The sequence below is a fragment of the Alkalimarinus alittae genome (genome assembly GCF_026016465.1).
Lineage (GTDB): Bacteria > Pseudomonadota > Gammaproteobacteria > Pseudomonadales > Oleiphilaceae > Alkalimarinus > Alkalimarinus alittae.
The window spans coordinates 2470070-2527740 of record NZ_CP100390.1 but is presented as its reverse complement, the minus strand read 5'-3'; the positions used below and the strand labels follow the sequence as shown (position 1 = coordinate 2527740).

Here is a 57671-nt window from a genome sequence, read left to right as displayed (position 1 = left end):
GGTTTAATGCGCATGCTGATACGCTTCGTACCATTATCACTGAGATATTTTCAAATGCTTTAGAGCATGGGGTTTTAGGTTTAGATTCAACGCTAAAAAACACGGAAGATGGTTTCTTGGAATATTACCATTTACGAGGTCAAAGACTACAAGCGCTTAGCGACGATTTTATTTCCATTGGTATTCAATATGCGCCGGAAATAGATAGCCAAAAATTAACTATAACGGTATCAGATAGTGGTAAAGGATTTGATTTTGAGTATGTTCAATCGTGCTTGAATGACGATATTGAAGAGCTTTCTTATGGTAGAGGCTTATTATTAGTGAGGTCTTTAGCTAAAGATATTGAGTTTGTAGATGGGGGGGCTACGGTTAACGTGCTGTATGACTTAGAGGTGGCTATTTAAGTTAGCATTGTTAGCGGTAGTTTAGTGCTTACAATTACCGCTATCGTTTTACAGGTTAAGTGCTTACACCCTGTGTTATTTATTTTCTGAGTGAAAGAACAAGAAAAGGTCTGTCATTAGCTCGGGGAGCTGCTCTTCAAATTGATCCATTATTTTTTCATTGTTGTTTATTTCAGAAAAGTCCTCGTCATTAAATAGTTGAGATAATGACATAATAGGAAGCAGTAGCTCTGCAACCAGGTCTTGGCTGCGTTCAAACCAGGCGGCTTCGTGATCTAAAAAGCCCTCAACAAAACCAGCACACCAGTTTGTTAGTGCCTCTTGGTAATATTCTTCCTCTGCATCATCAAAAGGTAGTTCAATTGTTCTACCTGCTGAAAGCTCAGCTGAAATACCGTTTCTTAATTTAGCAATTATGGCTTCTGCTTCTGTTAGTTTTTCAGGGCTGATGCCTTTATGTTCGTTGAACACAAGCTCAGTTATTGCTTTATCGGTAATCTTTATGGGACCTACAACAAAGGCACAGGCTAGTCCGTGAACACCAAAATAGTCCAGTGTATCTTCAGCAAACTCGTCCTCAAATAGAATATCCTCTAGAGTGTCGATATCATGATCTGAGACAGAAGATTGAAATGATTCGCTCATTACTGTGAGTCCTAATTGATGGGTTATTTTGAGTTTAAACTAAAAAGACACTGACCAAGCGAGGTTTTCGTAGGCCAGTGTCTAGTCGAATAAGGCTCTGTCTTTAAGAGTCTGTTTTCTCTGAAGGTGAATCTGTATTAGCAGAGGCTTCAGGTGAGGTGTTTGCTGATGCTGATTCTTGTTTTCTTCTTAAGCGCGGGTCATTTGCCGCCCTTGATCCACGCTTTCGACGGGGTTGAGCTGGCTTGTTGCTAGCTTCGCCTTCGTTAGATTGTGATTCAGTAGGCTTTGCTTCCGCTTTAGGTGCTTCCGCTTTAGACACTTCAGCTTTAGGCGCTTCAGCTTTAGGCGCTTCCGCTTTAGGCGCTTCCGCTTTAGGCGCTTCCGCTTTAGGCGCTTCCGCTTTGGGCGCTTCAACCTTGGCCGTTACAACCTTAGGAGCCTCAGGCTTGACTACAGACTCGTCCTTTTTATCAGCCTTAGCTGGCTTAGGTGACGCTGTTGCAGTGGTTGATTTTTCTTCGATTGCTTTAGCAGGTGCACTTGCAGCTGATTCAGTTGTTTTAGGCGCGCTAGGGCGTCCTGCATTAACTGGCTTGCTTTCTTGTGTTTCTTGTGCTGGGTCACTGACTTTAGCGCCTGGTGCTTTAGTCTCGCTATTAGTGTGTGATTGAGAGTTTTCGTTATTCTCAGCTCTTCTGTTAGACGGCGCGCGTCTTGGTGTGCGCTTTCTTTCTGCTGGCTTCTCTTGGTTTGCCTTGCTTTCTTGAGATGGCTGGCTTGTCTGAGGAGCACTTGCAACGGCTGAATCTGTTTGTTGTTGCGGCTTCATTGCTGTTTCTTGCATCTTAACCGGCTCGGGTGCTGCTGTTGCATTCTGTTTATCAGCGGCTCCTGTCGAACGGTTTGATGTGTTGCGCTCATTAGATCTGTTGTCACCGCTCTTGTTTGGGCGGTTACGCTGATCTGTTGGCTTACTATTTCTATTGCGTCTAGGTCTACGATTTTCATCTGTAGAGGGCGTAGCAGCATTAGTGTTTTTTGACTGAGGCGTTGTCTCTTGTGATGTATTTCTGGCTAGTTTAGCAGGTGCATCATTTCGAGTTTGCTTTTGGCGGCCACCTCTATTTGAAGGCTTTCCACCTCGTTCAGGACGGTTACGCTGTGTATTACGAGATGTTTGTTGGCGTGTTCTTGGCTCAGGCTTAACTTCTGCTTTCTTTTCTTCTTCGGCATTACCACCAAATAAAGACGCTATTTTTTGAGATAGCTTTTTAAGTAAGCCTATTTCTTCAGAGGTTGGTGCAGGTGTTGGAGCGCTTGGCTTCAATGTTTTAACTGCTGCTTCTTCTCTAACTGCTTGCTTAACAGTAGGCGTTGCCGTTGGTTGGTGTTCTGGTGCTTCAGATTTTAGCTCGTAGCTGACCGTGTCATCGATGGATTCATCATCACGCATTCTTAAAACTTCGTAATGAGGCGTTTCCATGGTCTCGGTAGGAACGATAACAATTGTTACACCTTGGTTTTTCTCGATTTCTGCTATTTGAGCGCGCTTTTCATTCAGGAGGAATGTTGCAACAGAGATTGGGAGAAGGGCCCGCACTTCAGTTGTTTTCTCTTTTGATGACTCTTCATACATTAAGCGCATGATAGATAGGGCCATAGAATCGATGCTTCTGATAGAACCCTGACCACTACAACGTGGACAAACTTCATTACGTGTTTCACCGAGAGACGGACGTAGTCTTTGGCGTGACATTTCAAGAAGGCCGAATCTTGAGATCTTGCCGACTTGTACGCGAGCGCGGTCAAGCTCAAGCGCCTGTCTCATTCTTGATTCTACTTCGCGCTGATTGCGAACAGGGCTCATATCGATAAAGTCAATAACGATTAGACCACCCATATCACGCAAGCGAAGTTGTCTAGCAATTTCGTCAGCGGCTTCAAGGTTAGTATTGAGTGCGGTTTCCTCAATATCGCTACCCTTTGTTGCGCGGGCAGAGTTAATATCAATTGATACTAATGCCTCAGTTGGATCAATTACAATCGAGCCACCAGAAGGGAGCTTCACTTCACGCTGAAATGCGGTCTCAATTTGAGCTTCGATCTGATAACGGCTAAATAGAGGTATGTCATCTTCATAAAGCTTAATTTTGTTTTCATAGGCTGGCATTACAGACTGCACAAAGTTTACAACATCTTCGTAAACTTCAGGTGAGTCAACGAGTACTTCGCCGATATCCTGACGCAGATAATCACGTATAGCACGTATGATTACGTTGCTTTCTTGATAAATAAGAAATGGGGCTTTTCGGCTCTCGGCTGCATGGGTAATAGACTCCCAGAATTGGTGCAGGTAGTCTAAGTCCCATTGTAATTCTTCTGTATTTCTACCAACACCCGCGGTGCGCACTATTGCGCCCATTTGTTTTGGGATCTCGAGGCCTGCAATGGCTTCTCTTAGCTGGTTTCTGTCTTCACCTTCTATGCGCCGAGAAATGCCGCCCGCTCTAGGGTTGTTAGGCATTAAAACTAAGTAACGACCGGCTAGGCTTACAAAGGTTGTTAGTGCAGCGCCCTTGTTGCCACGCTCTTCTTTGTCTACTTGTACAATGACTTCTTGGCCTTCAGCGATAACATCTTTGATGTTAATTCGGCCTTCTCTTGAGGACGATTTCTTGAAATATTCTTTAGATATCTCTTTAAGAGGAAGGAATCCGTGCCGTTCTGCTCCAAAATCTACAAAAGCCGCTTCTAGGCTCGGTTCTACACGAGTAATTCTGCCCTTATAGACGTTTGCTTTTTTTTGCTCGCGGGTACTTGATTCTATGTCCAGGTCATATAGCTTCTGACCATCTACAAGCGCAACGCGTAACTCTTCTGCCTGAGTCGCGTTAATTAGCATTCTCTTCATGTAAGGATTATTTTCCAGTTTAGCACTGAAGGCATGATGGGAGGAGGGCGGTATTCGAACGATGATTGATAATTATATAACTATCGGGGATAAACACGTTTGTAGTGTGTTCATCAAAACCAAACAGCGTGGTCAATTGCCAGCGTTTTGGTGAGTTGATGGTGGAATATCAACTACTTGACTGATACTAAATCAGTTCTGGATCAGGTGCATAAAACATTGATGTGTTAGCGTTGTGAGTCCGCCTTTCGGAGTTTGCATAGCACTTTCTTTATTCCAGTGTTCTGCGGACTTAATAACAGCGATATATACCCTGTTAACGGCTAACTGAATCGTTGTTAGCTACCTGACTCAATCATCTACTTGTTGTTCAATGTGCGGTAAGTATGGTCTTACATCCCGTGGTTTATACTCAAAGTAAAACATCTTTGGGCTGCCGACTGACTACACTACAAATTCGAAAACTGTACTCTATCCTGCATATAACTTCAGTGCGGATCAATTATAAAGCCTTTAACGCTTTGCTTTAATGAAAGCAAATATAAAGACATCCGTTGTTCTAATTTGGCATGAATTTCATCCACTCAATGCTAAAAGAGTATTCTAAAGCACAGAATTGAGTGTAATGCGTTTCATGACCGAGTGTTCATATAGTTGAACACTAAATCTGCTGACTAACCTGTAAACTTGACCCTAAATACTTTTGGTAAGGAACGGTTGTCTGCCCAGGGTTCTCTCTTATTACAAGAAGGTTAAAAGCCTTCATATCTTAGAGAAATACCAATCTGTTAAATCTAAATGGTATTAAATCTGCTCTTTGGAAATAACCAGTTATATTTCGTCTGAAATAATCGACCCACTCTGTTAGAATGGACGTTTTTTCGAGCACTTACAGAATATAACAGTATTTCTATACAGCATCAAACCCACGCGTGCATATTCAGTACCACAGTTTATGAAAATGAGTGGGTTTTTGGCATTATAATAGATATGGGTTTGGCCCTATGCTGTATAAATAGTGTTTATTTACTTATCTCAACTTCACTTAAGTCCTCTATATATGAATGATAAAGTTAACGCTTCTGCCGTCAGTGATACTTTACCTAGAGCTGATACGTCGTCTGTCTCTAATAAGTTGGGTGCGACTGAGGGTGTGAGTAGTCCCAAGGTGCAGTTTGTGACCGTAACTGAGAATAATGAAACGCAGCGGATTGATAATTTTTTGTTACTAATTCTAAAAGGTGTTCCAAAGAGTAAAATTTATAGAATAATAAGAAAGGGCGAGGTGCGGGTGAATAAAGGGCGAGTTAAGCCTGAATATAAGTTAGTGGCAGGGGATGTTGTTCGAGTTCCGCCTGTTACAGTTAGGACTGAGAGCTCACCTGTTAAGCCAAGCGACAAAATTACGACGTTGCTAGAGAATTCAATTATATTTGAAAATAAAGAGTTGCTGGTCATTAATAAGCCTTCTGGGCTTGCTGTGCATGGTGGTAGCGGCATTAACCTTGGTGTAATCGAAGCATTTCGAGCCATAAGGCCAGATGAAAAGTTTTTAGAGCTTGTTCACCGATTAGATCGGGATACTTCAGGTTGTTTATTGATTGCGAAAAAAAGACCGATGCTGAAATACCTTCATCAGTGCTTGAGGGAAGACGGTATGAAGAAAATCTATCATACGGTTGTTGTGGGTAAGTGGCCTAGTCATGTTCGTGAGGTTAATGCGCCTTTACTTAAAAATGAATTGAAGTCGGGTGAGCGAGTTGTCACAGTTACTCAAGAGGGTAAGCCTTCTTTAACTAAATTTAGGCTGATAGAGCGATATAAGGGCTTTACACTGGTTGAAGCAAGCCCTATTACAGGACGAACTCACCAAATTCGTGTGCATGCGACCTTTGCAGGCTACCCTATTCTGGGTGATGAGAAGTATGGTATCGATGACATTAATAAAGATATGAAGCGCCTGGGGGCTAAACGGTTAATGCTGCATGCAGCTGAATTAGCTGTCAAACTTCCTTCTGAGCGAAAAGTGACGGTATTTAAGGCACCGTATGAGAGTAGTTTTGCCAAAGTGGTTGATGGGTTGTCTTTAGCAGGAGGGCAGTTTAAAGGGGGCGAGAAATGAAGTATAAGGTGGTTGCTTTTGACTGGGATGGTACGCTAGTAGACTCGGTTGATCATATTGTTCGTAGTATGAAGCAGGCCGCTGCGAAGATGTCGTTAGATGAGCTGCCAGATGAGCGTGTGCGTAATATAGTTGGTCTGGGGATGACGGAGGCGATTCAAACACTTTATGCCACGCTTGCAGATCAGGATGTAGATGTATTTCGGTCGCATTATGGGGAAGCATTTTTTGCAACCGAGGTGGGTGCTAGGGATTTATTTCCGCATGTAAATATAGTGCTTGAACAGTTGTCTGAACGAGGAGTTCGGCTTGCAGTTGCTACGGGAAAGAGTCGTAGAGGTCTTGATATTGCGCTGAAATCAACAGGGCTTCAGCAATATTTCTCCATTGAGCGTTGTGCTGATGAGACTAAATCTAAGCCTCACCCTTTAATGTTGAATCAAATTATGTCTGAGCTTGGTGTTCAGCCCCATGAAATGTTAATGGTGGGCGATACTGACTTTGATATGGAAATGGCTCAGCGGGCAGGAGTCGATCGAATGGGGGTTTCCTTTGGTGCTCAACCTAGGGCTCGATTGGAAAAGTATCAGCCTATTGTGGTGGTTGATAGTCTGAATGAACTGGCTAAGCATTTGATGGGTTGAGTTGTGAATCGTTAAAATATTGAATTAACACAATGTTTTATATAAGTTTGTCTATGTTGGATATTTATAAGATTAATACGGATGCTAGAGGATGATCAGTTGAACGATATACGGCCTGAAAGTACTAAAGAGTGGAAGGTTATTGAGAAAACAATGCTTCAGATGAGTGCCGAGCATCGGCGTTCTAGGCGCTGGGGGATCTTTTTTAAGTTCTTAACGTTTACCTATTTGTTTGCGCTGCTCTATTTGTTTAATGCGAATATTGATTCTAGTAGTGTTGCTGTGGGTAATGGGCATACTGCGATAGTTGATGTAAGTGGGGTAATCGCTGTAAATGAGGATGCTGCTGCCGACGTTATTGTGGGTGGGCTCCGTAATGCATTTAAAGATAAGGGCACTAAAGGTATTATTCTAAGAATAAACAGCCCTGGCGGGAGTCCGGTTCAGTCTGGTTATGTTTATGATGAAATTAAAAGGTTGAGAGGCTTATACCCTGAAACTAAGGTTTATGCGGTTATTGGTGATATTGGTGCGTCGGGCGCTTATTACATCGCTGCAGCAGCTGATGATATTTATGCTGATAAGGCGAGTCTTGTAGGGTCGATTGGCGTTACCGCCGCAGGTTTTGGGTTTGTTGAAACGCTCGATAAGTTGGGCGTTAAACGTCGTAGTTATACGTCAGGAGATCATAAAGGCTTTTTAGATCCGTTCTCGCCTGAAAAAGATGAAGAGGTGGCGTTTTGGAAGACTGTTTTAACTACGACTCATAATCAATTTATTAGCAAGGTTAAAGAGGGGCGTGGTCAGCGTCTTAAAGATGACCCTAAATTATTTTCGGGGTTGGTCTGGAGCGGCGAGCAAGCACTCGATTTAGGCTTGATAGATGGCCTTGGAAGCCCAGGTTATGTGGCTAGAGAGATTGTTGGAGAAGAGAATATAGTGGATTTCACGCCTAAGCCTGATCCATTTGAGCGGTTTACTAAGCGTCTAGGTGCCTCAATGGGTAATGCAATTTCAAATAGTGTTGTAAGTGGTGCTATGAAGCTTCAATAGTATGGTGCTTGTTTATAGATTACGAATATCTGGGTGGTCAAGTTTTGAGGGGGCACCCTTTACAGCTTGACTGTTTGATATCTATTCAGAAATGGTTGTCATTCCCGCGAAGGCGGGAATTCGAATATTAAACCACACTAATATAGTGGACCCCCGTCTTCGCGAGGGTAGCAAGAAGAATCAAGCGTGGTGTTATGGAATGGCGCTAGTTATTTCTCTTGCTTAGAGGGTTTACTGACTCATTTCGTAATAGCTCAAGCAGTTTTATTAAGGGTAGTCCGACTAATGCGTTGATGTCATTTCCTGTGAGGCTTTCAAATAAGCAAATTCCCAGCCCCTCCACTTTAAAACTACCTGCACAATCATAAGGTTGTTCGAGTCTAAGATAATTGTCTATCTCGTCATTAGAAAGTGTTCTAAAGGTGACGTCGAAGGGTTCAATAATAAGTTGGTGGTTGTGCGTGGCTGTATTTAAAAGAGATAAGCCTGTTAGAAATGTTACGCGCTTACCGTTGCAGGCTTGAAGTTGCTTAATCGCATTGTCATGAGTGTGCGGTTTTGTGAGAATGGTGCCGTCACTTAGTGTGGCAATTTGGTCTGATGAAATGATTAGGTGGTTTGGAAAGTTACTCTGAATAGCGAATGCTTTTTCTTGAGTGACTCTTGCAACCAATGCTTCGGGGCTTTCATTATTGTGCGCGCTTTCATTAATATTAGGTGACACAGAAATAAACGGAAGGTTTATTTTTTCTAAAATTGCGCTTCGGTATGGGGATGATGAAGCTAAAACCAGGGGTAAGTCGCTCATTATGGGTCCTATTTCTCGGTTTTACACTGTATTTGAATGAGATGCTTAGAATATATGCTAAATTCAGCATAATGTTTTGACAATACTTAAATTCGCCCCTAAAATTGCGCGCTTATGTCAAAGATGCCCTTACCACTAACTGTTAATCCAGTGAAACTTGCGGAGCAGGGAACCGAACTTGTTGGTTCTATCTCTTTAAGTAAGTTGCCAAGAGTATCAGAGTTACTTGTTAGCTCTGAGGGTGACGTGAATGCAGAGTTAGTGTTTGGTCGCGATGAGCAAAGATTAAGAATATTGAGTGGCAAGCTATCATGTGATGTTTCCATGGTTTGTCAACGTTGTCTGGAGCCGGTTACTAAATCAATTCAATCTGAATTTACTTTAGGACTTGTTTTAACTGACGAGCAAGCCATAAATCTTCCTAAGATTTATGAACCGCTTATGGTTGAGCTAGATGACAATATGGAGCTCTCTGATATACTTGATGAAGAGTTGCTCTTGAGTGTTCCAATGTTTGCTTACCATGAGCCAAAAGACTGCAAAGTGGATGCTTCTATCGTTGATTTTTATGACGAAGAATTAGAGGTTGAAGCAGTAGAAGATACAAAGCCAAACCCTTTTGGGGTTTTGTCTAACATTAAATTCGATAAGTAACGTAGTATTCTTATCTGAGATTACTTGGAGTAAATAACCAATGGCAGTTCAAAAGAGTAAAGTAACTCGATCTAGACGTGGACAGCGTCGTTCACACGATTCATTGAGTGCAACTACACTATCTACCGATCCTACTACTGGTGAAGTTCATCGTCGTCACCACGTGACTCCTGATGGTTTCCTACGTGGTAAAAAGGTAATTGAGTCTTCTGACGACTAATACTGCTTTGGTTGGCCGAGTCACTGTTGCTGTTGATGCAATGGGTGGGGACTTTGCTCCCCAGGCAACAGTCATCGCAGCACTAGAAAGTCTCAAAAGAAATGAGGCCTTAAGTATTATCCTGGTCGGTGATCAGAGTAAGCTTGAGGCTTTGTTGTATCTGAATTTCGACAAAAATACCCCTCTCTCTGGGGATATGCCTATTGTATCTGAAGTACCTGATAACCCTCCTTTAGCTCCGCACCTCAAAACGCTGTTTACGGCCTATAAAGAAAGTGGTCGTTTAATTATTCATCATGCGCCAGACGTTGTATTGATGAGTGATAGGCCTTCCCGAGCACTTAGACGAAAACAAAATTCTTCAATGGCGATTGCGCTCCAGTTGGTTAAAGACGGTGTTGCGGGTGGTTGTGTAAGTGCGGGGAATACGGGTGCATTAATGTTACTTGGTCGCTCTATTCTAGGTATGTGTCCGGGTATAGATCGCCCTGCAATCACTAAAAAACTTCCCGCTCCCAAAGGCAGTTGTTACGTCTTGGATCTTGGTGCTAATGTCGACAGTACTGCTGAGCACTTGTATCAGTTTGGTTTGATGGGGTCGATACTTGTTGAGACCCTTGAGGGTATCGATAAGCCTCGTGTTGCTCTAATTAATGTTGGCGAAGAAGAGATAAAGGGAAGTGAGCAGGTAAGATTGGCATCCAGCATGTTGGTAGAGTGCGATGGTATTAATTATGTTGGCTACATTGAGGGAAGCGATCTATTTAATGATGTTGCTGATGTAGTGGTATGTGATGGTTTTGTGGGTAACATTGCTTTGAAAACGGGTGAGGGGGTTGCAAAGCTACTATACCAGTCTCTTTTTCGAATATTTGAAGCTCATTGGTATACCCGCATTTTGGGTAAGTTGGTTATACCGTTGTTTAGGCGGTTATTAAAGAAAATTGATCCAGCTAAGCATAATGGCGCTCTTTTCATAGGCTTACAAGGTGTTGTAGTGAAGAGTCATGGTAATGCAGACGCCGAAGCCTTTTCATGTGCTATAGATCAGGCATTCAATGAGGTTGAACGAAAGGTGCCTGACATGATAAATAGCCGGCTTGATGAGTTACTTTTTTAATAATCCTTGTGCTAGGTTTTGATACCTCAGGCAGCAATGCTGTCATTTTGGGTGATTCAGTTAAGGTATATAGCGTGCCATATGGCAACTATACCAATGGCTAATCGTGATAACTAAATTAATCAATTACGCTGCAATTATGAAAACATCGATTTTATTTCCGGGTCAAGGTTCACAGTCCATAGGTATGCTCTCAGATGCGTACGCTGAATTTGAGGTTGTTCGTAACACCTTTGCAGAAGCGTCTGAAGCGCTTGGATTTGATATGTGGGCTTTAGTGAGTGATGGCCCCTTAGAAACGTTAAATAAAACTGAAAACACTCAACCTGCCATTTTGGTTGCGAGTGTTGCATTGTATCGCGTATGGCAGGAGCTAGGTGGGGGTGCGCCTTGTTGTGTTTCAGGGCATAGTTTGGGTGAATACACTGCGTTGGTCGCTGCAGAGGCCTTATCGTTTACTGATGCGGTAAAATTAGTGCAGCTTCGCGGTCAGCTAATGCAACAAGCGGTTCCTCTTGGGGAAGGCGCAATGGCGGCTATTATCGGTTTAGATGATGAAGGTGTTGTTAAGGCGTGCGAGACAGCCTCGCAAGGCGATGTGGTTTCTGCGGTTAACTTTAATGCGCCTGGCCAAGTGGTGATTGCCGGAAGTAAGACGGCCGTTGATCGAGCGATTATCGCCTGTAAAGAAGCTGGCGCTAAACGAGCATTGCCATTACCGGTGAGTGTTCCCGCTCATAGCGCTCTGATGAAGCAGGCCGCTACACGTTTAGAGGAAGCACTTAGATCGCTTGATTTTAATGATGCTGTCATACCTGTTATACAGAATGTAACGGCTACTTTAGAGACAGATAAAAGCATACTAATCGATAATTTAGTAAAACAGCTCTATTCTCCGGTGTTATGGACTCAGAGTGTGAAATGCGTGGCAGAGCAAGGGGCGGAAGCGGTAGTAGAATGTGGCCCGGGTAAGGTGTTATCAGGTTTAGTTAAACGAATTGATCGAAACCTTGTTGGTTTTACTATTGAAAACCCGGAAAAATTGAGAGAAGCAGTACAGGAAACATCTAAGTAATATTTTGATGTCTCAGCTAATAAAGTATGTTTTACATTATGCAGCTAGACCGAAGACGGTTGATCATTTAAGTCTGGCTATAAGGGAGTTGTAAATGTCTTTAGAAAATAAGGTTGCATTGATTACGGGTGCAAGTCGGGGAATTGGGAAGGCTATTGCAAAGACATTGGCGACTCAAGGCTACACCGTGATTGGAACCGCGACGACAGAAGAGGGTGCGTCAGCGATCTCACACTACTTTGCTCGCTGGGGGTTAAGCGGTGATGGTATAGTGATGGATGTGTCTAATTCTCAGTCAGTAGAAGATGGAATTGATCAAGTTAAGTCGGCATACGGCGTGCCATTAGTGTTGGTTAATAATGCCGGTATAACTAAGGATAACTTGCTGCTAAGAATGAAGGCAGATGAGTGGGATTCGGTATTAAATACAAATTTATCCTCTATGTATAGAACATCCAAGGCCGTAATGAGAGGGATGTCTAAGGCCAAATGGGGCAGGATTATTAACGTAAGTTCAGTGGTCGCATCGATGGGTAATGCTGGACAAGTGAATTATGCTGCTGCAAAGGCTGGTGTAGAGGGGTTTTCTCGCTCATTAGCAAAAGAAATGGCGGGCAGAGGTATTACTGTAAATTCGGTAGCGCCTGGCTTTATCGATACAGATATGACTAAAGAGCTTAACGAAGACCAAGTTAATTCAATGTTGTCGATTATACCTGCTAACCGGCTAGGTAGCCCTGAAGAGGTTGCTGCAGTTGTGGGGTTTTTGGCGAGTGATGCAGCTGGGTATGTGACAGGTGAAACAATCAATGTAAATGGTGGAATGTACATGGGGTAATAGTGTTGGATTAGTGTCCAACCTAAGCTTTTATGTTCAAATCACGCTTGTTTAAGGTTTTATATTCTACTAGACTAGCACGCAACTAAGTGCTTGGTTTATATATAGTGAGGAAAGTATGAGTACAGTCGAAGAGCGCGTTAAAAAAATTGTTTGTGAACAACTAGGTGTTAAAGAGTCTGAAGTACAGAATACTTCTTCTTTTGTTGAAGATTTAGGTGCAGACTCTCTGGATACAGTTGAGTTAGTGATGGCGCTTGAAGAAGAGTTCGAGACCGAAATTCCTGATGAAGAAGCAGAAAAACTTGCCTCTGTGCAGAATGCAATCGACTACATCATCTCGAACCAATAAAAAGTTAGTTTTATCTTAGCCAAGCCATAGGCCGCACGAATTTCAATTTCGAGCGGCTTTTTAGTTTCTAGCGCACCGAGTTATTTTTCTTTATTTGAAAAATTAACTGATTTTTATACCAAGTAAGTGAGGTTTCAAATGGCATTAAGGAGAGTGGTTGTGACTGGTACCGGTATGTTATCTCCCTTGGGAAATAACACGGCTGATTCTTGGGATGCGGCAATAAAAGGTGTTAGTGGCATTGGCTACATTGATAATTTTGATACTGAACGCTTTGCTACCAAAATAGGTGGAGCGGTTAAAGGGCTAGATATAGAGCAGTACCTTAGCAAAAAAGATATCCGTAAGATTGACCGCTTTATGCAATATGGTTTAGTTGCCGCTATTCAGGCTGTTGAGTCTGCAGGGCTTGATACGTGTGAGGATGAAGCGTTACTTGAAAAAGTCGGCGTGGCAATCGGTTCGGGGATAGGTGGCTTAGAAACTATTGAGAATAACTATAAAGCGTTGCTGGATGGTGGGCCAAGAAAGGTTTCTCCGTTTTTCGTACCTGGCTCGGTGATTAATATGATCGCAGGTAATCTGGCGATACGTTACGGGTTTAAAGGGCCTAATATTGCTATTACGACAGCTTGCACCACTGGTACACACAATATTGGTTATGCCGCGAGAACAATTGCTTATGGCGATGCTGACATTATGCTTGCTGGCGGAGCTGAAATGGCCACTACGCCAACAGGCTTAGCTTCATTTTGTTCGGCAAGGGCACTATCAACGCGTAATGATGAACCTGAGCGCGCAAGCCGGCCGTGGGATAAAGATCGTGACGGTTTTGTGCTAAGTGACGGGGCAGGTGTTATCGTATTAGAAGAATTGGAATGTGCGAAGAAACGCGGTGCGAACATTCTATGTGAGCTTGTCGGTTTTGGTATGAGTGATGACGCATTTCATATAACGTCACCTTCAGCAAACGGTGAAGGGGCTCAGCTTTCGATGAAGCGAGCGATAAACGACGCTAGCCTGAATACCTCTCAAATTGGTTATATTAATGCTCATGGGACTTCAACCTCACAGGGCGATATCGCAGAGTGTCGAGCTATAAAAGCTGTATTCGGCAGTGATGCACCCTCGTTAAAAGTCAGCTCCACTAAGTCAATGACTGGCCATCTATTAGGGGCTGCGGGTGCTGTCGAAGCTATTTTTTGTATCAATAGTATCTTGCACAACATTGTTCCACCCACCATCAATTTAGAAAACCCTGATGATGAGTGTGATCTCAACTTTGTCGCAAATAAAGCGCAAGAAGGCGTTGTAAATTACGCTTTATCGAACTCTTTTGGTTTTGGCGGAACTAATGGATCTCTGTTGTTTGCAAAGTTTAACGGGTGACTCAGTTGCCCGTTAGTGAAGCGTTGTCACCCCCTGTACTGATTAATGGTGTATTTAAAGACGCTCTCGATGTCTTTGATAGGGGATTTATGTATGGCGATGGTTTATTTGAAACCATTAGAGTGGTTAATGGTGAGCCATTGTTATGGGTATATCACTGTAAAAGACTCACGGATGGTTGTAAAAAGCTAAAAATCCCTACCGATACTGAACTGACACAACGTTTAAAATCTGGACTTGATAGCGTTGTTAAAAAAGCCGGGAAAGCCAACGAAATTTGCGTAGTTAAAATCATTGTCTCTAGAGGGGCCGGCGGTCGAGGTTATCAACTGCCTGCTCAGACTAGCCCTAGCGAAGTCATTATTTGTTATCCGCTTCCAGAATACCCATCAGATTACGCTTCAGAGGGTGTTAACTTAATGACCTGTCACCACAGGCTCTCTGAAAATCCTGCGTTAGCGGGCATTAAGCACCTTAACCGATTAGATCAAGTACTCGCGAGTGCTGAGTTAGACTCGTCTGTGTCAGAGGGGGTAATGTTAGATCAAAAGGGGCGTGTGATAGAGGGTACAAAGTCTAATATCATATTCTTTGAAAGTCAGGGTATTGTGTCGCCAAATACTAAATTGTGCGGTGTTGATGGGGTTGCTAGACAATTTATTTTTGATAATGTTAAAAAGCTAGGGCTCAGCGCCCGTATTGATACGGTTACGCCATCTACTATAGCTGAGTTTTGCGGGATGGCGATTATTAATAGTATTTTAGGGGTGTGGCCTGTGCGTCGATTAGATGGTAATGAGTTACCTATTAGCCCTCTAGTTTATAAAATACAGCACTTACTAAATGATCAATTGAAGTATGAGTATAAGGTTTGAATAAATTATTAATTACCCTGATTTCCTTCGTCATAGCGTTATCGGTATGCGCTATTTCTGTTGTTGCTTATTATCAATATGAGCTTGATCGACCGATCCCAGGGCTTGATGATACAAAGGTTATAGAGATTCGATCAGGTCAAAGTTTTACTTCGATTACTCAGCAACTTATTAATGAAGGGATATTGGATTCGCCCTGGCTGATGAAAGTGTATGGTCGGTTAAGTGGGTTGAGTGGCCAGTTGAAAGCAGGCGAGTATAAGTTAGAACGTGGGTTAACGATCCCACAGTTAGTAGACTTGTTGGTTGCTGGGCATTCAATTAGTTATCAAATCACTTTCGTCGAAGGATGGACGTTTAAAGATGTTCTCGCTGAATTATCTCGTCATAATAAACTAAAGCAAGTGGTGGGTGATAATAAGCCTTTGGAAATTCTAAGTGCAGTAACTGACCAGTATACACACCCTGAGGGGTTGTTTTTCCCCGACACTTATACCTATCGAAAGAATGATTCAGACCTAAGTATTCTCATACGTTCGTTTAATCGAATGCAGAAAGTATTAAACGAAGAGTGGGAGGCACGCGATAAACGTGTACCGTTAGCGACGCCCTATGAAGCTTTAATTTTGGCTTCAATTGTTGAAAAAGAAACCGGAGACGCATCTGAGCGAGAACAGATAGCAGGTGTCTTTGTTCGGAGAATAAATAAAGGGATGAGGTTGCAAACAGATCCCACCGTTATTTATGGTTTAGGGGACGACTATGATGGCAATATCACTCGGGCACACTTGAGAGAACATACTCCGTATAATACTTATCGAATTAACGGATTACCGCCAACGCCAATTGCGCTAGCGGGCAGAGAGGCAATACATGCAACGTTACATCCCGATTCATCTAAGACATTGTATTTTGTAGCTAAAGGTAATGGGCTACATTATTTCTCTGAAACGCTTAAAGAGCATGTTAATGCCGTTAATAAATACCAGATATACAAACGTAAAAAGGGCTATCGCTCTACCAAATAGTGAGTCTATAAACGTATTTGAGGTTATTTGATTGTGAATAAAGGGCTTTTTTTAACGGTAGAGGGCGTGGAAGGCGTAGGTAAATCCACTAATATCGCATTTATTCGTCAGGCGCTAGAGTCTCGAGGTATAGATGTTGTTGTCACCCGAGAGCCGGGTGGTACCGATATGGCGGAAGAAATTAGAGAGGTTTTACTTAAAAATAGAACTGAAACGGTGGCTGAAAGCGCTGAATTATTACTCATGTTTGCAGCAAGAGCCCAGCATATTGAAAGTTTGATTAAACCCGCACTTGCAGAAGGTAAGTGGGTTATATCTGACCGCTTTACTGATGCCACTTACGCATATCAAGGCGGTGGTAGGGGGGTTGATGCTGAGAAGATTGGTATTTTAGAACGGTTTGTTCAAGGGGGATTTAGACCCGATAGAACAATATTATTAGACGCATCCGTTGAAATAGGTATGGCTAGAGCCCATAAAAGAGGGGTGCTAGATCGATTTGAAAATGAAAAAACCGCATTTTTCGAACGAGTGAGAAATGTTTACTTAGATAGAATGAATAACGAACCACAACGATTTGAGATAATCGACGCGTCTAAAACGCTTGATAATGTACAGCGTCAGCTCAAAACGGTAATAGAAAAGATTATAGATACATCGGTTTAATATTTGCTTTATTCGACTGATGATCAACTTTAATTAGATTGTTCTGGATAAACTGTTCTGGAGAAATTATGAAACGTATTATGCTGTTTATTGCGACTAACTTCGCGATATTGATTGTTTTGGGCATTGTACTTAATGTCGTTTTACCAATATTAGGAATACACCCTGAAGGCACTAGTGGTCTTTTAGTTATATCTGCTGTTTTTGGTATGGGGGGCTCTTTTATTTCGCTCGCAATGTCTAAATGGGTTGCTAAAAGAAGCGTGGGTGCTTATGTCATTGAGCAACCTCGCAATGCGCAAGAAAGCTGGCTTTTGAGTACTGTAAAAAAACAAGCAGATGCAGCAGGCATTGGCATGCCGGAAGTCGCAATGTATGACTCTCCCGAGATTAATGCGTTTGCGACGGGGATGAATAAAAATAATGCATTGGTAGCCGTTAGCACTGGGCTGCTTCAGAGTATGACGCAAGATGAAGCAGAGGCAGTACTAGGCCATGAAGTAAGCCACGTAGCTAATGGTGATATGGTTACTATGACTCTGCTTCAAGGTGTGATGAACACCTTTGTATTCTTTTTTGCTCGCATAGCGGCGAGTGCGATTAGCCGGGGCAGTGATAACCGTTTCGTTTACTTTTTAACGGTGATGTTCTTCCAAGTTGTATTCGGTGCCCTAGCCAGTATTATCGTCATGTGGTTTTCTCGTTACAGAGAGTTCCGTGCCGATGAAGGTGGTGCCAGCTTAGCAGGCAAGCAAAAGATGATTGATGCATTAAGACGATTGCAAGGTGATAAAACTGAAAGTCAACTTGATGGACAATTAACCGCTTTTGGTATTAGTGGTAAAAGGGCAATGTCTGAGCTGTTTATGAGCCATCCTCCATTAGAGAAAAGAATAGCGGCATTACAGGGGCGGCAATAACGTTTAGCTGCGCCAAAGTGGTACTCCTACATGAATTAACACACACTTAATAGCATTTGTAGGAGCACCACTTTGGCGCGAAAAAGAATTTAAACACTAAGCTTTTGCTTTAGCACAAATTTCTAAAAGCGTACCTTTGGTCGATCTTGGATGCATAAAGGCAATCAAGTTTCCGTGTGCACCTTTCCGTGGAACGGTGTCGATCATTTCAAAATCTAGCCCAGAAAGACGCTCTATTTCTGCTTCAATATCATCAACAGCTAGGGCAATATGATGCATACGCCCCCCGTTTTTATCGATAAACTTAGCAATTGGGCTTGATGGGTCGGTGGCTGCGAGCAGTTCGAAATATGATTCACCTACTTTAAAAAAAGCAGTTTCAACTTTTTGTTCGTCAACGACTTCAGTGCCGACAAACTCAAGGCCTATATTTTTATAGACCTCGATGGCTTCTTTAAGGTCTGTTACTGCAATACCCAAGTGGTCAATTTTCTTAATCATGGTTTAACACTCTACTTTAAAAGCCTCCTCGCTCTGTTGAACGAGGAGATTTTAGATTACTCACTAATACCCATGTTGGTGTCTTTAGCGCCGACTAAGACAGACATGTTTCCAGCCGGGTGTTTGTTTTCATACATTAATTGGTGAGCTTCTGGTAACTGGTCGTAGGTATACGTATTGGCAAGGCATGGATCAACTTTACCAGCAGCAACTAAATCATTAATACCTTTGGCCTGATCATCGTTGGCAAAATGAGAGCCCTGCAAGCGCTTTTGACGCATCCAGTGGTAGCGAAGGTCTAAGGTAGCATTAAAGCCAGTGGTACCCGCACAGATAACGACCATTCCACCGGTTTCACAAACAAACACCGAGGTAGGTAGTGTTGTTTCACCAGGGTGTTCAAATACGATATCGACGCCACGTTTCTCACCCAGGATATCCCAGATAGCTTTACCGAATTTACGTGCCCCTTTTACCCACTGGCCGTATGCTTCTTGATCTTTCCAGTGAGGCATCATACCCCAGTGGTCAAAATCATTACGGTTGATGCAACCTATTGCACCAAGCTTCATGCAGAAATCGATCTTGCTATCATCAGAAATGACGGCAATAGGTTTAGCGCCTTGCGCTTTAGCAATTTGAATCGCCATGGAGCCGATACCGCCAGCCCCCCCCCAAACTAAAACAACATCATCTTTTTTAACCGTGTTTGGTTGCCAGCCCATAAGCATGCGGTAAGACGTTGCACCTACTAACATATAGGTTGCGGCCGCTTCCCAGCTTAAGTGCTTAGGCTTAGGAAGTAGTTGGTGGTCTTGAACTTTGGTAAATTGAGCAAAACTGCCATAGTTTGTCTCATAGCCCCAAATTCTGAAGCTATCGTCATACATGGGGTCTTTACCGACTTGTTCCATTGGGCAGTTTTTCTGCCAGCTACCACAGTGAGCAACAACTTCATCACCAACTTTTACGCTAGTAACATCTTTACCGACTTTATAAACGATACCAGAGGCGTCGGAACCGCCAATGTGAAAGTTTTCGGTTTCACCCGCTTTGTTTCGTGCTGCTATAACGTTTACGGGTACGCCAAGGCCTGCCCAAACATTATTATAGTTAACACCTGCAGCCATGACATAGACCAAAACTTCATCATCTTTTATGGCAGGCACATCAAGCGTTTCTTTCTGAAACGCTTGAGTAGGCTCGCCAAAACGTTCTGGGCGAATAAGCCACGCGTGCATTTTTTCAGGTACTTCACCTAATGGTGGTGCTTCGCCGATTTCGTAAAGATTTTTGGTTGCTGTCATAGCAGTTTCCCTTTTATTTTAAGTTTATTAAATTGGTTAATCTGTAATAGCGAGAGAAGGGATAACCGCGTGTATCGCATCTAAAATGATGCTTTCCTTCTTCTCATAACTATTGTGTGACTGAAGTTCGTAAGCGGGTAATGCATTAAGTTGTGATGTGCCGAAGCGACCGAACTCCTGTTGAACCCACTTACGTAGATAAAATAATTCTTGCTCTCGTGTATCCTTTCTTACTGCTGGATCTGAATAAAGTTGAAGTATGAAGCTTGATAGCTCATCAATGCCTTTTTGTTTAATCGCACTGGTTAAAAATATCTTCTTTGCTGCGTCAACCTCTTGGTCAATTGACACATTAACGAGTTTTAGACTCGACTTTAAAAGGTGATAACTTTTTTTCGCGAGACTATCTTCGTCACACTTATTAATAATGAACGTATCGGGAACTTCCATTATGCCTGCTTTCATAAACTGAACTTGGTCACCCGCAAACGGTTGAAGTATCAGGCATGTGTGATCACTAAGTTGTTCAATTTCAATCTCGCTTTGGCCAATACCGACGGTTTCGATAATAATGATGTCGAATAGATGTCTTAGCAGGCGGGTAACTTGGTATGTCTTTTTGCCTACGCCCCCTAAGTCTAGGTCTGAAGCCTGAGAGCGAAAGAATAAACGATTGTCATTAATTGGGAAGTTAGTACGCGTGCGGTCGCCTAATAGAGAGCCGCCCGACCGCTGACTCGAAGGGTCAACCGCCAAGACTGCAATCGAAAGCTCAGGTTTTTTGTCTAGTATATTTAGGCAAACTTCACCTATAAGGCTAGACTTTCCCGCGCCCGGAGTCCCCGTTATACCGAGCACTAGTCCGTTTTTTTTCATTTTATCAGGGCGGTTATTAAGCGCCTCGATGACAGTGTGGCGTATCTGTTTAGCTTTATCAGTGCTGGTTTCAAATTGCGAAATCAGGCGAGCTAGAGGCCACTTCTCTAACCTCGTAGCTCGCTCAAGCATATCGTTAATTTCAGTCATCATCGTTGAATCAATGCTGCTTTGATTTCTGCTCATTAATCACGTCCATAATTTCGCCCATGACAACCATTGGGTCAAAATCTTTAGGCGTGAATATGCGTTTAACACCTTTTTCGAGCAGGCTATCGTAATCTGGTTCAGGAATGATGCCACCCAGTATTACTGGTATAGCATCTTTAGCACCATTTTTGTCGAGTTCATCAAATAGCTGGGTGATGATCTCATTATGCGAGCCTGATAGCAGAGAAATTCCGATGAGATCTACGTTTTCTTCAAGTGCAGACTGAACAATGTCGGATGCACTAAGCCTTATTCCAAAATAGACGACATCAAAACCAGCATGTTTTGCTGCAACAGCGATCATTTCGGCACCGTTTGAATGTCCATCGAGTCCGGGTTTGCCTACAACAATGCGAGGACGATAACCATGGGTTTCTATAAAGTTAGCAATTTTCTTACGTACAGACACAAGACTCTCACTATCTTCTTTAATAGACATTGACTGACCATCAACCCCTGTTGGGGGTCTATACTCACCAAAGACGCTGCGAAGTGTTTCTGACCACTCTCCGGTTGTTACACGAGCTTTAGCGCATTCGATGGATGCTTCCATGAGGTTATTATTACTTTTGGCCTCTTCAGCTAGGCGACTAAGTGCTGCTTTCACACGTGCATCATCTCGCGTCCGTTTTGTTTCTTCTAGTGCATCAAGTGTTTTTTGAGCGGCATTAGCGTCGACCATAAAGATACCACCGTCGCTGTCGCTCACCAATGGAGACTCTAAGCCTTCGACCCATTTGTTTTTACCCACAACGATTTGTTCGCCATTTGCGAGGCGGCCCATACGCTGGCTTTGTGATGAGACTAACGCAGACTTCATGTATCCGGTCTTAACGGCTTCTACGCCGCCACCTAGGTCAAGAACGCGGTTGATCTCAGTGTATGCCTGATCTTTGAGTTGCTTAACTTTAGACTCAATAACAACCGAACCTTCAAGTAAGTCGGGATACTCGAGTAAGTCTGTTTCATAGGCAAGAATTTGTTGAATTCTTAATGACCATTGTTGATCCCAAGGGCGGGGCAGTGAGAGTGCTTCGTTCCACGCGGGAAGTTGTAGTGCGCGACAACGGGCTTTACGGCTAAGAGTGACTCCGAGTGTTTCGATTAGAATTCGCCATGCATTGTTTTCAGGTTGTTCTGCTGTTAGCCCAAGCGAGTTGACCTGAACACCGTACCTAAAACGTCTATATTTGGCATTTTTAACACCATATCGCTCTTGTGTTATTTCATCCCACATCTCGCAGAAGGCACGCATTTTTGAAACTTCTTCTACAAAGCGCATGCCGGCATTAACAAAAAACGAGATCCGTCCGACACAACGTTCGAATTCTTCTTCAGTAAAGCAGTCACGCTCTTTGATTGCATCAAGAATCGTAATTGCCGTTACCAATGCAAACGCGAGCTCTTGAACCGGAGTCGCACCAGCTTCTTGTAAGTGATATGAGCAGATGTTCGATGCATTCCAACTGGGAATTTTATGCAAACAAAATTCGTACATATCAACGATGAGGCGCATAGAGTCTTCAGGTGGGAAAATATAGGTTCCCCGTGCGAGATACTCTTTGATAAGGTCGTTTTGCGTAGTACCTTTCAATTGACTAATGTCTACGCCTCGCTCTTCAGCGAGGGCGACATAAAGGGATAATAACCACATGGCAGTGCCATTAATGGTCATTGATGTATTCATTTCTTCAAGAGGAATATTCTCAAATAGAATATGAAAATCATCTAGTGAATTAATAGGAACACCCACTTTACCAATTTCTGGTTTGGCGATGGGGTGGTCGGAGCTATAACCGCACTGAGTTGCCAAGTCCATCGCGATACTTAAACCGGTTTGTCCTTTAGACAAGTTATCACGGTAAAGCGCATTGGTTGCCCATACATTAGTGTGCCCAGCATAGGTGCGAAAAATCCATGGGCGATCGATTGTAGGCTTGCCGTTTTTATCATAGATGGTGTGGTTATTTTGTTCGGTCATAGTTCCTTCCTAGATTTATGCAGCATTCTCAATGAGCGAGCGGGCAATCACTTTCAGTGCTAATGTTTCTTCTGCACCTTCAAAAATTGACAAGACCCTTGCATCGATCCAATAGCGGCTAACTGATGACTCTTCAGCGTAGCCCATCCCCCCATGAATTTGCATGGCTTCTCTGCTTAACCACTCAGAACTTTTACACGCGAACAGTTTAACTAGGCTCGCTTCCATTTGCCCTTTACCTTCGTCCATTAAACGGCCAACTGCATAGGTGAACTGTCTTGATGCGGTTAATAATGTGGCCATCTTAGCTAGTTTTACGAGTGTGAGTTGGTAATCACCAATAGGTGCGCCAAACACTTTACGCTCTTTGGCATAGTTAATACCTGCTTCAAAAGCGGCTTGCATTAAGCCATTCGCACGTGCTGCGGTCTGAATTCGACCACCTGAGAAACCAGCCATGGTGTAATAAAAGCCTTTACCTAATCCGGCTTCGCCACCTAGTAGGTTCGAATCAGGAACAAACACGTCATCATAAAAGACATCAAATGAATGCATCCCACGGTAACCAATGGTTGGGATGGCCTTACCTGTAAGTTTGCCGCCGCCTTCTTGTTGATAAGAAAAGTCATGTCCATCAAACGAAGGTTTTTCAACTAGGAACATACTGAGGCCTTTATGACCAAGGCTCGGGTCCGTATCTGTTCTAGCAAGTGTCAGTAGTACGCCGGCTTTACCGCCAAAGGTACACCAGGTTTTTGCGCCATTCAGTAACCAACCACCTTCTACGCGCTCTGCTTTTAATTTCATGCCTGCGACGTCAGAACCGTAGTCAGGCTCTGTGATGGCGACTGCACAAAATGGGTCTGCAGCCGCTAATTTAGGGAGCCAATACTGCTTTTGTTCTTCTGTTCCACCGGCTAGAAGCGCGCGCGACAAGATTTCAGGGCGTGTAATTAAACTACCTGCTGCGGCCAAAGAACCTCGTGATAACTCTTCAGTGACCACGATCATCCCCATATTATCTTCTTGATCGTCTGGTTGAAGACCTTCATATTTTTCGGGGATTGATAGACCAAAGCAGCCCATTTCTACGAGTGTGTTGAGAATCTCATCTGGCACGATAAGGTCATGCCTATGAATTTCTTCTGCGAGAGGCATGACAACATCAGTGGCAAAGTTTCTAAAGGTCTCACGCATGATCTCTTTATCTTCTTCAAGCACATAGTCGCCAGTGCGACCATTTTCACGAAGTGCCAACTGACCAAGTTCAACTAACTTATCGGTTGATAAGTGCTCGTCACAAAAAGTTTGTACGCTTTCTGAGTCTAATGTATTGATAAAGTCTTCACGCGTTAGTCCAAATTCTTTCTTTCTTGGCGCTAAACGACCCCGAATATTTTGAAGTACTTCTGCACAAAACTGTAGGGTGATGCGCTCTTCAATTTGTAAATCTTGTGTGTCGCCTCTGTTGCTTCTGATTTTACGTGCATAATCAACCATGCACTTTGCTCCGGTTAGCTCGGCAGCAGAAAACGCTAAGTCGTAAGATACAAGTTGATAATGATCTAACTTAGAGGCTGATATGCGTCCGGCTTCGTTCAGGCAGTTCTTTTTGACGAAGCTCAATGATTGATTTAACAGCTGCTGTCCTAGTTCGACTGCAGCCAGAGCTTGGTCAATAAGTTGTGATGGGTGCTGAGACAAGAGGCCTCCTAATTAGTGTAAGTAGGGAATAAAAGGGGCAATTAAGACCAGCACAGTTTATATAAATGAGTGCGGTATTAGCCTAAAGTATTAGTTAAATAGTCGAGATATCCTATATTAATTAGATTTATAACTAAAGAAAATCTCGGGCTGACTGCTCTAAAACTGAGCATGTATGTGATTATTATCAAAATTTTGAGTTTTTTTGGTGCAGTTTACAGGATGATATTTAGTCAAAAAGAGAGAAATTACAAACACTGTTTACGGATTGATCACTATTTTACCTGTATGTTTGTTGGATTTAAGGAATGAAAAAGCCTCTTTAAACTGAGGTAAGGTAAATTTCTGTGCTATCACGGGGGTTAACTGGTTAGTGTTAATGCCCTTGGTTATTTGTGTGACACATTCATCTAGTATTTCAGGGTTTTCTAGTACCTCGTCTAAGGTAAAGCCTTTAACTGTTAACAGCCTTTTCATTAATACGCCGGCGTGTATATCCATGGGGCGTCTATCTAGCATGCCCTGTATGATTATTTTACCGCCTTTAGCAGACCCTTGTACTAGGTCGCGTATATCGGGACCCGCAACTGCATCAAATACAAGGTCTGTCCCTTTATTCTGAGTTAGGTGTTTTATTTGTGTAACATAATCATCTGTTTTCATATTGATGACATGTTGGGCGCCTAATTGGTTTAGTTGCGCCATTTTTTCTTCGCTAGTCGTAGTCGCAATTGTGTTAGCGCCGAGCATGTTGGCTATCTGTATGGCTGCGATGCCAACGGAGCTTGATGCAGCGGTTATGACGACAGATTGCCCTTGCTTTAATTGGCCATCGATAATGAGACCGCCCCAAGCGGTTAGGTATTGCATCCAAATGGAACCCGCATCCTCATCAGATATGCGGTCAGGTGTAGGGATTAAGGTGTTTGCATCATAAATACCGTATTCGGCCATACAGCCTTGATGGCTTACATTGAGTACGAGTGGGGTAATGGCTACTCGATCCCCCACGCTATAATCAACCTCAGGACCAACCGCATCAATAATACCTGCGCCTTCAAACCCTAGTCGGCTGTAGTTTGTATCGATGTTGGTTGAGGCTAGGCGCGAAAACTGTGGTTTGAAGAAGTAACGACCTTCAGGGAATAAAGTGTCAGCTCGGTTTAGTCCTGCTGACGTTATTTTTATACGAACTTGGCCTTTTTCAGGTGTTAATAGTGGTAAATCGGCTAGCTCGACAGTTTCTATTGCCCCTAGTTGCTTGAAAATGAGCGCTCGCATAAACAATTCCAGTCGTGTTACAAAAGATCATTGAGGTGAATGTTACTAAGATCAAAAATGGATTTATAGCATACTGTGGTTTATGATTCTGAAAAAAATTTAGGGAGTGAGATATGAAAGGTATCCTTTCGGGTATGCGGGTAGTAGAAGCATCAGCATTTGTTGCAGCACCTTTAGGTGGGATGACGCTGGCTCAGTTGGGCGCAGATGTTATTCGTATAGATGCTATCGGAGGGGGGCTGGATTACCGTCGATGGCCTGTTACAGACGATAATGTCAGTCTTTTTTGGGCCGGTTTGAACAAGTCAAAGCGCTCTGTGGCGTTAAATTTTAGATCACCCGAAGGGTCTGAGCTCGCTCGTCAAATCATTACAGCTCCAGGCAAAGAGGCTGGCATGCTGTTAACTAATTTTCCGCCAAAAGGGTGGCTTTCATTTGAAGCGTTAACGGCTCATAGAGAAGACCTTATACAGCTAACGATTCAAGGCGATCGCCATGGTGGCTCTGCAGTTGATTATACCGTTAACCCTGCGATCGGCTTACCTTTCTTAACCGGCAGTACAGAGAGTAAAGAACCATCAAACCATGTATTACCTGCATGGGATTTGGTGACCGGACAAATGGCGGCATTGGGCTTGCTTGCTGCCGAGCGGCATCGCAATCGTACCGGTGAAGGCCAGCACGTTAAACTAGCATTAGCCGATGCCGCGATGGCTGTTATGGGGCATCTCGGATTTATAGCAGAAGCTCAATTGGGGCAAGAACGGCCTAGATATGGTAATTATCTCTTCGGTGCCTTTGGTCGTGACTTCCTATGTAACGACGGCGCAAGAGTGATGGTTATTGGGCTCACGGGCAGACAGTGGAAGTCGTTATGTATAGCCACTGAAACAACCGCTGCTATGGCCGCGCTAGGTGAAGCGTTAGGGCTAGACCTGTCTCAAGAAGGTAACCGGTTTGCGGCTCGAGAAGAAATTTCAGCCCTTATTGGAGGATGGATAGCACGTCATTCATTTGCACAAGTCGAACAAGTATTTAATGCAAATGGCGTATGCTGGAGTCGATACCAAACGGTTAAGCAGATGGTAGACACTAATCCAGATTGCTCAGCCGACAATCCAATGTTCAACCAAATTGATCAAGCGGGAGTGGGTAGTCATTTGGCAGCGGGTGCACCTTGGAATTTTTCTGCATTTGAGAGAGCGCCGGCTCGACCTGCACCTAAGCTAGGCCAGCATACTGATGAAGTATTAACTGATGTATTGGGACTTGATTCTGCACAAATAGGCAAATTACACGATAAGGGTGTGATTGCAGGAGCTTAGTTTAAAGAATCAGCCGAAACCCTGATTCCGCTTAACTGCATCAAGGCTATAAAAATATTACTTATTACTATTATTAAAAGAATCAAATAGGCAATGACATGTCAGCAATAGATATCGCACACTTACAAACATGGATTGGAAAGCAAGAAACCTTATACGATGATATTTCGTTGTTCCCAGCGCAAGCGCTAGCCGCAGCACTTGATAATGATGCTTTGCCGAGTAAAGGGGATTCGTTACCGCCATTTTGGGAGTGGATGTACTTTTTACCGACGCCAAAGGCATCTGCTACTGGCGAAGATGGGCATCCTGCAAAGGGTGGGTTTTTGCCACCGGTTCCATTACCAAGAAGAATGTGGGCAGCAGGTGAGGCCCAGTATATTAAACATGTGGTGATCGGTGAGCCCGCTTCACGCGTTTCGACTATTGAATCTGTTGATTTAAAAGAGGGTAGTACCGGTACATTAATTTTTGTAACGGTTAAACACGAAATTTATCAGCAAGATGAGCTTTGTATTAGTCAGCTACAAAATATTGTTTATCGAGAACAACCTGCTGCTGACGCGCCATTACCGCCAGTTAAAGCGCCTCCTGTTGATGCGACTTGGAGCAAAACAATCACACCCGACCCCGTATTATTGTTCCGCTATTCTGCGCTTACATTTAATGGTCATCGAATTCATTATGATAGAACCTACGCTGTACAAGAGGAGTTATACCCAGCCTTGGTTGTTCATGGGCCGTTACTGGTGACTATGTTGTTAGAGTTAGCGAGAGCTGAAGTGCCTCAGGATAGAGTGTCGCGTATTAAATTTAGAGCAGTGCGACCAACGTTTGATACATCACCGTTTAAAGTAGAAGCTAAGCGTGAAGGCGATAAATTACAATTATGGTCTGTTGATAGTGATAATGCGATGTGCATGAAGATAGATGCAGAACTGGGTGAGGCGGTTTAATGGATAATAAAATGAAGCATGCAACGTACCCTGGATGGCGCTCTTTATTATTTATCCCCGTACATGTGGATAAATTTGTAGCAAAAGCGCATACCCGAGGCGCAGACGCTTATATTCTAGACTTAGAAGACAGCGTTCCATTAGCGGAAAAAGCGCTTGCTCGAAGTAAGGTGGTCGGTGCTGCCAAGCAGGTTTCGGTTGATGGCGCAGCGGCATTAGTACGGATTAACCTTGATGAAAGCATGGCACACCAAGACTTAGAGGCCTCTGTCGATGCTTCGGTCGCCGCGATAGTGATTCCTAAAGTTGAGAGCGCAGAGCAGGTTATATCCATTGCCAAAAAGATAAGCCAACTTGAGAGTGATAGAGGCATTCAGAGCGGTCACACTTTGTTGATTGCGATGATTGAATCGGTTGAAGCGTTGCCAAAGCTGGATGAAATTGCTGACGCTCACCCCCGTGTTATTTCTGTCACCTTGGGTTCTGAAGATTTTTCTGCCTCTGCGGGAATGCACTCGATACCTGAAACGTTATTGATGCCTAACCAAATGATTGCGTATGCGTGTCGACGTGTGGGTATCTCGCCATTGGGCTTTCCGGGGTCTATCGCTGACTACAGTAATATAGATGCATTCCGTAAAACGATTCAGTTTGCGAATCAATTAGGGTTTGTGGGCGCATTTTGCATACATCCTAAACAAGCAACGGTGTTAAACGAAGAACTTATGCCGAGTGTTGATGCGGTAGAAAACGCAAAAGGGTTAATTGAGGCATTTGAACAAGGTTTGGCTGAAGGGCGAGGGGCAGTTGAGTATCGAGGTAAGATGATTGATATGCCGGTTGTTATCAGTGCCAGAGAACTTATCACGCGTTATGAAAAAATCATAGCACCTTCAAAAGGCTAACGTTTTAAATGTTGGCTCAGCTAACACGGGTTATTAGCCCGTGTTAGTGTCTACCCATTCGACGTAGTTGCGATAACGTTTACTATTCTTCACCCACAGTTAAAACTATTTTACCGATATGCTGATTGGTCTCCATTAGTCGATGGGCATCTGCTGCTTCTGTAAGTGGGAATACCTTTGCTATGACAGGTTTAATTTTTCCCGCCTCTATTAAGGGCCATATCGTGTTTTTTAAATTTAAAGCAATGCTCGCTTTCGCCTCCTCAGTTTGAGGTCTCAATGTTGAGCCTGTAACAGTTAGACGTTTAAGCATAATCGGTAAAAAATTAGCCTTAACGACCGGCCCTTGCAAAAAGGCAATGTTAACAATTCGACCATCCATCGCAGCAGTTTTAAGGTTCTTAGGGATATAATCGCCCCCGACCATATCTAATATAACATCAACTCCCTTACCCTCTGTTGCTTCTGTAATAACATCAACAAAGTCCGCTTCATGGTAGTTAATGGCAATGTCAGCGCCGAGCTCGAGACATGTGTCGCACTTTTCTTTACTACCTGCTGTTGTAAATACTTTGGCGCCTAATGCTTTAGCCATTTGAATAGCGGTTGTTCCTATACCGCTTGAGCCGCCGTGAACTAAAAATGAGTCTCCAGATTTAAGTTGGGCTCTATCAAACACATTACTCCAGACTGTGAAAAATGTTTCGGGTAATGCTGCCGCCTCTATCATTGAGAGACCTTTAGGAATCGGCAAGCATTGAGAGGCCGGGACACAGACTTGTTCAGCGTATCCGCCGCCATTGGCGAGTGCGCAAACTTTATCACCTATGTTCAAATCATTAACGTCATCACCTAGCGCTATAATTTCGCCTGCTATTTCAAGTCCTAATATAGGTGAGGCGCCTGGAGGTGCTGGGTAGAGCCCTTGCCGTTGAATAACGTCAGGTCTATTAACGCCAGCAGCAATGACTTTCACCAACACTTCGTTGCGGCGGGGTGTCGGTGGGGTTGTGGTATTTAACGTAAGTACGTCTGGTGCACCAAATTCTAGAATGTCGATAAATTTCATTTAATTTTACTCATTAAAATCGTGGTGGCGTATGTATTCTTAATCATAAACATATCCCCTCATTAATCAATACTGTGTATACTTTGAAGATATTCATTTAAGGTGTTAAAAATTAAGGATATTTATGAATTCTGATCAAATGAATGATTTGCTTCAAACACATATACCCTTGTGCGCATTTATGAAGTTGACAGTAACATTATTAACGCCGGACTCAATTAAGACAACAGCCCCCCTTGAGCCTAACTGTAATATGCACGGTACTGGATTTGCCGGGGCTCAGTACTCATTAGCCGTAGCTACTGGATGGGCATTAGTGCATAACCGGTTGGATGTAGCAGGCGCAGCGGGTCAGTTGGTCGTTAAAGAGGCCACTATTCACTATGATCGCCCGGTTACTGATGTAATGGAGTTGGCTGCGAATATTGATGTTTCAATGACTGATCATGAACTTATTAACCAGTTAGCTGGTAAGGGTAAAGTCAGGATCCCGTTAATAGTGAATATAAGTTCAAAAGGTAAAAGGTGTGGCTACTTAGAAGCGAGCTATGTGGTTGTCGCGTAGATAGAATGATCTGTAGTTTAGTCAGCATGTCATTTAGCGGCAGCGTAGTTTATAACTACGCTGCCTGAGTAACGTTAGAGTCGTGGTAGACCGCAGCCACCGGCCCCTAAGTATTCGTATATATCAAAACTCTCATCAACCTGTTCATCTGTTCCTCGCATTCTGTCAATGATTTGCTCTAATTCATTTGCCATGTATTGGAAGAAGTCACGTGACGACACAATTCCTGCAGGGTTTCCTTCTTGATCCATAACAGGTAAGTGGCGAAAGCCTTGGTCTCGAAGTATTTCTGCACACTCTTTGATATGTGTATCGTCTTTAACAACAATTGGGTTAGGGGTTGCTACTTCACTAACGTAAGTTGTTGCTGGGTCGACTCCTTCTGAAACGACGCGATTCAACAAGTCACGCTCAGTAAAAATGCCAGATAGTCGATTATTATCGACCACTAAGATGGCGCCTAAACGAGCTTCTTTCATACGCTTGCATACGGTTGAAACACTCTCGCCTGGAGTCGCAGTGACAAGACTGGTTTTCATTACTTTTTTAACTAGTGCCATTTGAGGTTACCTTTGGTAATTGTCCATTTTTATTTTGATACCTGTAGAATAGCAGTGTATCTAAGCAATATATTTGATTGATCTCATGAGTCGAACAGTTAGTGATTCAAAATGGATAATAATCATCATAAAAACATAAACAAAAGACAAAAAAATACCCGCAATAAAGCGGGTATTTAGTTTCCTAAGAGACCTATTGAAATAGGTCAAAGGAAAGAGGTATTTCTAAGCTAATTTAGTCTTCTACAGACGCGGTAGCTGCTTTACTGGTGTAAGCATCCATCGTGTCGAAGTTCAAATATTTATAAACTTCTTCAGACTTGGAGCTAAGGCTCTTAACTTTCTCAAAGTACTCGGCAGGTGTTGGTATCTTACCCATGATTGCACCAATAGACGCAAGTTCTGCTGATGTTAGGTAAACGTTAGCACCATCACCTAAGCGGTTAGGGAAGTTACGAGTAGAGGTTGATAGCACTGTGCTGTTTGCTTCTACACGTGCTTGGTTACCCATACATAGAGAACAACCCGGCATTTCAGTACGTACGCCTGCCGTTCCGAATGTGTTGTAATAACCTTCTTCCATTAGCTGAGATGCATCCATCTTAGTTGGAGGTGTCATCCAAAAGCGAGTTTGCAATGGCTCTTTGTTTTGAGCAAGCAACTGACCTGCAGCACGGAAGTGACCAATGTTAGTCATGCAAGAACCGACGAATACTTCATCAATTTTGGTGCCTGCAACGTCAGATAGCAATTTAGCATCATCTGGATCGTTAGGGCAGCAAACGATAGGCTCTTTAATGTCAGCAAGATCGATTTCAATAACGTGAGCGTATTCAGCATCGCTGTCAGCACGCATTAATGTTGGGTTAGCCAACCATTCTTCCATTGCTTTTGCACGACGCTCAAGTGTACGTGGATCACCGTAACCTTCTGCAATCATCCAACGTAGCATGGTGATGTTTGAGCTTAAGTACTCAGCAACAGCATCTTCTTCAAGTGTGATAGTACAACCAGCAGCTGAACGCTCTGCAGATGCATCTGATAATTCAAATGCTTGCTCAACACTTAGGTTCTTCAAGCCTTCAATTTCAAGTACTTTACCTGAGAATTCGTTGATCTTGCCTGCTTTTTCAACAGTCAAAAGACCTTGCTTGATTCCGTAGTAAGGAATCGCATGAACCAAGTCACGTAAAGTAATGCCAGGCTGCATTTCACCTTTAAAGCGAACCAATACAGACTCAGGCATATCTAGAGGCATTACACCTGTAGCGGCAGCAAATGCTACAAGACCAGAACCCGCAGGGAATGAAATACCCATTGGGAAGCGTGTATGTGAATCACCACCGGTACCTACGGTATCTGGCAGCAACATACGGTTCAACCAAGAGTGAATTACACCGTCTCCAGGGCGAAGCGCTACACCGCCACGAGTTTGAATAAAGTCGGGCATGGTGTGTTGCATTTCTACATCAACAGGCTTTGGATAAGCCGCTGTGTGGCAGAATGACTGCATAACAAGATCAGCAGAGAAACCTAAGCACGCAAGATCTTTCAATTCGTCACGTGTCATTGGGCCAGTAGTATCCTGAGATCCTACCGTTGTCATCTTAGGCTCACAGTATTGACCTGGGCGAACACCCTCAACACCACAAGCTTTACCTACCATTTTCTGTGCTAGTGTGTAGCCTTTGTTAGTTTCAAAAGGCTCTACTGGCGTACGGAACATTTGAGTTGGCTCAAGACCTAAAACGGTACGTGCCTTGTCTGTTAGTCCGCGACCGATGATCAGTGGGATACGTCCGCCTGCTTGCACTTCATCCAAAATAACATCTGATTTGAATGAGAATTCAGAAACAGTTTCGCCTGCTTCGTTAAGAATCTTGCCATCGTATGGGCGAATTTCAACAACGTCACCCATGTTGATTTTGTCGACAGGTGCTTCGAATACAAGTGCGCCGGCATCTTCCATTGTGTTGAAGAAGATAGGTGCTACTTTAGAACCAAAGCATACGCCACCCGTGCGCTTGTTTGGAACGCCCGGCATATCATCGCCGAAGAACCAAAGTACAGAGTTGGTCGCAGACTTACGTGAAGAACCAGTACCGACAACGTCACCAACAAATGCTACTGGGTAGCCTTTTGCTTTAATTTCTTCAATCTGGCTGATCGGTCCAGTTACACCGTGCTCTTCAGGTGTTAAACCGTCACGTGTCATCTTAAATGCAGCGCGTGCGTGTAAAGGGATATCTGGACGTGACCATGCATCAGGAGCAGGAGACAAGTCATCAGTGTTGATTTCACCTGTTACTTTAAAGATAGACATCTTGATGCTTTCAGCAACTTTGTCTCGCTTGGTGAACCATTCTGCATTTGCCCAAGATTCAATAACTGCTTTTGCAGTTGCGTTTCCAGCTTCCATTTTTTCTTGTACATCATGGAATGCATCAAACATCAACAATGTATCTTTAAGCTTTTCACCCGCAAGTTCTGCAAGTTCTGGAATATCTAGAAGGTCGACCAAAGTAGCGATGTTGTAGCCACCCTGCATCATACCTAAAAGCTCAACCGCTTTTTCTTTGCTAACTAATGGAGATTCAGCTTCGCCTTTGACGATGGCTGTTAAGAACGCTGCTTTTACATAAGCTGCTTCGTCTACACCAGGAGGGATACGGTTTTCAAGTAAGTCAACCAGAACTGCTTCTTCGCCAGCAGGTGGATTTTTAAGTAATTCTACAAGACCCGCTACTTGTTCAGCGTTAAGCGCTTTAGGTGGTACTCCTTCAGCTTCACGCTCTGCTACGTGTTTACGATATGCTTCTAGCACAATTTAAACCCTCATCAGTTCCTGAACCCGGATATCTATGTATAGATATCTCGGGAGTTGTTGATTGATATATCCGAATCGCAACGTTTCCGTCTAGGTTTGGGATGCATCAGTCTTAATTTTTTTAAGCGGCCATATTCTACAGTATTTGAATGAAAATGTTAAGATTGTAATCTAAGTGTGTTGCCATACTTTCGTACATGTCTGCCGTTGTACTTTGGTGGTTAATCAAATATTTAAGCAATATAATGTCATCTATATTGGGTCTTCCCTTAGTTTTTCAACTCTAGAGGTCGTGTGTGTCGCATCAACAAGATTTATCTGAAATCTATACCTTTTTACCTTGTGAAACCCCGCGTGAATGGGTTGAGTGCGCACTCAAAAATGAAGCAAAGATGCTAATTGATCATGCTCATTGTGAAAGAAAAGCGGCGTCTACAGCGATTAACCTTATGTATCGGTATCCTGATAGGCTTGATTTGCAGGCTAAAATGTCGAGATTAGCGCGTGAAGAGTTACGCCATTTTGAGCAGGTCTTGGCTATATTGAAAAAAAGAAATATTCCTTTTAGGGGGATGTCTGCTTCGCGTTATGCAGGAGAGATGCGAAAGTATGTTAGAAAAAACGAGCCGGGGCAGTTGGTTGATGTGCTTATTATCGGTGCTTTTATAGAGGCTAGGTCATGTGAGCGCTTTGCAAAAATATCACCTTATTTGGATGATACTCTTAAGAAGTTTTATTTATCGTTGCTTAAGTCAGAAGCACGACACTATCAGGATTATTTAACGTTGGCGCGAGATGCTGCGGGTGGTTCGATAGATGAAAGAGTCGCTGAGTTTGCTGATCTAGAAAAAAACTTAATACTGGGTGAGGATGAGCAGTTTCGCTTTCATAGTGGGGTTAAGAAATGTATAGAGGGGTTAGGTGTAGGTGAGTAACTATCTACCCTTAAAGCATGGCGCTTATAGGGTAGTCGTTGTCATGACCAGAACGCGCTGCATTAGTTCGCTAAAGGGTAATTAATTAGCGCTATTTTACCTGAGTCGTTCGCTTCTATGTACCAAACGTATTTATCCCAGTCACCTAGCACTATTCGCTTTGCCGCTTTGCTATCGATCTCAAACTTATGAACTGCAGGTCGATGAGTATGCCCGTGAATCAATATGTCAACACCGTGTTTTTTTAGTGAAGATACGACTTCGGAAGGGGTGACATCCATTATTTCTTGCGCTTTTCCTTTGTTTTTAGCTTGGCTAATGGTGCGTAATTGCTGGGCTACAAGCTGCCTTTCAGGTAGGCTGCGTTTTAAAAATAAGGTTTGCCACTGCTCATCTCTCATGTTTTTCCGAAACTTCATGTACTCGAGGTCATGGGTGCAAAGGCTGTCACCATGCATAAGAAGTATATCTTGGCCATAAAGGTTAACGACCGATGGGTCCTCTAAGAGTTGAGCACCGGTTTCTTCACAAAATAACGGGCCCATGAGGAAATCTCTATTTCCGTGCATTAAAAACAGCTGAGTGCCTGATTCGCTCACCGCTTTAAGTTTTTGTTTAACGCTTAATTGCAGGGGGGTATTTTCGTCATCGCCAATCCAAGCCTCGAAAAAATCGCCTAGAATATAGAGTGCGTCAATACCTTGCGCTTTCGTATCAAGAAAGTTAAAAAACGCCTCGATAATTTCGGGGCGTTTCTCCTCAAGGTGAAGATCTGAGATAAATAGGGTTGTCATTAACCGTCCTAGTCTTCGATAACTTGAGCAGATTCGATAACAATGTCTTCTACAGGGACGTCTTGGTGGCCTGCTGCCATTGTCGTTTGAACATTCTTAATTTTTTCTACGACGTCCATACCGTCAGTTACTTTACCGAATACTGCGTATCCCCAGCCTTCAGTTGTCTCTGATGTGTGGTCTAAGAATCCATTGTCTTTCACGTTAATGAAAAACTGTGCTGAAGCAGAGTGTGGGTCCATTGTTCTAGCCATGGCAACAGTGCCATTTGAGTTACTTAAGCCGTTGTTAGCTTCATTTTTAATCGTGGCTTTCGTTTCTTGTGGTGTCATGCCTGGGCCAAAACCGCCGCCTTGAATCATGAAGTTGCTGATCACTCGATGAAAAATTAGGCCGTTATAAAAACCATCGCGAACATTTTGTTCGAAGTTCTTGGCTGTTACGGGCGCGTTTTCGTAATCAAGCTCAAGAGTGATGTCGCCAAAGTTGGTCTTTAATTCAATCATCGATGCTACCTATTTTGTGTTTAGTGCCAAATATGGAAAATGAGAGTACTCATCCTTTTGTTGATTTTGTATTGTAGTGAATATGGGAGATAAAAAAAATGGCTGTTTGTAAGCAAATCGGGCGATCATAAGTTAAAACTGCCCAAGTATTGTTATTTTTTATTGTATATAATGTCCCACAATCCATTTAAGCGTCTATTCTGCTTCCACTAATTACGCACGAAATAAGTAAAAACTATGGCTACCTCTGAAATTAAAGCATCAAGCAACTTTATTCGAAATATTATTGAAGAAGATGTAAAGGCGGGTAAACAGTCAAAGATAGTGACCCGCTTTCCACCTGAGCCCAATGGTTACCTCCATATTGGTCATGCGCGCTCAATTTGGCTGAACTTTGGTATGGCTAAAGAGTTTGGCGGTGATTGCAATTTGAGGTTTGATGACACGAATCCTGAAAAAGAAGAGCAGGAGTATGTTGATTCTATAAAAGAAGATGTGCGTTGGTTGGGTTATCAGTGGAGCGGTGATGTTAAGTATGCCTCTGAATACTTTGACCAGTTTTATGAGTGGGCACTTCATCTTATTAAAGAAGGCAAGGCGTATGTTTGCGACTTGTCTGCTAAAGAGTCTAGTGAGTATCGCGGTTGGGCCACAAAACCAGGTAAAGATAGCCCTTATCGCAGTCGTTCAATTGAAGAAAATCTTTTGTTGATCGATAAGATGCGAAAAGGTGAGCTTGAAGAGGGGAGTTGTGTACTTAGAGCGAAGATTGATATGGCATCCCCTAATATGAACCTTCGTGACCCAATACTCTATCGAATTCGAAAGGTGCCGCATCATCAGACGGGAGATAAATGGTGTATTTATCCCAGTTATGATTTTGCCCATGGTCAAGAAGACTCAATCGAGGGTATAACTCATTCTATTTGCACGCTTGAGTTTCAAGATCATAGACCGTTATATGAGTGGTTCCATGAAAATTTACCGGTTCCTAGCAAGCCTAAACAATATGAGTTTGGCCGATTAAATTTGAACTATACGGTTACGAGTAAACGTAAACTCAAGCAACTTGTTGATAGTGGGTTTGTTAATGGCTGGAATGACCCTAGAATGCCGACTGTTTCAGGCATGCGTCGAAGAGGGTATACACCTGCTTCATTAAAAACATTTTGCGATATGGTGCCGGTGAGTAAAAGTAATAGTGTCATTGATGTGTCGGTACTAGAGCGAGCAATCAGAGACGACCTAAATGATAATGCGCCAAGGGCGATGTGTGTAATGGATCCGCTTAAGGTTGTTATTACTAACTTCCCTGAAGGTGAAGTTGAGGATATGGTTGCAGCGTCTCACCCTAGTAAGCCAGAGCTTGGAGAGCGCACTCTACCTTTCACACGAGAGCTTTTGATTGATCGCAGTGATTTTAACGAAGATAGCTCACTTTCTAGAAAGAAATTTAAGCGGTTAGTGTTGGGTGAATGGGTTCGCCTGAGAGGCGCTTACATTATTAAGGCAAATGAGGTGGTTAAGGATGAGAGTGGCGAAATTTCTCAGATTAATGCTTCTCTAATTCCGGATACTGTTGGCAATGACGCACCAGAGGGTATAAGACCACGAGGCGTTATTCATTGGGTGTCAGAAAAGTACGGTGTTCCTGCTGAGATCAGGCGTTACGATAGGCTGTTTAATCATGAGTCGCCTGATCAGGGGGATGAGGATTTTATGACTTATATTAATGCTGATAGTTTGTCGGTTATAACTGCCATTGTTGAGCCTTCAGTTGCTAATTGTCAGGCTGAAACCTCATTTCAGTTTGAGCGTGAGGGGTACTTTGTCGCTGATCGTTATGACCATGCTGCCGGCAAACCGGTCTTCAATATGACAATTGGATTAAGAGACACCTGGGCAAGTAAGTAGTTTCTTGATTTTTTGAAGTTGGTGAAAGGCGGCTAGCTTAATTTGCCAGCATCTACGTTTAGTTTCATTATTAGTGAGGCTTTGCCTCTGAGTAATTGTTGTTAATTTAGGGTTTTGATTAATGTCACTTCAAATATTTAATACGTTAACACGCAAGAAAGATATCTTTACGCCGATTGAAGAAAATAAAGTAAAGATGTATGTGTGTGGCATGACTGTGTATGACTATTGCCACTTAGGGCATGCGAGAGTGCTAGTCTCATTTGATGTGATTGTACGTTATTTGCGATCTCAGGGTTACGATGTCACTTATGTGCGTAATATAACGGATATAGATGACAAAATTTTAAATCGGGCCAACGAAAACGGTGAGTCTTTTACCTCATTAACTGAGCGCTTTATTGAGGCGATGCATGAAGATGAAGCACGTTTAAGCGTTAAAAAGCCTGACATTGAGCCAAAAGCCACATCACATATTGCTGAGATCATCTCGATGATACAGCAGTTAATTGATAATGGTTTTGCGTATACGGCTAGTAATGGTGATGTGTATTACTCGGTGGATAAATTTCCAGAGTATGGTGCGTTATCTAAGAAGAATCCTGAAGAATTACTTGCTGGTGCACGAATAGGTGTCGAAGATGCAAAGAAGGATCCTAGAGATTTTGCGCTTTGGAAATCAGTTAAAAAAGATGAGGTCAGCTGGGATAGCCCTTGGGGAGCTGGCAGACCTGGGTGGCATATTGAGTGTTCAGCTATGTCTACTTGTTGCTTAGGTGATACGTTTGATATTCATGGTGGTGGGCCTGATCTTCCGTTTCCGCATCATGAAAATGAAATTGCTCAATCAGAAGGGGCAACAGGTAAAAAATATGTTAACTACTGGATGCATGCAGGTGCAATTCGAGTTAATAAAGAGAAAATGTCTAAGTCTCTTGGTAATTTCTTCACCATACGTGATGTGCTAGAGCGGTATCCAGCAGAAGTGGTAAGATACTTTTTGGTTTCTAGTCATTATCGAAGTCAGGTTGATTATTCTGAAGAAAGCCTGAAAGAAGCGCAGTCTGCTTTGTCTCGACTGTATACGGCTTTGCGGGATGTTGAATCGGTTGAAGGTGGGGTGTCAGAGCTTGCTTTGGCGGACGAGTATAAAGCAAGATTTAAAAAGGCAATGAATGATGACTTTAATACGCCTGTTGCTTTAGCGGTGATGTTTGATTTGGTTAAAGAATTAAATCGCGCAAAAGCAAGTGGAGAGGCGACTGTTGGTCAATTGGCGCAACTACTTCGTGAGCTAGGAGAAATATTAGGTATTCTTCAGTTAGATGCAGAGGAGTTTCTTAAATCAAGTAGTGGGTTTAGTAATGATTCAATTAATGAGGCCGAGATCGAACAATTGATTATTGATCGTGTAAATGCACGACAAAATAAAGACTGGGCTGAGTCTGACCGAATTAGGGATTACCTTAAGGATGAAGGGGTGATTCTAGATGACCGAAAAGAAGGAACTGTTTGGAGGAGGGGGTAGGTACATTATCTCTTTTGAATAAAAAAAGCGCCAATTAGGCGCTTTTTTTATAGCTGTTGATTTTACGTAGAGTGATTTTTATGAATGTAGTTTATCCGCTGCGTAAAGTGTGTTTTCCATAAGTGTTGCAACTGTCATTGGGCCAACGCCACCGGGAACAGGGGTAATCCATCCGGCTCTTTCTTTAGCTGAGTCAAATTCAATATCACCTACGAGCTTTCCGGTATCAAGTCGGTTAATGCCTACATCTATGACAATTGCACCGGGTTTTATCCATTCACCTTTGACGATGCCTGGTTTGCCTACGGCGACAACGACGATATCCGCCAAAGCCACTTTTTGGTCTAGGTTTTGGGTAAAGCGGTGGGTTGTTGTTACTGTGCAGCCTGCAAGCAATAACTCTAGTCCCATCGGGCGACCAACAATATTAGACGCGCCTACTATGATGGCATCTTTCCCTCTAATGGCTTCGCCAGTGCTTTCAAGAAGTGTCATGATACCTTTTGGTGTGCAGGGGCGTAGAAGGGGTAATCGTTGCGCCAACTTGCCTAGATTAAAAGGATGAAAGCCATCAACGTCTTTGTCTGGGCGGATTTGTTCAAGGATCTTATCTGCATTAAGGTGCTTGGGGAGAGGGAGTTGGACAAGTATTCCGTCAATCTCTCTATCTTCATTTAGTCTGTCGACTAAGATTTCTAATTCTTCTTGTGTGGCATTTGATTCAAGTTTGTAAGAGCGAGACTCAAATCCAACCTCTTCGCACGCATTGGTTTTATTCTTAACATAGACTTGAGAGGCTGCGTCTTCGCCTACGAGTACGACAGCAAGGCCTGGAGCTCTAAGGCCTTTACTGATTCGTTCTTGTACTCCAATAGCTACTTTTTTTCTGACTGATGCGGCAATTGCTTTGCCGTCAATGAGTTTTGCGCTCATGTGGGTGTCTTCGCCTGTGTAGTAAAGTTTAGAAACGTTTATAAAGCTGATGATCTATTTTCTCATGCCATCAACTTAATAAAAAGAGTTGATTAATCGTTATACACAAAAGAATGTCATTAAGAGGGGGGTGGTTAACGGTGATGTAAAATTATAAAATAATTATTCATACAGTGGTTGACGGATGTTAAAACCGGCTGTATTATTCGCGCCATCTTGTTGAGACACAGAAGAACGAGACGGGGTATAGCGCAGTCTGGTAGCGCGCCTGCTTTGGGAGCAGGATGTCGGGAGTTCGAATCTCTCTACCCCGACCATTTAGTTAGATTGAAAAATCAAAGCTAAAATCATATGTGTCTTTATTGGATTGGGGTCTAAGCGCCCATAGCTCAGCTGGATAGAGCAACGCCCTTCTAAGGCGTGGGTCTCAGGTTCGAATCCTGATGGGCGCGCCATTAAATTGGCTTGAAACAAGATCTTAGAAAGTGTTAGTGTAATAAATGTTAATGGTAGTAAGATAGAAAATACAGTAATGGTGGGCGTAGCTCAGTTGGTAGAGCTCAGGATTGTGATTCCTGCGGTCGCGGGTTCAATCCCCGTCGCCCACCCCAATTTTAAATGCTTTTAGGGCTTTTAAAATTTAGAAATTAGTGTATAGTTCTCAAAAAATGCGAAAGTGGCGGAATTGGTAGACGCGCTGGATTTAGGTTCCAGTATCGTAAGATGTGAGAGTTCAAGTCTCTCCTTTCGCACCACTCCTTGAGTGGTATCCTCCAAATAAAATCATGAGTGTTCAGCTCAAACTTATTAAAAATCAATTATTTATTATATTTCTAATTATCTCTTGGGATATACTTCTCTATAGTGCGTATTTGTGCGCCTTTAAGGTTGTGCCTAGGTGGTAATTTAAAATATAATCGCCTGTTTTATCATACGTGGTTTAGCGAAATCGCAGTCAGTGCATTTCCGGAGTTTCGGTTCTCTGTCAATTATATAACCCGTTGGCAGTTGCAGGTGTTTAGGTGTGTCCTTTAAAGGTATATCTTGACCTTGGGTGTTTGGTAGTGATCTCATGTCCCGGATGGGGTGAGGCTAGGCTTTACTTTTTAAGTAATAATTACAAATTAGATTCGAGGATCTTCCATGCAAGTTTCCGTTGAAACGACGTCTTCAATCGAACGTCGCATGACTATCGGTGTTCCTGCGGAGCAGGTAGAAAGCGAAGTACAAAAACGTCTACAGCAGACGGCAAAGACTGTTAAAATTAATGGTTTTCGTCCAGGTAAAGTACCTTTTAGCGTCGTTAAAAAGCGCTACGGTCAGGGCGTTCGTCAAGAAGTTCTTGGCGAAGTGATGCGCAATGCTTATGTAGAGGCGTTGGCAAAAGAAGAAATTAACCCTGCTGGTTACCCTAAGTTTGAAACTAAATCAGTAGAAGATGGTAAAGATCTGGAGTTTGTAGCTGTTTTTGATATCTACCCAGAGTTTGAGCCAGCAGATATGTCAGGTATTTCTATTACGCGTGAAACTGCAGAAATTAAAAAAACTGACATCAAAAATATGATCGAAGTGTTGCGTCTACAGCATGCAACGCCAAAGTCGGTAAAGCGTAAAGCTAAGAAAAAAGATGTATTGACTATCGACTTTAAAGGGTCTGTTGATGGCGAAGAGTTTGAGGGCGGAAGCGCTGTAGACTCAAAAGTTACCATCGGTTCTGGTCAAATGATCCCAGGCTTTGAAGATGGGTTGGTTGGTGCTAAGCCAGGTGATGAGCTTACATTAGATGTAACCTTCCCAGAAGATTATCAAAATAAAGAATTAGCGGGTAAGGCTGCTCAGTTTGCAGTAACCGTTAAGTCAACTGAAGAAATGGTTCTGCCAGAAATGGATCAAGAATTTTTCTCTAAGTATGGCATTGAAGATGCTGACGAAGAGAAATTTACTGCTGAGATCTTAAAGAACATGGAGCGTGAGCTTGCTCAGGCTGTTAATAACAAGGTTAAGCAGCAAATTGTTGATCAATTAGTTGACGTTAACGAGTTTGATGTTCCTGGTGCTATGATCGATCAAGAAGTTGACCGCATGCGTGAAGATGCTGTACGTCAATTTGGTGGTGGTCAAATGAAGGCTGCTGATTTGCCAGCTGAGCTTTTCAAGGATCAAGCTGAAAAGCGTGTTAGAACAGGTCTTATCTTTTCTGCTATCGTTAAATCAAATGACCTTAGTGTTGATGCTGAGAAAGTTGATGAAAAGATTGCTCAGATCGCAAGCACTTATCAAGACCCTGAACAGGTTATTGAGTATTACAAGGGTAACCAAGAGCAGATGGCTCAGGTTCAATCTGTAGTATTAGAAGATCAAGTGGTTGAGCTTGTGTTAGGTAAGGCAAAAGTAGAAGATAAAAAAGTAAGTTATGAAGATGCTGTTAAGCCTGCTCCACAGCCTGGTGCTTAATAGTAATCTAAATAAACGAAGAAAATGCTGAATATTTTTAGAATTTAGCTAAAATTAAAACAGCCGGTGACTATCCGGCTGTTTTGTATTTTAAGGGAAGTGTTTTTATCGCTTTTTTTGTGTTTTTTGGGGGAATTATAAAAATATGAGTAATCAAAAGATTATCGGAGACGTTTCAGGTATTGATCCAAGCAGTGCTTTGGTGCCTATGGTTATTGAGCAAACTGCGAGAGGGGAGCGTTCTTTTGATATCTATTCCCGTCTGCTTAAAGAGCGGGTTATATTTCTAGTTGGTCAGGTAGAAGACCATATGGCTAACCTTGTTGTTGCTCAGTTACTATTCCTCGAGTCGGAAAACCCAGACAAAGATATCCATTTATATATAAATTCACCAGGTGGCTCAGTAACTGCTGGGATGTCTATTTATGACACAATGCAGTTTATTAAGCCTGACGTATCCACTATGTGTATAGGTCAAGCGGCAAGCATGGGTGCGCTTTTGTTAACCGGTGGTGCTAAAGGTAAGCGTTACTGTCTTCCGCATTCACGAATGATGATTCATCAGCCTTTAGGTGGGTATCAGGGGCAGGCTACTGATATTGAGATTCACACAAAAGAAATACTGACTATTCGCGAAAAATTAAACAGAGTTTTGGCTGGCCATACAGGTCAAGATATGGAAACTATTGCTAAAGATACAGATCGTGATAACTTTATGGATGGAAATGCCGCTGTAGAATACGGTTTAATCGATTCAGTACTTGATAAAAGAGCGTAGAGTAACCAATATTAAGCTTATAGCGTATTCAAGTGAATTGTTTTGAATGCGTTTCAGGTTTGAGTAAATTGTTTTCAGCGCTAAACTGTTACTGAAAACAATCTAAGAATAATGGTTTTGTCTCAGGTGTTGCTAATTTTAGCGAATGTTGTGGCAACGCCAGACAAAGACAATAAAGAATTTAGAGGTAGTCGAATGGCTGACGATAAAAACGGTAAAAGCGAAGATAACGGTAAACTGCTTTACTGTTCTTTTTGTGGAAAAAGTCAGCATGAGGTCAGAAAGTTAATTGCTGGACCTTCTGTTTTTATATGTGATGAGTGCGTGGATCTTTGCAACGATATTATTCGTGAGGAAATCCAAGAAAGTAGCACAGAAGAGAGTAGTGATCGTCTTCCTACTCCGCAAGAAATTAAGTCAACGCTTGATGATTACGTAATTGGTCAAGATCGGGCTAAAGTTGTTCTTGCTGTTGCGGTCTACAATCACTACAAGCGCTTACGGTTTGATGATAAAAAATCAGATATCGAGTTGGGTAAGAGTAACATTCTGCTTATTGGTCCTACTGGTAGTGGTAAGACGTTGCTTGCAGAAACGTTGGCGCGCTTGCTTAATGTTCCATTTACCATTGCTGACGCTACAACACTGACTGAAGCCGGTTATGTTGGTGAGGATGTTGAGAACATTATTCAGAAGTTGCTCCAAAAATGTGACTATGATGTTGAAAAAGCTCAGCGCGGAATAGTATATATTGATGAAATCGATAAGATTTCACGTAAGTCTGACAACCCTTCTATTACTAGAGATGTATCTGGTGAAGGTGTGCAACAGGCATTATTGAAGTTAATTGAAGGTACTGTTGCTTCGGTACCACCGCAGGGTGGGCGTAAGCATCCTCAGCAAGAGTTTTTGCAGGTTGATACGTCTAACATACTGTTTATTTGTGGTGGCGCGTTTGCAGGCTTAGACAAGGTTATCAGTGATCGCTCCGAAAAGAGCAGTATCGGTTTCTCTGCAACAGTTAAAGGGAAAGACGATGTTAAGAGCTTCGGTGACATGCTTAAGGATGTGGAGACAGAAGACCTTGTTCGATACGGTCTTATTCCTGAGTTTGTGGGTCGCTTGCCGGTTGTGGCAACACTGACAGAACTTGATGAGGATGCGTTGATTGAGATTTTAACAGAACCTAAAAACTCATTGACTAAGCAGTATCATAAGTTGTTTGAAATGGAAGGTGTTGAGGTTGACTTTAGAGAAGATGCTTTGCGTGCTGTTGCTAAAAAGGCGATGGAGCGAAAGACGGGTGCTCGTGGGTTGAGATCAATTCTTGAAAATGTGCTTTTAGATACGATGTATCATATACCTTCTGAGACGGGTATATCTAAAGTCGTGATTGATGAGAGTGTCATTAAGGGGGATTCTGACCCGATAAAGATTTATGAAAATACTGAGCAGGCGAAAGCTGTTCCAGATGATTAATTCTTTATAATATCTATAAAAAGGGCCTTCTGGCCCTTTTTTGTATTTATAGATTAAATCGTCTGTAAAAACATACTAGCCCGTCTATAGTTAAACTCATCTATAAGTCCTACAATCTAATCAGTTTTATGGTTGTATTCTCCATCTTTGCCCCCATTTAGGATTCATTGTATGGAAATTGCCGAATAAATAAGTCGTCCAGGGGACATCTATGACAGATATTGATAATCCAGTGACTCTAACTGCACGTGAGCTACCCGTTTTACCACTTCGAGATGTGGTTGTTTTTCCGCATATGGTGATACCGCTTTTCGTGGGTCGTGAAAAGTCCATTGAGGCTTTAGAGTTTGCGATGGAGAGTGATAAGCAGATACTGCTCGTTGCACAAAAAGACGCTGGCGAAGATGATCCGAAGCAGGGTGATGTATTTGACATCGGAACTGTTTCAACCATCTTACAGATGCTTAAGTTGCCTGATGGAACTGTAAAAGTATTAGTAGAGGGTGGGGCTCGTGCAAAAGTAAACTCAATGGTTGAGGATCGTTTCTATACGGCTAATATAACTCCATTAGATGAAACAGAGTTGTCTGAAGAAGACTCCACTGCCTTACTCAGAACCTTATCTAGCCAATTTGAGCAGTACGGAAAGCTAAGTAAAAAGATTCCAGCTGAAATTAGTTCATCCTTGTCGAGTATTAGTGATCCAGGTCGATTGGTTGATACCATTGCTGCCCATCTTGAATTGAAGATCCCAGAAAAGCAGGAGTTGCTTGAAGAGCTTAGCATTACTGATCGTGTAGAGCTTTTATTAGCAAGAATCGAAGGTGAGCTAGATCTCATTAAAGTTGAAAAAAGAATTCGCGGCCGCGTTAAAAAGCAAATGGAAAAAAGCCAGCGAGAATACTATCTGAATGAGCAAATGAAGGCTATTCAGAAAGAAATGGGTTCTCTCGGTGAAGCAGGCAATGAATTTGATGATATAGAGCAAAAAATTGCCTCATCAGGCATGACCGGTGAAGCAAAACAAAAGGCTGAGACTGAGCTTAATAAACTTAAAATGATGTCGCCCATGTCGGCAGAGGCTACGGTTGTAAGAGGCTATATAGACTGGCTTACGGGGCTGCCGTGGAAAAAACGCAGTAAAGTTCGTAATGATATAGATAAAGCCAGAGAGATTTTAGATGAAGATCATTATGGTCTCGAAGAAGTTAAAGATCGTATTCTTGAATATTTAGCGGTCCAAGGGCGTGTTAAAAAGCTGAAGGGGCCAGTGCTTTGTTTGGTGGGCCCTCCGGGTGTTGGTAAAACATCTTTAGGGCAGTCTATTGCTAAGGCTACTAACAGAAAATATACCCGTATGGCGTTAGGCGGCGTTCGAGATGAAGCTGAAATTAGGGGGCATCGAAGAACATACATAGGTTCAATGCCGGGTAAGCTAGTTCAGAAGATATCTAAAGCAGGTGTTAAAAACCCATTATTCCTATTAGATGAAATTGATAAAATGGGTATGGATCAGCGTGGAGATCCAGCATCTGCATTACTTGAGGTGTTAGACCCAGAGCAGAATCATACGTTTAATGATCACTATCTAGAAGTTGATTATGATCTCTCGGATGTAATGTTTGTTTGTACATCTAACTCTATGAATATTCCAACGGCCTTGCTAGACCGAATGGAAGTTATCCGTATTCCTGGGTATACAGAAGACGAAAAGGTGAATATTGCGCAGCGTTACTTGATTCCTAAGCAGCAAGATAATAATGGCCTTAAAAAGAACGAAATATCGTTCACTGAACAAGCCGTTAAAGAGATTATACGCTACTACACAAGGGAAGCTGGTGTTCGTGGCTTAGAACGTGAAGTTGCTAAAATATGCCGAAAAGTAGTGAAAGAAAATACCTTGCGTCACAGTCATGAATTGATTGCTATAACGGATGACAATCTTGAGCAGTATTCGGGTGTCCGTAAATTTAGTTATGGCGTTGCTGACGAAGAAGATAGTGTGGGGCAGGTAACAGGTCTTGCATGGACTCAAGTCGGCGGAGAGCTTCTTACAATCGAGTGCACGTCTGTTAAAGGTAAAGGAAAGACCATAAAGACAGGGTCGCTGGGTGATGTAATGCAAGAATCAATTCAGGCAGCCTTAACTGTCGTTAGAAGTCGAGCGATGGCATTAGGAATAGAAGAGGATTTTCATGAGAAAAATGATATCCATATTCATGTTCCTGAAGGTGCCACACCGAAGGACGGTCCGAGTGCGGGTATTGCTATGTGCACAGCATTGGTCTCTTCTTTGACGGGTATTCCTGTTAAGTCGGAAGTTGCCATGACAGGTGAGATAACGCTCCGGGGTCAAGTGCTTGCGATTGGTGGACTTAAAGAGAAATTGTTGGCTGCTCATCGCGGTGGGATTAAGACTATTATTATTCCAGATGAGAATAAGAAAGACTTGAAAGAGATTCCCGATAATATAAAAGAATCCTTGAATATCATCCCTGTTAAGTGGATTGACGAAGTTTTGGAGGTCGCGTTGGCTTATCAAGCAAAACCCCTTACCAGTGAAAAAAGTCCTTTAAAGTCTAAAGATGGAGGTTCAGATGATGAAAAGGATGGAAAGGAACGAATAAATACGCATTAGGTGCTTTGGTCGCTTGACAGGCCTTTCAACAAGTTGGTATAAAATAAAACGCCGTTAAGCAGCCAAAATAAGGCCTCGGGGGCTCATTTAAATATTTTCTGTTAAAAATATTAAATAGAAATCGTAGAAACTGAAAACTGAAATAAATACGTATAACACGATGCTCCTATGGTAGCCTTTGCTTCTTGGAGATTTATAATTTTGTGATTCGTTTTTTCTGTTAATTAAGATATAAAAAAAGGGGTTAAGTGTGAACAAGTCTGAACTTATTGACGCAATTGCTGCATCAGCAGATATTTCTAAAGCAGCTGCAGGTCGTGCATTGGATGCAATGACTGATTCTGTTACTACTGCACTTAAGGGTGGGGATCAGGTTACTCTTATTGGTTTTGGAACTTTTTCTGTCAAGGATCGAGCAGCGCGTACTGGTCGTAACCCACAGACAGGTGCAGAGATTCAAATTGCAGCTGCAAAAGTACCAAGCTTTAAAGCGGGTAAAGCGTTAAAGGATGCAGTAAACTAAGCATACCTTTAGGTTGTTATTTAAAAGGCGCATTCTTTGGATGCGCCTTTTTAGTTTGAATATAGAAATAGATACTCATTTGTTAAAGTAAGAATATAGCTCGGGGGAGCCATGCTTCAAGATATAAGAGATAATGCTCAGAGTACGGTTGCAAAAGTAATTGTAGGGCTAATAGTGCTAACGTTTGCCTTATTTGGGGTTGACTCTATTGTTGGTGGTTTTGGTGGCGAGCCTGAGGTCGCAGTCGTTAACGGTAATGATATTAAAGAGACTGATTTTTTACGTGCCGTTGATATTAAAAAGAGACAAATTCTTGGGCAAATGGGTGAGGACGCTGATCCTGCTTTAATTGATGATCAGAAACTTAAACAATCTGTGCTCGAAGGGCTTATTGATCAAGAAATACTATTACAAGACGCAATAGGGCTAGGTGTCTATATTTCTGATCAATCTATCAATTCGCTGATAACGGGGATTAATCAATTCAAAGTAGACGGCCAATTTGATAATGATTTATTTTTAGCCTCTATAAGAAACTTTGGGATGACCACTCAAACGTTTAAAGAGTCAATTAAGAAAGAAGTTCTAATTTCTCAGCCTAGAAACGCAATAATCTCAACGTCGTTCATATTGGATGATGAATTCAATAGAGTGATAGAGATTGACAGGCAGACACGCAATTACTCGCTGGCTAAATTTGATCAGTCTGATTATATCGATGCTGTAAATGTTGATGAAAATGAGATTGAGGCTTTTTATGAGTCACACAAACAAGACTACGCGACAATTGAATCTGTGGATGTTGAATACTTACAGCTAGAAAAAAATGCTCTTCTTGAAAAAGTTGAAGTGACTCAAGAAGAGTTACAAAAAGCTTTTGAGCGAGAAGTTGAAGCATTTGAAGGGTTGGAGGAGCGTAATGCTTCCCATATTTTAATAGAGATAAATGATGACGTATCAGATGCTCAGGCTAAAGCGTTGGCCGAAAAGCTAAGTGCGCGTATTGCAGAAGGCGAGTCTTTTGAAGCGTTAGCAAAAGAGTTCTCTGATGATATTGGTTCGGCTGCTCAGGGCGGAAGTCTTGGCTTTGCTTCGAAAGGTGCATATCTACCTGCGTTTGATGATGCTCTTTTTGCTTTGTCTGAAGGTAGCGTTTCGAAACCAGTATTAACCGAATATGGTTATCATCTTATCAAGCTTGAAGACGTTCAGATGCAGCCTATCCCAACATTTGAAGAAATGAGATTTTCAATTGAGGCGGACATAAAGGCAGAGAAGGTTGAAGCGTTATATGTAGAACTGAGTGAGCGGTTAGCAGACCTTAGTTACGCATCGTCTGACCTTAGAGAGCCTGCAGACGAGTTAGGTTTGGATATTAACACTGCAGAAAAGGTGTCGGCACTTAGTATTGAAGGGCTGTTTGGGAACCCTAAAGTTCAGAAATCACTTTTCTCCGCTGATGTTATTAAAGACGGTAATAACAGTGAACTTATTGAAATAAACTCTGAAGCCGTCGTTGTGGTTCGTGCTGCTAATCATTACCCTGCATCACAGAAAGGGCTTTCTGAGGTTAGAGATGAAATTGTAGCTGAACTTAAGCGGAAGAAAGCAACTGATGAAGCCATTTCTGCAGCGAATAAAGCAACTGAGGCGTACTTGTCAGGTAATGAAGATACTGCGGGTCTAGCTTGGGAGTCGTTTAAGGACATCAAAAGAAATGATTTTGAAGTTAACCCTGAGTTAATTAAATTTATCTTTTCTATGCCTGCAGCAACTGATGCAGATAAGTCGGTATCAGGGATTGATATAGATGGGGACTATTTTGTCGTTAAGCTAGATAGTGTCAATGTGCCAAATGTTGATGACGTAAAGGCAGCAGAGCGTCAGGCCATTAGGCGAGTAATTGGTGGCGGGTTAGGGAATGCCGAATACCAAGTATTCCAAACAGCGTTAAGAGCGAAGGCAGAAATCGAAAAAATTTAAGTTTTTCTACCGTAATAGAAGCGAGGCTAAGGCCTCGTTTTTTTTATTTTAAAGAAAATAGATAGAGGGTTCTCCGGCTTAAACGGTTTAAAAGTACCAATATCGAGACGCCCTTCACGTTACGTGCGTACCCCAATATAGTTTTGTGTACTGGTTATCTTTAACGTTCATCGAATTAATGTATCTTTAAGTAACAGCAAGTTACTAAGGTTATTGAGTGGAACGCATCAATACATAATAAAAAACCTTATTTAAAAAAATTAACAAAAGGATTCTCGAATCTAATGATTCTTGTACTTGTAGGCTCTGTTCTAGCCTTTACTATGATCCAAGAGGCGAGTGTGATTGAACCTCACCAAAAAGGATTAGTGTTGTATGAACGCTCTATTAATAATGACTCTACTTTTATTCAGGAGAGGGTGATAGTTGAGCCCCTATCTGAATTAAGATTCAGAAATATTACTCGTCAAGCTTATGACTATAGTTGTGGTTCTGCTGCATTGACTACGGTTCTTGAGTTTTACTTAGGGCGTAAATTTCAAGAGCGCCAAGTAATGGAGGGGTTGCTTCATTATGGTGAAAGTGAGCGAATTGTAGAGCGTCGAGGGTTTTCGATGCTAGATATGAAAAGGCTGGTAACGGCTTTGGGTTATCCAGCTGGTGGCTTCAAAGCAGAAATAGAAGATTTAATAGAGTTGGATCACCCCGCAATTGTTCCTATTCATCATGCAGGTTTTAAGCACTTTGTGGTCGTTAGAACAATAAAGGACGGTCGCGTATATATTGCAGACCCCTCTCAAGGAAATATAACGTTTACAATTGAACGTTTTAAAGAAAAGTGGGATCAGAATGTTCTTTTTGTTGTTTTCCCTGGTAACTCAAAGCCTATAGATGGCCTTGAATTAAGAGAAGAAGACTTACGCTTTATAGATGACCAAACAATCACTTATCTTGCATTTCAACAGTTTCCTGAATTTGATTTACCGCTTGAACATAAAATTCAGAATGAACTTGAACGTCAAAAGAATAATGCAGATGGAACAATTGATAATGCTGTGAAGCATCTTCACTATAAAAGACAATAAATTTAGTTAAGCACTTACATAAAATAATTAATTATTAAAAAAGGGATCAGGAATGAACCGTTGGGTAGTACCATGTTGTTTCTTATTTGTGTCAATACTCTCTTCTACGGGCTCTTGGGCTGAAGAAAAATCCAGTGTTGATAAAGCCAGAGAAGCTCTTACAAAACAGGAAGGGGATTCTGACTCAGCTAAACAACTTGAAGAGGTCTTTCAAGCAGCTGAGAAAAATTACTCTCTCCTAAAGAAAGGTAAGCAGTCCATGAGTTATAGTTTTGACTATAGCTATTTTGGCGATCAGCGATTTGACATCCAGATTGTCAATAACTCTGTGAGGAATTTGGATGTTACACCGGCGGCAACACACTCCTTTACTAACTCGTTCTCTTATGACTATGGTCTATTAAACAATTTGACTGTTAGTGCTCGACTTCCTCTTGTGTCTAAGTTTGATACTCAAGATGAATTATCCACAACAGACCTTGGTGATATGAGTTTCACCCTAAGGTGGCAGCCACTTGCTTATGTACCAGGCAAGCCTTCTATTACGTTGTTTAGCTCAGTCAAAACTAAAACGGGTGTGAGCCCTTATGAGATTGACCTTAATAGACAGCTTTCTACGGGTAGTGGTTATTATTCTGTATCCGGCGGCTTGAGTACGTCAAAGGTCATAGATCCAGTTGTACTCTTTGGCTCTTTAAGTATGACCTATAACTTTGAACAAGAAGATTTGAATCAAGTTAGGGGGGCTAGACTACTAAGATCGGTTCAGCCAGGTATTAGTTTCTCGCTCTCAGGTGGCTATTCTTACTCTCTTTCCTATGATACGTCTTTGAGTGCATCAGTACAGATAAGTTACTCTGATGAGACAACGCTCAAATTTAATGACGGTTCTGTTGCAAAAGCGCAGGATCAAGTTAGTGGCATCATCAACTTCTCTTTAGGCAACCGTATTAGTGAAAAGACCATTCTTAACACAAATATTGGTTTTGGCTTAACAGAAGACTCCCCTGATATCCTAGTTGGTTTTTCTCTGCCTATTAATTTAGCCGGGTTAAAGGACGAATAATAAATAAATTGGGAAGAGATGTTGCTAATGATAAGTGTTAGACGTAACAGCTGTAAATTGTTACAGGCCATAGCTTTGGTTAGCTTGGGTATGCCTGCAATGGCACAAATGACCACTAATTTGACCGGCCCTTCTAAGGCCATGTCATTAGGTAATGCCGTTACAGCAGATACACCTGGCGTTTTTGCTATTCAATATAACCCTGCTGGTTTGGCTAAACTTAAAGGCCGTCAGTTTCAGTTTAATTTACTGAATGCCTATATGGATATTGATGCAGATTTTATAGCGCCACCTGGCTATGAAATTTTTGGTATCGATGGCCTTGGGTATGATGAACAGAAACAACAGCAAAAGGATTGGGTTGCCAATAGTCACAGCCATACAAATACAGTAGCTGCTTATATACCCGGGTACGGTATGCAAAAGCTCCCTCGAGGTCCGGGTGTTTTGCCTACTATGGGTTTTTCTATAAATGCGCCAGGGTCAAAGTTTACGTTTGGTAACGCATTTTACTTACCTATGTTTGCGGGTTTCTACCGTGATTTGGGTGACCCAGGCGTATATATGCCTAAGGCTACCGCGATGCAGCGTGTGACCTATTTATCACCTACGATTGCTTATGAAATCAATGACGACTGGTCAGTGGGGGCGGGTATTCAATTCTCACACCAAGCCATTGCTGCTGACCAGTATATGCGTGCACCAAACATGCTGTTAGGTGTTGCAGAGATACTTCAGGACGCTTTTAACTGTGAAAGTGGGAATGAGCCTTTAGCGCCATTTATCGCACTTTGTGGGGGTAATGTAGGACCATGGGATGATGTGGGTGCCATGAGCCTTGATCTTCAAGAAACCTTATCTCCTACTTACTCATTAGGTGTCATGTGGGAACCCACTGACTGGTTTTCATGGGGAGCTTCCTATTACAGTGAAGCCGACATGAACCTTAAAGGGACCTTTGAGCTTAACTATACCAACGATTGGTCAGGCTTTTGGCAAAGTCTAAATAGTTCGATTATTGGTGCAATCAGTGCTGCTATACTGAGTCTACCTTCAGGTGCGCCTCGTGAAGCGGGTAATGTATCAATGAAGCTAACATACCCTCAGCACTTTAAAACGGGTATCAGCCTTAAAGTACATCCTAAGTTAACAATGAATGTTGATGTAGGTTATTATGATTGGAGTACCTTTGACGCACTAAATCTTCAGTTTGATAGAAATCTTGAGTTCTTGGGGGCAGCTAAAATATTGTCTCCTGATAATGCAACCTCTAATACTTTGAGTCTGCCTCTTAACTGGACGGATGAGTGGAACATAGGTATCGGCTTTGAGCATCACGTTACGTCTCGTCTAGATCTACGAGTAGGTGCTGAGATACGTGACTCTATCACTCCAGACGATCAGCGAAGCCTCTTAGGGGTATTTGGTGATTCAATACTATGGGGGGCAGGTCTTGGTTACAGGTGGGATAAAGATACGGATGTAGATTTCCACATCTCTTATCTTCAATCTGTTGAGTATATTCCGGCAAATGGAAGTTGTAACTTAAACTGTGATAATCTTACTAACATTATCTATAACCCTTACGCGGGGCTAGATGTGAAGACATCACTTAGATTTGCATCACTAGGTTTCTCGTTTACTACGAAATTTTGATGAATAGTTACCCTACAGTATTTGAGAGTTTTGTGTTTCGTTTAAAATTAGTGGGTTTATCGTTTGTTTTGGTTTTTTCTACCCATGTGAATGCTGAAAAGTATTTCACTTGGGTAGATGAGATGGGGCGAGTGAATCATACCGTTATTCCAGAAGAGGATAATCCACTTATTAAACCAGGTCATAAAGATAATCTGGAAAAAAAAACTGACGTAAGTGACGTCTCAGCTGTCGGCGAGTTCGAACAAGCACCTAACCCTTCTAAGCCGACCGCTCCTATTGTTTCTGAGCGCAATTCCCCCAGTATACCCACTGAGACTAATGCGACGAATGATATACCTCATTCACTTAAACTTGATGCGTCTGAAACGAGTGTTCAACCAACAGAACAAAAGGAGGCCGTTCGAAAAATAGAAATAAATGAAGCTGACTATATCGATGGAGATGTGCTGTTAGAGCAGGGTAGCGTCAGAGATGACAGTGATCTGCCATATTACACATGGACAGATGCAGAAGGGATTATTAGAAACACACCTTACCGGCCTGGCTCGTCATCAGATGCTGTAAAGCAATCTAAAGGTGGCGAAAAAGCTGAAAAAATTGAGCCTGAATATACGGTTTATGATGAATATTTAAAAGTAGATTCTTCAGTTATTGGAGGCTCTCAGCTTAAACAAAGCGAAATGGATGATTTTGCCCAAACATTGTTTTTTAGCGATAACACTGAAAACTTTATAGATACATTTTCAAAACAATGTTGTACTGATTTAGTTAAAGAGAGCCCCGAAAGCTTAAGTTTTGAAGATTCTGTTTATATTGAACTTGATAAGAATGCATCGACACACTACTTCTCGGAGGGTAAAAGTCCTTATAAGCTAGTTGAGTTACCTCATTTACAAGAACGCTATAGCTTAAAGTTAAAAACATTTATCAAAACAAGTAGTAAGACTGGGGTTAAAAATGGCGTATTTTTTCCACAACTTGTTTTTTTAAATGATGAGTTTGAAGTTCTTCGTATTGTCCGCAATCCTGTACTTGAATATGTCCCTGAAAACTGGCGTCGCCATGGCTACTTAAAGGGGTTATTTGAAATGGATGGTGGCGACAATTCACGTTATATCCTTATTAACACCACTAAAGAAAACCTAAGAGCTCGAAATCAAGTTGAAAACAAAAATACGGTTATTTTGAATAACCAAAAACTAGGCGCTATCGAACTTGAAGCATTGCGAAAATAGTCTTTAGGTATTCTGGCTAATACGCTCGCTTTGTTACATCAACCCAAGGGATTGAGATCCAGCTAAAACGACCGGTTGCAGTCGATTTAGCTGTACAGTTATAGCGAAATCTTCGTGTATTAAAGGGGGTTTCTGGACTAACGATAAACGTTTCAGTGTCGACCTTTACTTTCGGTAAAGCGCCGACCGATGAGCCGAAGCAGTTTACGTTATTAACTAAACCGTCTGCTCCATAAATAAATAGTGTGGGTGGGTTTCTACTTGTCTCGTTTATCACTCCGAAATGGGGTTTAAATTCAATATCTTCGAATGCGGTGCTGTTTAACTTTGCAGCCATTAGTGGGAATTTTCCAAACCGATTGGATGCAGGGTAGCGAGGCAGGCTTTGTAAGCTCATATTAAACCCAGTGGCACCAGATTGTTGACCAAATCCGATATAACCCATCTCTTTAAGCAGCGTGTTTGCAGGCTGGTCAAATTCCCCATAAGGGTATGCAAACAATTTTATATCCTGGTTTAACCGTTTATTAATTATCGCTTGTGCCGTTGTGATCTCATCAACAAATTGTCTTTTCCATAAGTCAGTATCAAGTCCTTCACTCATCAGGTAGCTATGTTGGTGTGTATGATTAGCAATGGTTGCACCCTGTAATTTCATTTCTCTTAATTGCTCCCAGCTGACATGTGATGCTTTTTTTGCTTCTATAGGGGCGGTATTCACAAAAATAGTAAACGGAATGTTATATTTTTTTAGTATCGGAAATGCGTTTTTGTACACAGAGATATAGCCATCATCAAACGTGATGCCGACGGTTTTATTGTCTTCTTTTTTTTGATTTTTTAAGTCTTCCACTATTGAAGGTATTGATGAAATAGAAAAGTTGTTATCAATCAAATACTGGATATGTTGTTTAAATAATGAAATAGAAGTACTTGTACTTGAAGGCGTATTATCGTCAATGTGATGATACTGAAGCACTACAGCTGCTTGAGCGGAAGAAACAATATATAGGCTCAACGCTAGAGTATTAACATAAAATAACCTGGGTAACTTTTTCATTTTATTAGCGTATATTTCCATTTTTATAATGCTGACTGAGTGTCGCCATTGCCTGATTTATCGCTTGGATTAATGTGGTAGATCCCCCCTTGTCTGGGTGATATTTTGAGGCAAGGCGTTTGTACTGTTTTTTTATTTCAGTATACGAAACAGGGGGGGATAGTTCGAGTATCCGTAATGAATCCAAATGGCCGTTAGGGTTTTGAGTACTCTTCCAAAACGAAAGTATAAGATGTTCGATTTCTTCTGATGTGATGTTTTTTAGGTTGTCTAAATTTAAGTAGTATTCAGCCAAGGGGTCGATTAAGTCAAGGGTTTGATTATGTGAGATCATGGTACTGAGTGCACAGACTTCTATGCTGAGTGGTGAAATTTTAAGATAGCCCACTTTATTACTCTGTAGCTTAATACGAAGCTTATAAAGTGCATGAAATACTAAAAAGTGCAATTGAAAGAGTTGGTCGCTTTGACTCATGCTGAGCTTATTAAGTATCTGGAAGCGGCCCGATTGCAAGCACTTTATGAGTTCATACTCTGAAATTCTCTCACATTCTGCCTGAGAAATGATGGTCTCAATAGTGTTGCAGAGTTGTGTAATAAAGTTGTCAGAAATGTCGTATGTTGAGTCAAGCATTTACAAACCGTGACTAGCTATAAGTCGTGTAATTATATTCTAGATTGATGGCTTATAAGTATGGCTAAGTTTGGGGTATTTGCTACCTAATTCATCTTTTTCTTGGGTCTATTGAGAGGCAGGTTAGCTGTGAAAAATAGGGTGGCTATCAGCATGAGCGATAATTGTGCTGGCAAGTGAGTGTTAGAAGAATAAAATTAACCTTTTATAGCGTTATTTATAACTCATATAAAAGGTTAATTTAAGCATTTATTAGCTAATGCTATCAGGTGTAAGTGTCGTACGTGTTATTTCTTTGATTCCTCCCATAAACAGTCCTGTTGCAAATTTAGCAGCCAGTACGGGGTCAGGCATTGAGGTGTTCGCGACTCGTAAGCCTATTTCATAAGCAATGCCGAAAAATGCTGCTGAAAGAAGGTTTGAGTCGATTTCTGGTATCACACCCTTTTGAATCGCATCGTCAATATCTTTTTCGAGTGTAGCGATATTGGTGCCAATTATACTTTCCCCAAATAACTCACGTATAACTCGGTTATTTTTATGAGCCAGTTGATAAACGACAGGGTCTTCTGAAATCGCCGTAAATACTGCTAAATAGGTTGAGTGTATAAAAGACTCGAGGGATTCAGAGCTTTTTCTTAACTCATCAAGGTGGGAGCCTAACCTTTCG

General features: G+C 42.2%; 50 protein-coding genes and 4 tRNA genes (2 of these 54 running past the window's edge). 36 read left to right on the top strand and 18 right to left on the bottom strand.

Annotation, left to right across the window (positions count from 1 at the left end; all coding sequences use genetic code 11):
* Positions 1 to 407: the final stretch of a fused response regulator/phosphatase gene (locus NKI27_RS11525; protein WP_265046199.1), read on the top strand. It extends 1273 nt beyond the left edge of the window; only the last 407 of its 1680 coding nucleotides appear in the window; its start codon lies off the left edge, out of view; it ends in the stop codon at positions 405 to 407.
* 75 nt (positions 408 to 482) lie between these two features.
* On the opposite strand, the gene NKI27_RS11520 is transcribed toward NKI27_RS11525, so the two are convergent.
* Both NKI27_RS11520 and rne read right to left on the bottom strand, forming a co-directional pair.
* Positions 483 to 1052: a YecA/YgfB family protein gene (locus NKI27_RS11520; RefSeq protein WP_265046198.1), complete on the bottom strand. Its 570-nt coding sequence runs from the start codon at positions 1050 to 1052 to the stop codon at positions 483 to 485.
* Between the two features lie 103 nt (positions 1053 to 1155).
* Positions 1156 to 3966: a ribonuclease E gene (rne, locus tag NKI27_RS11515; protein WP_265046197.1), complete on the bottom strand. Its 2811-nt coding sequence runs from the start codon at positions 3964 to 3966 to the stop codon at positions 1156 to 1158.
* A gap of 1060 nt (positions 3967 to 5026) precedes the next feature.
* On the opposite strand from rne, the gene rluC reads away from it, so the two are divergent.
* From rluC to NKI27_RS11500, 3 genes are all read left to right on the top strand, one after another.
* Entirely contained in the window at positions 5027 to 6088 is a 1062-nt protein-coding gene (rluC, locus tag NKI27_RS11510) for a 23S rRNA pseudouridine(955/2504/2580) synthase RluC (protein ID WP_265046196.1), read from the top strand.
* Positions 6085 to 6732: an HAD family hydrolase gene (locus tag NKI27_RS11505; RefSeq protein WP_265046195.1), complete on the top strand. Its 648-nt coding sequence runs from the start codon at positions 6085 to 6087 to the stop codon at positions 6730 to 6732. The genes rluC and NKI27_RS11505 overlap by 4 nt, the downstream gene beginning before the upstream one ends.
* Before the next feature lie 81 nt (positions 6733 to 6813).
* A complete protein-coding gene (locus NKI27_RS11500) occupies positions 6814 to 7785 on the top strand; it encodes a S49 family peptidase (protein WP_265046194.1) in 972 nt (323 codons plus the stop codon).
* Between the two features lie 205 nt (positions 7786 to 7990).
* Here NKI27_RS11500 and NKI27_RS11495 read toward each other — a convergent pair whose 3' ends face one another.
* The gene (locus NKI27_RS11495) at positions 7991 to 8593 is read right to left on the bottom strand and encodes a Maf family protein (RefSeq protein ID WP_265046193.1); all 603 of its coding nucleotides are present in this window, start codon (positions 8591 to 8593) and stop codon (positions 7991 to 7993) included.
* Positions 8594 to 8707: 114 nt separating this feature from the next.
* On the opposite strand from NKI27_RS11495, the gene NKI27_RS11490 reads away from it, so the two are divergent.
* From NKI27_RS11490 to htpX, 11 genes are all read left to right on the top strand, one after another.
* Positions 8708 to 9247, top strand: coding sequence for a YceD family protein (locus NKI27_RS11490; RefSeq protein WP_265046192.1), 540 nt, complete (start codon positions 8708 to 8710; stop codon positions 9245 to 9247).
* Between the two features lie 40 nt (positions 9248 to 9287).
* A complete protein-coding gene (gene rpmF, locus NKI27_RS11485) occupies positions 9288 to 9467 on the top strand; it encodes a 50S ribosomal protein L32 (protein WP_265046191.1) in 180 nt (59 codons plus the stop codon).
* On the top strand, positions 9448 to 10587 hold the full coding sequence (plsX, locus tag NKI27_RS11480; RefSeq protein WP_265046190.1) for a phosphate acyltransferase PlsX: 1140 nt from the start codon (positions 9448 to 9450) through the stop codon (positions 10585 to 10587). Before rpmF ends, plsX begins: the two co-directional genes overlap by 20 nt.
* A gap of 139 nt (positions 10588 to 10726) precedes the next feature.
* Positions 10727 to 11662 carry an ACP S-malonyltransferase gene (gene fabD / locus NKI27_RS11475; RefSeq protein WP_320109423.1) on the top strand — a complete coding sequence of 312 codons (936 nt, stop codon included), beginning with the start codon at positions 10727 to 10729 and terminating at the stop codon, positions 11660 to 11662.
* Positions 11663 to 11756: 94 nt separating this feature from the next.
* Positions 11757 to 12500, top strand: a complete 744-nt coding sequence (gene fabG, locus NKI27_RS11470; protein WP_265046189.1) for a 3-oxoacyl-ACP reductase FabG — start codon at positions 11757 to 11759, stop codon at positions 12498 to 12500.
* Positions 12501 to 12618: 118 nt separating this feature from the next.
* Complete coding sequence (acpP, locus tag NKI27_RS11465) at positions 12619 to 12852, top strand: acyl carrier protein (protein ID WP_265046188.1); 234 nt, start codon at positions 12619 to 12621, stop codon at positions 12850 to 12852.
* 138 nt (positions 12853 to 12990) lie between these two features.
* A complete protein-coding gene (fabF, locus tag NKI27_RS11460; protein ID WP_265046187.1) occupies positions 12991 to 14241 on the top strand; it encodes a beta-ketoacyl-ACP synthase II in 1251 nt (416 codons plus the stop codon).
* Entirely contained in the window at positions 14238 to 15116 is an 879-nt protein-coding gene (gene pabC, locus NKI27_RS11455; protein ID WP_265046186.1) for an aminodeoxychorismate lyase, read from the top strand. Before fabF ends, pabC begins: the two co-directional genes overlap by 4 nt.
* Entirely contained in the window at positions 15113 to 16144 is a 1032-nt protein-coding gene (gene mltG, locus NKI27_RS11450) for an endolytic transglycosylase MltG (RefSeq protein WP_265046185.1), read from the top strand. Before pabC ends, mltG begins: the two co-directional genes overlap by 4 nt.
* Before the next feature lie 33 nt (positions 16145 to 16177).
* Positions 16178 to 16810, top strand: a complete 633-nt coding sequence (gene tmk, locus NKI27_RS11445) for a dTMP kinase (protein WP_265046184.1) — start codon at positions 16178 to 16180, stop codon at positions 16808 to 16810.
* Positions 16811 to 16878: 68 nt separating this feature from the next.
* Positions 16879 to 17730: a protease HtpX gene (htpX, locus tag NKI27_RS11440; RefSeq protein WP_265046183.1), complete on the top strand. Its 852-nt coding sequence runs from the start codon at positions 16879 to 16881 to the stop codon at positions 17728 to 17730.
* A 96-nt stretch (positions 17731 to 17826) separates the two neighbouring features.
* On the opposite strand, the gene mce is transcribed toward htpX, so the two are convergent.
* From mce to NKI27_RS11410, 6 genes are all read right to left on the bottom strand, one after another.
* Complete coding sequence (gene mce, locus NKI27_RS11435; protein ID WP_265046182.1) at positions 17827 to 18231, bottom strand: methylmalonyl-CoA epimerase; 405 nt, start codon at positions 18229 to 18231, stop codon at positions 17827 to 17829.
* Between the two features lie 56 nt (positions 18232 to 18287).
* Entirely contained in the window at positions 18288 to 19538 is a 1251-nt protein-coding gene (gene ccrA / locus NKI27_RS11430; RefSeq protein WP_265046181.1) for a crotonyl-CoA carboxylase/reductase, read from the bottom strand.
* 36 nt (positions 19539 to 19574) lie between these two features.
* Positions 19575 to 20600: a GTP-binding protein gene (locus tag NKI27_RS11425; protein ID WP_265046180.1), complete on the bottom strand. Its 1026-nt coding sequence runs from the start codon at positions 20598 to 20600 to the stop codon at positions 19575 to 19577.
* Positions 20575 to 22605 carry a protein meaA gene (locus tag NKI27_RS11420; protein WP_265046179.1) on the bottom strand — a complete coding sequence of 677 codons (2031 nt, stop codon included), beginning with the start codon at positions 22603 to 22605 and terminating at the stop codon, positions 20575 to 20577. The genes NKI27_RS11425 and NKI27_RS11420 overlap by 26 nt, the downstream gene beginning before the upstream one ends.
* 15 nt (positions 22606 to 22620) lie before the next feature.
* Positions 22621 to 24309, bottom strand: coding sequence for an acyl-CoA dehydrogenase family protein (locus NKI27_RS11415; RefSeq protein WP_265046178.1), 1689 nt, complete (start codon positions 24307 to 24309; stop codon positions 22621 to 22623).
* A gap of 261 nt (positions 24310 to 24570) precedes the next feature.
* On the bottom strand, positions 24571 to 25590 hold the full coding sequence (locus NKI27_RS11410) for a zinc-dependent alcohol dehydrogenase family protein (protein WP_265046177.1): 1020 nt from the start codon (positions 25588 to 25590) through the stop codon (positions 24571 to 24573).
* A 113-nt stretch (positions 25591 to 25703) separates the two neighbouring features.
* On the opposite strand from NKI27_RS11410, the gene NKI27_RS11405 reads away from it, so the two are divergent.
* From NKI27_RS11405 to NKI27_RS11395, 3 genes are all read left to right on the top strand, one after another.
* Positions 25704 to 26915 (top strand): CoA transferase, encoded by a 1212-nt coding sequence (locus tag NKI27_RS11405; protein ID WP_265046176.1) that lies wholly within the window; start codon positions 25704 to 25706, stop codon positions 26913 to 26915.
* A 98-nt stretch (positions 26916 to 27013) separates the two neighbouring features.
* Complete coding sequence (locus tag NKI27_RS11400) at positions 27014 to 27871, top strand: FAS1-like dehydratase domain-containing protein (protein WP_265046175.1); 858 nt, start codon at positions 27014 to 27016, stop codon at positions 27869 to 27871.
* Entirely contained in the window at positions 27871 to 28776 is a 906-nt protein-coding gene (locus NKI27_RS11395) for an HpcH/HpaI aldolase/citrate lyase family protein (protein WP_265046174.1), read from the top strand. Before NKI27_RS11400 ends, NKI27_RS11395 begins: the two co-directional genes overlap by 1 nt.
* An 82-nt stretch (positions 28777 to 28858) precedes the next feature.
* On the opposite strand, the gene NKI27_RS11390 is transcribed toward NKI27_RS11395, so the two are convergent.
* A complete protein-coding gene (locus NKI27_RS11390) occupies positions 28859 to 29845 on the bottom strand; it encodes an NAD(P)H-quinone oxidoreductase (protein ID WP_265046173.1) in 987 nt (328 codons plus the stop codon).
* 124 nt (positions 29846 to 29969) lie between these two features.
* On the opposite strand from NKI27_RS11390, the gene NKI27_RS11385 reads away from it, so the two are divergent.
* Complete coding sequence (locus NKI27_RS11385) at positions 29970 to 30410, top strand: thioesterase domain-containing protein (protein ID WP_265046172.1); 441 nt, start codon at positions 29970 to 29972, stop codon at positions 30408 to 30410.
* Positions 30411 to 30484: 74 nt separating this feature from the next.
* On the opposite strand, the gene NKI27_RS11380 is transcribed toward NKI27_RS11385, so the two are convergent.
* Together NKI27_RS11380 and NKI27_RS11375 are read right to left on the bottom strand one after the other, a co-directional pair.
* Positions 30485 to 30970, bottom strand: a complete 486-nt coding sequence (locus tag NKI27_RS11380; RefSeq protein WP_265046171.1) for a CBS domain-containing protein — start codon at positions 30968 to 30970, stop codon at positions 30485 to 30487.
* A gap of 235 nt (positions 30971 to 31205) precedes the next feature.
* Entirely contained in the window at positions 31206 to 33794 is a 2589-nt protein-coding gene (locus NKI27_RS11375; protein ID WP_265046170.1) for a bifunctional aconitate hydratase 2/2-methylisocitrate dehydratase, read from the bottom strand.
* 299 nt (positions 33795 to 34093) lie between these two features.
* Between NKI27_RS11375 and miaE the strand changes: the two genes are divergently transcribed.
* The gene (gene miaE / locus NKI27_RS11370) at positions 34094 to 34732 is read left to right on the top strand and encodes a tRNA-(ms[2]io[6]A)-hydroxylase (RefSeq protein ID WP_265046169.1); all 639 of its coding nucleotides are present in this window, start codon (positions 34094 to 34096) and stop codon (positions 34730 to 34732) included.
* Between the two features lie 62 nt (positions 34733 to 34794).
* Here the strand turns inward: miaE and NKI27_RS11365 are convergent, their stop codons facing one another.
* Both NKI27_RS11365 and NKI27_RS11360 read right to left on the bottom strand, forming a co-directional pair.
* Positions 34795 to 35526, bottom strand: coding sequence for a UDP-2,3-diacylglucosamine diphosphatase (locus tag NKI27_RS11365; RefSeq protein ID WP_265046168.1), 732 nt, complete (start codon positions 35524 to 35526; stop codon positions 34795 to 34797).
* Positions 35527 to 35534: 8 nt separating this feature from the next.
* Positions 35535 to 36032: a peptidylprolyl isomerase gene (locus NKI27_RS11360; protein ID WP_265046167.1), complete on the bottom strand. Its 498-nt coding sequence runs from the start codon at positions 36030 to 36032 to the stop codon at positions 35535 to 35537.
* A 237-nt stretch (positions 36033 to 36269) separates the two neighbouring features.
* Here NKI27_RS11360 and NKI27_RS11355 point away from each other — a divergent pair, with 237 nt between their 5' ends.
* Together NKI27_RS11355 and cysS are read left to right on the top strand one after the other, a co-directional pair.
* Positions 36270 to 37946: a glutamine--tRNA ligase/YqeY domain fusion protein gene (locus NKI27_RS11355; protein ID WP_265046166.1), complete on the top strand. Its 1677-nt coding sequence runs from the start codon at positions 36270 to 36272 to the stop codon at positions 37944 to 37946.
* Between the two features lie 121 nt (positions 37947 to 38067).
* Positions 38068 to 39474, top strand: a complete 1407-nt coding sequence (gene cysS / locus NKI27_RS11350) for a cysteine--tRNA ligase (protein ID WP_265046165.1) — start codon at positions 38068 to 38070, stop codon at positions 39472 to 39474.
* A 78-nt stretch (positions 39475 to 39552) separates the two neighbouring features.
* Here cysS and folD read toward each other — a convergent pair whose 3' ends face one another.
* Positions 39553 to 40407, bottom strand: a complete 855-nt coding sequence (folD, locus tag NKI27_RS11345) for a bifunctional methylenetetrahydrofolate dehydrogenase/methenyltetrahydrofolate cyclohydrolase FolD (RefSeq protein ID WP_265046164.1) — start codon at positions 40405 to 40407, stop codon at positions 39553 to 39555.
* A gap of 240 nt (positions 40408 to 40647) precedes the next feature.
* Here folD and NKI27_RS11340 point away from each other — a divergent pair.
* The 14 genes from NKI27_RS11340 to NKI27_RS11275 all read left to right on the top strand — a co-directional run bounded on the left by NKI27_RS11340 (position 40648) and on the right by NKI27_RS11275 (position 55307).
* Positions 40648 to 40724, top strand: a tRNA-Pro gene (locus tag NKI27_RS11340).
* A gap of 61 nt (positions 40725 to 40785) precedes the next feature.
* Positions 40786 to 40862: transfer RNA gene (locus tag NKI27_RS11335), tRNA-Arg, on the top strand.
* Between the two features lie 80 nt (positions 40863 to 40942).
* Positions 40943 to 41018, top strand: a tRNA-His gene (locus NKI27_RS11330).
* A 59-nt stretch (positions 41019 to 41077) separates the two neighbouring features.
* Positions 41078 to 41162, top strand: a tRNA-Leu gene (locus NKI27_RS11325).
* A gap of 388 nt (positions 41163 to 41550) precedes the next feature.
* Positions 41551 to 42861, top strand: a complete 1311-nt coding sequence (tig, locus tag NKI27_RS11320) for a trigger factor (protein ID WP_265046163.1) — start codon at positions 41551 to 41553, stop codon at positions 42859 to 42861.
* A gap of 145 nt (positions 42862 to 43006) precedes the next feature.
* Positions 43007 to 43639: an ATP-dependent Clp endopeptidase proteolytic subunit ClpP gene (gene clpP, locus NKI27_RS11315; protein WP_265046162.1), complete on the top strand. Its 633-nt coding sequence runs from the start codon at positions 43007 to 43009 to the stop codon at positions 43637 to 43639.
* Positions 43640 to 43834: 195 nt separating this feature from the next.
* Positions 43835 to 45118, top strand: a complete 1284-nt coding sequence (gene clpX, locus NKI27_RS11310) for an ATP-dependent Clp protease ATP-binding subunit ClpX (protein ID WP_265049507.1) — start codon at positions 43835 to 43837, stop codon at positions 45116 to 45118.
* Positions 45119 to 45329: 211 nt separating this feature from the next.
* Positions 45330 to 47756, top strand: a complete 2427-nt coding sequence (lon, locus tag NKI27_RS11305) for an endopeptidase La (RefSeq protein WP_265046161.1) — start codon at positions 45330 to 45332, stop codon at positions 47754 to 47756.
* 250 nt (positions 47757 to 48006) lie between these two features.
* Entirely contained in the window at positions 48007 to 48279 is a 273-nt protein-coding gene (hupB, locus tag NKI27_RS11300) for a nucleoid-associated protein HU-beta (RefSeq protein ID WP_265046160.1), read from the top strand.
* A gap of 111 nt (positions 48280 to 48390) precedes the next feature.
* Complete coding sequence (locus NKI27_RS11295; protein WP_265046159.1) at positions 48391 to 50262, top strand: SurA N-terminal domain-containing protein; 1872 nt, start codon at positions 48391 to 48393, stop codon at positions 50260 to 50262.
* Between the two features lie 284 nt (positions 50263 to 50546).
* A complete protein-coding gene (locus NKI27_RS11290; protein ID WP_265046158.1) occupies positions 50547 to 51347 on the top strand; it encodes a C39 family peptidase in 801 nt (266 codons plus the stop codon).
* 52 nt (positions 51348 to 51399) lie between these two features.
* Complete coding sequence (locus NKI27_RS11285) at positions 51400 to 52413, top strand: transporter (RefSeq protein WP_265046157.1); 1014 nt, start codon at positions 51400 to 51402, stop codon at positions 52411 to 52413.
* A 27-nt stretch (positions 52414 to 52440) separates the two neighbouring features.
* Positions 52441 to 54069, top strand: coding sequence for an OmpP1/FadL family transporter (locus NKI27_RS11280; protein WP_265046156.1), 1629 nt, complete (start codon positions 52441 to 52443; stop codon positions 54067 to 54069).
* On the top strand, positions 54069 to 55307 hold the full coding sequence (locus tag NKI27_RS11275; protein ID WP_265046155.1) for a MalM family protein: 1239 nt from the start codon (positions 54069 to 54071) through the stop codon (positions 55305 to 55307). The genes NKI27_RS11280 and NKI27_RS11275 overlap by 1 nt, the downstream gene beginning before the upstream one ends.
* Before the next feature lie 16 nt (positions 55308 to 55323).
* On the opposite strand, the gene NKI27_RS11270 is transcribed toward NKI27_RS11275, so the two are convergent.
* The 3 genes from NKI27_RS11270 to NKI27_RS11260 form a co-directional block, all read right to left on the bottom strand.
* Positions 55324 to 56367 (bottom strand): polysaccharide deacetylase family protein, encoded by a 1044-nt coding sequence (locus NKI27_RS11270; RefSeq protein ID WP_265046154.1) that lies wholly within the window; start codon positions 56365 to 56367, stop codon positions 55324 to 55326.
* 4 nt (positions 56368 to 56371) lie between these two features.
* The gene (locus NKI27_RS11265) at positions 56372 to 57001 is read right to left on the bottom strand and encodes a DNA-J related domain-containing protein (RefSeq protein ID WP_265046153.1); all 630 of its coding nucleotides are present in this window, start codon (positions 56999 to 57001) and stop codon (positions 56372 to 56374) included.
* A gap of 252 nt (positions 57002 to 57253) precedes the next feature.
* Positions 57254 to 57671 carry the 3' portion of a TetR/AcrR family transcriptional regulator gene (locus NKI27_RS11260; RefSeq protein WP_265046152.1) on the bottom strand. 212 nt of this gene lie beyond the right edge of the window, so only the last 418 of its 630 coding nucleotides appear in the window; its start codon lies beyond the right edge, outside the window; the stop codon is at positions 57254 to 57256.

Bases quoted from the DNA above. Each gene is read 5' to 3' on its own strand.
- fabG (WP_265046189.1), top strand. From the start codon at position 11,757: ATGTCTTTAGAAAATAAGGTTGCATTGATTACGGGTGCAAGTCGGGGA.
- NKI27_RS11410 (WP_265046177.1), bottom strand. From the start codon at position 25,590: ATGCGAGCGCTCATTTTCAAGCAACTAGGGGCAATAGAAACTGTCGAG.
- NKI27_RS11390 (WP_265046173.1), bottom strand. From the start codon at position 29,845: ATGAAATTTATCGACATTCTAGAATTTGGTGCACCAGACGTACTTACG.
- tig (WP_265046163.1), top strand. From the start codon at position 41,551: ATGCAAGTTTCCGTTGAAACGACGTCTTCAATCGAACGTCGCATGACT.
- fabD (WP_320109423.1), top strand. From the start codon at position 10,727: ATGAAAACATCGATTTTATTTCCGGGTCAAGGTTCACAGTCCATAGGT.
- NKI27_RS11365 (WP_265046168.1), bottom strand. From the start codon at position 35,526: ATGACAACCCTATTTATCTCAGATCTTCACCTTGAGGAGAAACGCCCC.
- NKI27_RS11275 (WP_265046155.1), top strand. From the start codon at position 54,069: ATGAATAGTTACCCTACAGTATTTGAGAGTTTTGTGTTTCGTTTAAAA.
- NKI27_RS11520 (WP_265046198.1), bottom strand. From the start codon at position 1,052: ATGAGCGAATCATTTCAATCTTCTGTCTCAGATCATGATATCGACACT.
- NKI27_RS11395 (WP_265046174.1), top strand. From the start codon at position 27,871: ATGGATAATAAAATGAAGCATGCAACGTACCCTGGATGGCGCTCTTTA.
- NKI27_RS11505 (WP_265046195.1), top strand. From the start codon at position 6,085: ATGAAGTATAAGGTGGTTGCTTTTGACTGGGATGGTACGCTAGTAGAC.
- NKI27_RS11385 (WP_265046172.1), top strand. From the start codon at position 29,970: ATGAATTCTGATCAAATGAATGATTTGCTTCAAACACATATACCCTTG.
- acpP (WP_265046188.1), top strand. From the start codon at position 12,619: ATGAGTACAGTCGAAGAGCGCGTTAAAAAAATTGTTTGTGAACAACTA.
- NKI27_RS11355 (WP_265046166.1), top strand. From the start codon at position 36,270: ATGGCTACCTCTGAAATTAAAGCATCAAGCAACTTTATTCGAAATATT.
- clpP (WP_265046162.1), top strand. From the start codon at position 43,007: ATGAGTAATCAAAAGATTATCGGAGACGTTTCAGGTATTGATCCAAGC.
- NKI27_RS11420 (WP_265046179.1), bottom strand. From the start codon at position 22,605: ATGACCGAACAAAATAACCACACCATCTATGATAAAAACGGCAAGCCT.
- rne (WP_265046197.1), bottom strand. From the start codon at position 3,966: ATGAAGAGAATGCTAATTAACGCGACTCAGGCAGAAGAGTTACGCGTT.
- folD (WP_265046164.1), bottom strand. From the start codon at position 40,407: ATGAGCGCAAAACTCATTGACGGCAAAGCAATTGCCGCATCAGTCAGA.
- NKI27_RS11295 (WP_265046159.1), top strand. From the start codon at position 48,391: ATGCTTCAAGATATAAGAGATAATGCTCAGAGTACGGTTGCAAAAGTA.
- lon (WP_265046161.1), top strand. From the start codon at position 45,330: ATGACAGATATTGATAATCCAGTGACTCTAACTGCACGTGAGCTACCC.
- clpX (WP_265049507.1), top strand. From the start codon at position 43,835: ATGGCTGACGATAAAAACGGTAAAAGCGAAGATAACGGTAAACTGCTT.
- ccrA (WP_265046181.1), bottom strand. From the start codon at position 19,538: ATGACAGCAACCAAAAATCTTTACGAAATCGGCGAAGCACCACCATTA.
- NKI27_RS11380 (WP_265046171.1), bottom strand. From the start codon at position 30,970: ATGGCACTAGTTAAAAAAGTAATGAAAACCAGTCTTGTCACTGCGACT.
- NKI27_RS11280 (WP_265046156.1), top strand. From the start codon at position 52,441: ATGATAAGTGTTAGACGTAACAGCTGTAAATTGTTACAGGCCATAGCT.
- NKI27_RS11265 (WP_265046153.1), bottom strand. From the start codon at position 57,001: ATGCTTGACTCAACATACGACATTTCTGACAACTTTATTACACAACTC.
- NKI27_RS11490 (WP_265046192.1), top strand. From the start codon at position 8,708: ATGTCAAAGATGCCCTTACCACTAACTGTTAATCCAGTGAAACTTGCG.
- cysS (WP_265046165.1), top strand. From the start codon at position 38,068: ATGTCACTTCAAATATTTAATACGTTAACACGCAAGAAAGATATCTTT.
- NKI27_RS11495 (WP_265046193.1), bottom strand. From the start codon at position 8,593: ATGAGCGACTTACCCCTGGTTTTAGCTTCATCATCCCCATACCGAAGC.
- fabF (WP_265046187.1), top strand. From the start codon at position 12,991: ATGGCATTAAGGAGAGTGGTTGTGACTGGTACCGGTATGTTATCTCCC.
- NKI27_RS11400 (WP_265046175.1), top strand. From the start codon at position 27,014: ATGTCAGCAATAGATATCGCACACTTACAAACATGGATTGGAAAGCAA.
- NKI27_RS11360 (WP_265046167.1), bottom strand. From the start codon at position 36,032: ATGATTGAATTAAAGACCAACTTTGGCGACATCACTCTTGAGCTTGAT.
- mce (WP_265046182.1), bottom strand. From the start codon at position 18,231: ATGATTAAGAAAATTGACCACTTGGGTATTGCAGTAACAGACCTTAAA.
- rluC (WP_265046196.1), top strand. From the start codon at position 5,027: ATGAATGATAAAGTTAACGCTTCTGCCGTCAGTGATACTTTACCTAGA.
- NKI27_RS11270 (WP_265046154.1), bottom strand. From the start codon at position 56,367: ATGAAAAAGTTACCCAGGTTATTTTATGTTAATACTCTAGCGTTGAGC.
- NKI27_RS11405 (WP_265046176.1), top strand. From the start codon at position 25,704: ATGAAAGGTATCCTTTCGGGTATGCGGGTAGTAGAAGCATCAGCATTT.
- NKI27_RS11500 (WP_265046194.1), top strand. From the start codon at position 6,814: ATGCTAGAGGATGATCAGTTGAACGATATACGGCCTGAAAGTACTAAA.
- NKI27_RS11285 (WP_265046157.1), top strand. From the start codon at position 51,400: ATGAACCGTTGGGTAGTACCATGTTGTTTCTTATTTGTGTCAATACTC.
- NKI27_RS11425 (WP_265046180.1), bottom strand. From the start codon at position 20,600: ATGAGCAGAAATCAAAGCAGCATTGATTCAACGATGATGACTGAAATT.
- htpX (WP_265046183.1), top strand. From the start codon at position 16,879: ATGAAACGTATTATGCTGTTTATTGCGACTAACTTCGCGATATTGATT.
- rpmF (WP_265046191.1), top strand. From the start codon at position 9,288: ATGGCAGTTCAAAAGAGTAAAGTAACTCGATCTAGACGTGGACAGCGT.
- NKI27_RS11290 (WP_265046158.1), top strand. From the start codon at position 50,547: ATGATTCTTGTACTTGTAGGCTCTGTTCTAGCCTTTACTATGATCCAA.